This is a genomic window from Shewanella sp. 125m-1, from assembly GCF_052977065.1.
Genome location: NZ_JBRILT010000008.1, coordinates 1 through 57,671, shown reverse-complemented (window position 1 = coordinate 57,671; position 57,671 = coordinate 1). Strand labels below are relative to the sequence as shown.

The 57,671-nt window shown below is 43.6% G+C and carries 50 protein-coding genes, 2 tRNA genes and 1 riboswitch (1 of these 53 running past the window's edge); of the genes, 35 read left to right on the top strand and 17 right to left on the bottom strand.

The features are described from left to right. Positions 1–576, top strand: the 3' portion of a protein-coding gene (locus ACVBIK_RS05990) for a class I SAM-dependent methyltransferase (protein WP_447169294.1). The gene continues 165 nt to the left of window position 1, outside the view; the window shows 576 of its 741 coding nt (coding positions 166–741); its start codon lies beyond the left edge, outside the window; its stop codon occupies positions 574–576. Positions 577–632: 56 nt separating this feature from the next. Beyond that, on the top strand, positions 633–1,529 hold the full coding sequence (locus ACVBIK_RS05985; RefSeq protein WP_447169293.1) for a LysR substrate-binding domain-containing protein: 897 nt from the start codon (positions 633–635) through the stop codon (positions 1,527–1,529). Between the two features lie 30 nt (positions 1,530–1,559). Here the strand turns inward: ACVBIK_RS05985 and rnhA are convergent, their stop codons facing one another. Beyond that, positions 1,560–2,054, bottom strand: coding sequence for a ribonuclease HI (rnhA, locus tag ACVBIK_RS05980; RefSeq protein WP_447169292.1), 495 nt, complete (start codon positions 2,052–2,054; stop codon positions 1,560–1,562). A 73-nt stretch (positions 2,055–2,127) separates the two neighbouring features. On the opposite strand from rnhA, the gene dnaQ reads away from it, so the two are divergent. The 6 genes from dnaQ (at position 2,128) to ACVBIK_RS05950 (ending at position 9,067) form a co-directional block, all read left to right on the top strand. Further along, complete coding sequence (dnaQ, locus tag ACVBIK_RS05975; RefSeq protein WP_447159871.1) at positions 2,128–2,856, top strand: DNA polymerase III subunit epsilon; 729 nt, start codon at positions 2,128–2,130, stop codon at positions 2,854–2,856. Between the two features lie 10 nt (positions 2,857–2,866). After that, positions 2,867–4,204 (top strand): TIGR03503 family protein, encoded by a 1,338-nt coding sequence (locus ACVBIK_RS05970; RefSeq protein ID WP_447164085.1) that lies wholly within the window; start codon positions 2,867–2,869, stop codon positions 4,202–4,204. Between the two features lie 124 nt (positions 4,205–4,328). Next, positions 4,329–4,405: transfer RNA gene (locus ACVBIK_RS05965), tRNA-Asp, on the top strand. An 83-nt stretch (positions 4,406–4,488) separates the two neighbouring features. After that, positions 4,489–4,565: transfer RNA gene (locus ACVBIK_RS05960), tRNA-Asp, on the top strand. An 843-nt stretch (positions 4,566–5,408) separates the two neighbouring features. After that, the gene (locus ACVBIK_RS05955; protein WP_447169291.1) at positions 5,409–7,241 is read left to right on the top strand and encodes a cation:proton antiporter; all 1,833 of its coding nucleotides are present in this window, start codon (positions 5,409–5,411) and stop codon (positions 7,239–7,241) included. A 536-nt stretch (positions 7,242–7,777) separates the two neighbouring features. Continuing rightward, a complete protein-coding gene (locus ACVBIK_RS05950; protein WP_447169290.1) occupies positions 7,778–9,067 on the top strand; it encodes a coproporphyrinogen III oxidase family protein in 1,290 nt (429 codons plus the stop codon). A 322-nt stretch (positions 9,068–9,389) separates the two neighbouring features. Here ACVBIK_RS05950 and ACVBIK_RS05945 read toward each other — a convergent pair whose 3' ends face one another. Then, the gene (locus tag ACVBIK_RS05945; RefSeq protein ID WP_447159867.1) at positions 9,390–9,545 is read right to left on the bottom strand and encodes a hypothetical protein; all 156 of its coding nucleotides are present in this window, start codon (positions 9,543–9,545) and stop codon (positions 9,390–9,392) included. Positions 9,546–10,226: 681 nt separating this feature from the next. Between ACVBIK_RS05945 and ACVBIK_RS05940 the strand changes: the two genes are divergently transcribed. The 6 genes from ACVBIK_RS05940 (at position 10,227) to katG (ending at position 17,758) form a co-directional block, all read left to right on the top strand. Continuing rightward, positions 10,227–10,652 (top strand): GNAT family N-acetyltransferase, encoded by a 426-nt coding sequence (locus ACVBIK_RS05940; RefSeq protein WP_447159866.1) that lies wholly within the window; start codon positions 10,227–10,229, stop codon positions 10,650–10,652. 104 nt (positions 10,653–10,756) lie between these two features. Beyond that, positions 10,757–11,236, top strand: a complete 480-nt coding sequence (locus tag ACVBIK_RS05935) for a GNAT family N-acetyltransferase (protein ID WP_447159865.1) — start codon at positions 10,757–10,759, stop codon at positions 11,234–11,236. Positions 11,237–12,340: 1,104 nt separating this feature from the next. Continuing rightward, positions 12,341–13,633 (top strand): serine/threonine transporter, encoded by a 1,293-nt coding sequence (locus tag ACVBIK_RS05930; RefSeq protein ID WP_447159864.1) that lies wholly within the window; start codon positions 12,341–12,343, stop codon positions 13,631–13,633. 445 nt (positions 13,634–14,078) lie between these two features. Beyond that, a complete protein-coding gene (locus ACVBIK_RS05925) occupies positions 14,079–14,471 on the top strand; it encodes a hypothetical protein (RefSeq protein ID WP_447169289.1) in 393 nt (130 codons plus the stop codon). Then, positions 14,468–14,848 (top strand): hypothetical protein, encoded by a 381-nt coding sequence (locus ACVBIK_RS05920; protein ID WP_447167280.1) that lies wholly within the window; start codon positions 14,468–14,470, stop codon positions 14,846–14,848. Before ACVBIK_RS05925 ends, ACVBIK_RS05920 begins: the two co-directional genes overlap by 4 nt. A 753-nt stretch (positions 14,849–15,601) precedes the next feature. Further along, entirely contained in the window at positions 15,602–17,758 is a 2,157-nt protein-coding gene (gene katG / locus ACVBIK_RS05915) for a catalase/peroxidase HPI (protein ID WP_447169288.1), read from the top strand. A 159-nt stretch (positions 17,759–17,917) separates the two neighbouring features. Here the strand turns inward: katG and fadE are convergent, their stop codons facing one another. Then, entirely contained in the window at positions 17,918–20,365 is a 2,448-nt protein-coding gene (fadE, locus tag ACVBIK_RS05910; protein WP_447169287.1) for an acyl-CoA dehydrogenase FadE, read from the bottom strand. A gap of 247 nt (positions 20,366–20,612) precedes the next feature. Between fadE and ACVBIK_RS05905 the strand changes: the two genes are divergently transcribed. Beyond that, positions 20,613–21,395, top strand: a complete 783-nt coding sequence (locus tag ACVBIK_RS05905; RefSeq protein ID WP_447159859.1) for a class II glutamine amidotransferase — start codon at positions 20,613–20,615, stop codon at positions 21,393–21,395. Between the two features lie 79 nt (positions 21,396–21,474). Here the strand turns inward: ACVBIK_RS05905 and ACVBIK_RS05900 are convergent, their stop codons facing one another. Both ACVBIK_RS05900 and ACVBIK_RS05895 read right to left on the bottom strand, forming a co-directional pair. Then, positions 21,475–22,260 carry a DUF3108 domain-containing protein gene (locus tag ACVBIK_RS05900; RefSeq protein WP_447159858.1) on the bottom strand — a complete coding sequence of 262 codons (786 nt, stop codon included), beginning with the start codon at positions 22,258–22,260 and terminating at the stop codon, positions 21,475–21,477. A 73-nt stretch (positions 22,261–22,333) separates the two neighbouring features. Continuing rightward, complete coding sequence (locus ACVBIK_RS05895; protein ID WP_447160012.1) at positions 22,334–22,660, bottom strand: MGMT family protein; 327 nt, start codon at positions 22,658–22,660, stop codon at positions 22,334–22,336. Positions 22,661–22,898: 238 nt separating this feature from the next. Here ACVBIK_RS05895 and ACVBIK_RS05890 point away from each other — a divergent pair, with 238 nt between their 5' ends. Further along, the gene (locus ACVBIK_RS05890; protein WP_447159857.1) at positions 22,899–23,570 is read left to right on the top strand and encodes a hypothetical protein; all 672 of its coding nucleotides are present in this window, start codon (positions 22,899–22,901) and stop codon (positions 23,568–23,570) included. A gap of 205 nt (positions 23,571–23,775) precedes the next feature. Here the strand turns inward: ACVBIK_RS05890 and ACVBIK_RS05885 are convergent, their stop codons facing one another. Next, on the bottom strand, positions 23,776–25,497 hold the full coding sequence (locus ACVBIK_RS05885; protein ID WP_447159856.1) for an MFS transporter: 1,722 nt from the start codon (positions 25,495–25,497) through the stop codon (positions 23,776–23,778). A gap of 235 nt (positions 25,498–25,732) precedes the next feature. On the opposite strand from ACVBIK_RS05885, the gene def reads away from it, so the two are divergent. After that, complete coding sequence (gene def, locus ACVBIK_RS05880) at positions 25,733–26,224, top strand: peptide deformylase (protein ID WP_447159855.1); 492 nt, start codon at positions 25,733–25,735, stop codon at positions 26,222–26,224. A 154-nt stretch (positions 26,225–26,378) separates the two neighbouring features. After that, positions 26,379–26,927: a DTW domain-containing protein gene (locus tag ACVBIK_RS05875; RefSeq protein WP_447159854.1), complete on the top strand. Its 549-nt coding sequence runs from the start codon at positions 26,379–26,381 to the stop codon at positions 26,925–26,927. Positions 26,928–27,002: 75 nt separating this feature from the next. On the opposite strand, the gene trhA is transcribed toward ACVBIK_RS05875, so the two are convergent. Beyond that, positions 27,003–27,710 (bottom strand): PAQR family membrane homeostasis protein TrhA, encoded by a 708-nt coding sequence (gene trhA, locus ACVBIK_RS05870; RefSeq protein ID WP_447159853.1) that lies wholly within the window; start codon positions 27,708–27,710, stop codon positions 27,003–27,005. A gap of 298 nt (positions 27,711–28,008) precedes the next feature. Between trhA and ACVBIK_RS05865 the strand changes: the two genes are divergently transcribed. The 8 genes from ACVBIK_RS05865 (at position 28,009) to ACVBIK_RS05830 (ending at position 36,645) form a co-directional block, all read left to right on the top strand. Continuing rightward, complete coding sequence (locus ACVBIK_RS05865; RefSeq protein ID WP_447169286.1) at positions 28,009–29,022, top strand: hypothetical protein; 1,014 nt, start codon at positions 28,009–28,011, stop codon at positions 29,020–29,022. Between the two features lie 164 nt (positions 29,023–29,186). After that, a riboswitch (TPP riboswitch) is annotated at positions 29,187–29,285 on the top strand. A 145-nt stretch (positions 29,286–29,430) separates the two neighbouring features. Then, a complete protein-coding gene (thiC, locus tag ACVBIK_RS05860) occupies positions 29,431–31,419 on the top strand; it encodes a phosphomethylpyrimidine synthase ThiC (RefSeq protein WP_447169285.1) in 1,989 nt (662 codons plus the stop codon). A gap of 2 nt (positions 31,420–31,421) precedes the next feature. Then, positions 31,422–33,035 carry a thiamine phosphate synthase gene (gene thiE / locus ACVBIK_RS05855; protein WP_447169284.1) on the top strand — a complete coding sequence of 538 codons (1,614 nt, stop codon included), beginning with the start codon at positions 31,422–31,424 and terminating at the stop codon, positions 33,033–33,035. A 13-nt stretch (positions 33,036–33,048) separates the two neighbouring features. Further along, entirely contained in the window at positions 33,049–33,849 is an 801-nt protein-coding gene (locus tag ACVBIK_RS05850) for a HesA/MoeB/ThiF family protein (protein ID WP_447169283.1), read from the top strand. Positions 33,850–33,996: 147 nt separating this feature from the next. Continuing rightward, complete coding sequence (gene thiS, locus ACVBIK_RS05845) at positions 33,997–34,254, top strand: sulfur carrier protein ThiS (RefSeq protein WP_447159848.1); 258 nt, start codon at positions 33,997–33,999, stop codon at positions 34,252–34,254. 1 nt (position 34,255) lies between these two features. Next, positions 34,256–35,020: a thiazole synthase gene (locus tag ACVBIK_RS05840; RefSeq protein ID WP_447159847.1), complete on the top strand. Its 765-nt coding sequence runs from the start codon at positions 34,256–34,258 to the stop codon at positions 35,018–35,020. Continuing rightward, the gene (thiH, locus tag ACVBIK_RS05835) at positions 35,013–36,161 is read left to right on the top strand and encodes a 2-iminoacetate synthase ThiH (RefSeq protein ID WP_447169282.1); all 1,149 of its coding nucleotides are present in this window, start codon (positions 35,013–35,015) and stop codon (positions 36,159–36,161) included. Before ACVBIK_RS05840 ends, thiH begins: the two co-directional genes overlap by 8 nt. Before the next feature lie 145 nt (positions 36,162–36,306). Then, the gene (locus ACVBIK_RS05830) at positions 36,307–36,645 is read left to right on the top strand and encodes a hypothetical protein (RefSeq protein ID WP_447159845.1); all 339 of its coding nucleotides are present in this window, start codon (positions 36,307–36,309) and stop codon (positions 36,643–36,645) included. Positions 36,646–36,796: 151 nt separating this feature from the next. On the opposite strand, the gene ACVBIK_RS05825 is transcribed toward ACVBIK_RS05830, so the two are convergent. After that, the gene (locus tag ACVBIK_RS05825) at positions 36,797–37,159 is read right to left on the bottom strand and encodes a response regulator (protein WP_447169281.1); all 363 of its coding nucleotides are present in this window, start codon (positions 37,157–37,159) and stop codon (positions 36,797–36,799) included. 232 nt (positions 37,160–37,391) lie between these two features. On the opposite strand from ACVBIK_RS05825, the gene ACVBIK_RS05820 reads away from it, so the two are divergent. After that, on the top strand, positions 37,392–37,652 hold the full coding sequence (locus ACVBIK_RS05820) for a chemotaxis protein (protein ID WP_447169280.1): 261 nt from the start codon (positions 37,392–37,394) through the stop codon (positions 37,650–37,652). 255 nt (positions 37,653–37,907) lie between these two features. Here the strand turns inward: ACVBIK_RS05820 and ACVBIK_RS05815 are convergent, their stop codons facing one another. Next, positions 37,908–38,858, bottom strand: coding sequence for a LysR family transcriptional regulator (locus tag ACVBIK_RS05815; RefSeq protein WP_447169279.1), 951 nt, complete (start codon positions 38,856–38,858; stop codon positions 37,908–37,910). 199 nt (positions 38,859–39,057) lie between these two features. Here ACVBIK_RS05815 and purE point away from each other — a divergent pair, with 199 nt between their 5' ends. Then, positions 39,058–39,540: a 5-(carboxyamino)imidazole ribonucleotide mutase gene (purE, locus tag ACVBIK_RS05810; protein WP_447159841.1), complete on the top strand. Its 483-nt coding sequence runs from the start codon at positions 39,058–39,060 to the stop codon at positions 39,538–39,540. Beyond that, positions 39,540–40,640 (top strand): 5-(carboxyamino)imidazole ribonucleotide synthase, encoded by a 1,101-nt coding sequence (locus ACVBIK_RS05805; RefSeq protein ID WP_447159840.1) that lies wholly within the window; start codon positions 39,540–39,542, stop codon positions 40,638–40,640. Before purE ends, ACVBIK_RS05805 begins: the two co-directional genes overlap by 1 nt. 45 nt (positions 40,641–40,685) lie before the next feature. On the opposite strand, the gene ACVBIK_RS05800 is transcribed toward ACVBIK_RS05805, so the two are convergent. From ACVBIK_RS05800 to cmoA, 8 genes are all read right to left on the bottom strand, one after another. Further along, complete coding sequence (locus tag ACVBIK_RS05800; RefSeq protein ID WP_447164397.1) at positions 40,686–41,618, bottom strand: LysR family transcriptional regulator; 933 nt, start codon at positions 41,616–41,618, stop codon at positions 40,686–40,688. An 88-nt stretch (positions 41,619–41,706) separates the two neighbouring features. Next, positions 41,707–42,792, bottom strand: a complete 1,086-nt coding sequence (locus ACVBIK_RS05795) for a DUF3541 domain-containing protein (RefSeq protein WP_447169278.1) — start codon at positions 42,790–42,792, stop codon at positions 41,707–41,709. After that, positions 42,737–44,494, bottom strand: coding sequence for a M3 family metallopeptidase (locus ACVBIK_RS05790; protein WP_447159837.1), 1,758 nt, complete (start codon positions 44,492–44,494; stop codon positions 42,737–42,739). The genes ACVBIK_RS05795 and ACVBIK_RS05790 overlap by 56 nt, the downstream gene beginning before the upstream one ends. Then, positions 44,463–45,413, bottom strand: coding sequence for an alpha-L-glutamate ligase-like protein (locus tag ACVBIK_RS05785; protein ID WP_447159836.1), 951 nt, complete (start codon positions 45,411–45,413; stop codon positions 44,463–44,465). Before ACVBIK_RS05785 ends, ACVBIK_RS05790 begins: the two co-directional genes overlap by 32 nt. Beyond that, entirely contained in the window at positions 45,413–46,921 is a 1,509-nt protein-coding gene (locus tag ACVBIK_RS05780; RefSeq protein WP_447159835.1) for a UUP1 family membrane protein, read from the bottom strand. Before ACVBIK_RS05780 ends, ACVBIK_RS05785 begins: the two co-directional genes overlap by 1 nt. A gap of 11 nt (positions 46,922–46,932) precedes the next feature. Further along, positions 46,933–47,688 (bottom strand): ATP-dependent zinc protease family protein, encoded by a 756-nt coding sequence (locus tag ACVBIK_RS05775; RefSeq protein WP_447164394.1) that lies wholly within the window; start codon positions 47,686–47,688, stop codon positions 46,933–46,935. Between the two features lie 22 nt (positions 47,689–47,710). Continuing rightward, entirely contained in the window at positions 47,711–48,703 is a 993-nt protein-coding gene (gene cmoB, locus ACVBIK_RS05770) for a tRNA 5-methoxyuridine(34)/uridine 5-oxyacetic acid(34) synthase CmoB (RefSeq protein ID WP_447159833.1), read from the bottom strand. Further along, positions 48,700–49,431, bottom strand: coding sequence for a carboxy-S-adenosyl-L-methionine synthase CmoA (gene cmoA / locus ACVBIK_RS05765; RefSeq protein WP_447164393.1), 732 nt, complete (start codon positions 49,429–49,431; stop codon positions 48,700–48,702). The genes cmoB and cmoA overlap by 4 nt, the downstream gene beginning before the upstream one ends. A 150-nt stretch (positions 49,432–49,581) precedes the next feature. On the opposite strand from cmoA, the gene ACVBIK_RS05760 reads away from it, so the two are divergent. The 6 genes from ACVBIK_RS05760 (at position 49,582) to ruvB (ending at position 57,527) form a co-directional block, all read left to right on the top strand. Beyond that, positions 49,582–52,392: a transporter substrate-binding domain-containing protein gene (locus tag ACVBIK_RS05760; RefSeq protein ID WP_447169277.1), complete on the top strand. Its 2,811-nt coding sequence runs from the start codon at positions 49,582–49,584 to the stop codon at positions 52,390–52,392. A 169-nt stretch (positions 52,393–52,561) separates the two neighbouring features. After that, positions 52,562–54,355 carry an aspartate--tRNA ligase gene (aspS, locus tag ACVBIK_RS05755; RefSeq protein ID WP_447159830.1) on the top strand — a complete coding sequence of 598 codons (1,794 nt, stop codon included), beginning with the start codon at positions 52,562–52,564 and terminating at the stop codon, positions 54,353–54,355. 262 nt (positions 54,356–54,617) lie between these two features. Continuing rightward, positions 54,618–55,361, top strand: coding sequence for a YebC/PmpR family DNA-binding transcriptional regulator (locus ACVBIK_RS05750; protein ID WP_447169276.1), 744 nt, complete (start codon positions 54,618–54,620; stop codon positions 55,359–55,361). A 7-nt stretch (positions 55,362–55,368) separates the two neighbouring features. After that, the gene (gene ruvC / locus ACVBIK_RS05745) at positions 55,369–55,890 is read left to right on the top strand and encodes a crossover junction endodeoxyribonuclease RuvC (RefSeq protein ID WP_447159828.1); all 522 of its coding nucleotides are present in this window, start codon (positions 55,369–55,371) and stop codon (positions 55,888–55,890) included. After that, a complete protein-coding gene (ruvA, locus tag ACVBIK_RS05740) occupies positions 55,887–56,504 on the top strand; it encodes a Holliday junction branch migration protein RuvA (RefSeq protein ID WP_447169275.1) in 618 nt (205 codons plus the stop codon). The genes ruvC and ruvA overlap by 4 nt, the downstream gene beginning before the upstream one ends. 9 nt (positions 56,505–56,513) lie before the next feature. Then, positions 56,514–57,527 carry a Holliday junction branch migration DNA helicase RuvB gene (gene ruvB / locus ACVBIK_RS05735; protein ID WP_447159826.1) on the top strand — a complete coding sequence of 338 codons (1,014 nt, stop codon included), beginning with the start codon at positions 56,514–56,516 and terminating at the stop codon, positions 57,525–57,527. The last annotated feature ends 144 nt before the right edge of the window (positions 57,528–57,671 follow it).

Below are 57,671 nucleotides of genomic sequence, written 5' to 3'. Positions count from 1 at the left end.
GGGGTAGGGATCAGTAAGCAATACTCTTTATATGATCAGCCACAGGCGAGCATAGAGGGAGACTATAGTCAGCTACCCATTCAAAATCTTAGTATCGATGCCGTGGTGATGAACTTTATTATAGAGTTTGAGGCAGACCCTTACCGCATACTGAGAGAGGTCGATAGAGTCCTTATTTCTGGTGGGCATTTAGTGATTGTTGGTTTTAACCCACTTAGCCCGATGTTTATCGGACAAATGTTGCCTAAACATCAGCAAGAGATCCCTTGGAATGGGCACTTTTTTATGCCTTCACGGGTAAAAGATTGGCTAGGATTATTAGGGTATCAAGTGGTTGCCGATGAACGCTTACTGCACCATCATCTTCTTACAGAGACGAAGGTTGATAATATTTGGTCTCATGCGCTTAAGTCTTGGTTACCGAGTACCGGCAGTGTTTATGTGCTGGTGGCGAAAAAGTTAGAAACACCGTTAACGCCAATACAGGCAAAGCGAAGAGTTAAACAACGAAATTGGTCGACAGCGCCGAGTGCTGGGCGTACAGGTCATGCATCTAATACTCATCATAGTAAGTAAACTTAGCGCCTTTATGGCAATGGTTATCATTTTCAAATTATAAATAAAGAGTCTTGATGCGTATAACATTAAAACAGTTGGCCATTTTTGAGGCGGTAGCTCGCAGTGGTCAAGTTGCTAAAGCAGCTGAGATGGTTAACTTGTCATCTCCTGCTGCATCGATGGCGCTATCTGAGTTAGAGAAACAATTAGATACTCGCTTATTTGAGCGAGTAGGCAATCGATTACGCTTAAATTCGCAAGGCAGTTTGTTGTTGCCTTTGGCCACTGAAGCGTTACAAAAAATCGATCAAATTGAGCATACCTTTTCGCCAGCAGGGGCTGAACTTGGCGGTAATCTGACAATTAGTGCCAGCTCAACTATAGGCAATTATTTACTGGCCAGAAGCGCCGTCGCCTTTTGTCAGCAACATACCAATACATTGGTTAATGTCGATATCGATAACAGCCAGGCAGTGATCAATGCCGTGCTTGAATTTAAAAGCGAAATGGGCTTTATCGAAAGTCAGTGTCTTGATAGCCGTATTGCTGTTGAAGCATGGCATAAAGACAAGTTATTGGTTTTTTGCCATCCCGCTCACCCGCTAGCTGGAAAACGAGTTGCGCCGAGTGAATTGCGTAATATGCCTTGGGTGATGCGAGAAGAGGGCTCAGGTACCCGAGACTGCTTTGTCAGTGCTGCGAATGCCCTTGATATACAGCCACAAGAAAAATTCCGCTTTTCTACCCCCGATGCTATTAAGGAAGCTGTTAAGCAAGGCGCGGGATTAGGCGTTTTATCGGAACTGACTCTTGAAAAAGAGCTCATTCGCAAAGAATTGGCGCTTATCGAAGTGGAAGGCTTAGCACTAGAGCGTAAGTTCTATCGTATCCACCATAAGAGTCGTAATTTTAATCCGTTAGGCTTAGCCTTTATTGACTTTTGCCAAGGTTTTTTAAACAGCGAAAGCTAACGACTCAAGTTGACTTAATTGAGCGCAACGCTAGCTTTGGTCTAGGCTTTCTTGTTGGATAATGTAACCGGTGTCTTCTTGCTTAGGTTTAGCTTCAGCGGCTTGGCGGGCAAGATCGTCACAACGCTCATTTTCAGCATGACCTGCGTGGCCTTTAACCCAACGCCAGTCAATTTGGTGGCGTTGGGATACTGCGTCAAGACGTTTCCACAGATCGACGTTTTTTACTGGTTGATTGGTGGAGGTGATCCAGCCTTTACGCTTCCAACCGTGGATCCATTGGGTGATCCCTTGGCGCATATACTGACTATCGCTGGTTAAGATAACCTGACACGGCACTTGTAACACTTCTAGCGCGACAATCGGGGCCAATAGCTCCATGCGATTGTTCGTGGTAAGGGCAAAGCCATCAGCAAGCTCTTTTGTTTGCTTTTTATACTTTAAAACGATGCCATAACCGCCAGGGCCAGGATTTCCGAGGCAAGAACCGTCGGTATAGATAGAGATCTGTTTCAGTCCAGTCATCAAGTTGCTACCATAGCTATAATTGCTGGGCGAGTATACCCAAAAAATTTAACTGAGAAATGTATAAATTCATATGAATATTGTTTCAAGCGCAAAGCGACAAATTATTCTCGATACCGAAACCACAGGTATGAACCAATCGAGCGGTCCAATTTACTTGGGTCATAGGATCATTGAAATCGGTTGTGTTGAAGTCATCAATCGCCGCTTAACTGGGCGTCATTATCACGAGTACATCAATCCGCAACAGCCGATTGACCCAGAAGCGATTGCGGTTCACGGTATAACGAATGAGTTTGTGGCTGATAAACCTAAGTTTCATGAGGTAGCACAAAGCTTTATTGAGTTTATCGACGGCGCTGAAATTGTTGCACATAACGCGAGCTTCGACGTTAGCTTTATGGATCACGAGTTTTCAATGTTACAGCCGCGTGGCCCTAAAACAGCTGATATTTGTCAAATCCTCGATTCGCTCGCAATCGCTAAACATTTACATCCAGGGCAAAAGAATAACTTGGATGCCTTGTGTAAGCGCTATGGTATCGATAATTCGGCCCGTGATCTTCACGGCGCATTACTCGATGCTGAGATTTTGGCTGACGTTTACCTGTTAATGACAGGTGGCCAAACCAAGTTTAACCTTTCAAGTGAAAAAGCAGGGCAAGAGGGCGGGGGGATCCAACGCTTAAGTGCAGATAGAGCAAAACTTAAAGTGATCGCCGCATCGGCCGATGAACTGATAAGACACGAAGAGCGACTAGACTTAGTTGCGAAATCAGGACAATGCCTCTGGCGCGGATAAACGTCAATTTATGAACTTCTCTATGATTAGAAGCGTTAAATATGTAGCGGTTTTCTTAATTTGTTATTTTTCAGTTAGCATTGCAGCTTTGGCTAATGTCGTGCTTTCTTCGCATGCTTCGGAGTTAAAGAATCGTTTTAGAATCGATCATATGGTTGAGTCGGTAACCTTGCTCATTCATAGAGAGTACGGCAGTGCCCCCGTTATCATTGTGCGTCCAGATGGCAGCAAATGGTATGTGAACCGCCATCCTGAGGATAAAGTCGCCTGGATGGAAGGCTTAACGGGTGACATGATCACCATTAACCAGCCTATGCCAGGACCGTGGCAATTGATTGGTCAAGTGGTAGAAGGTTCAGTGATTGATAAGGTGTCAAAGCTTTCAATTGATGTCGATCCCATTCCACAGCCACTGTTTCAAGGTGAACGGGTTAAATTAACGGCAAGATTACTCGGCGATGAACAAAAAGTGCGCTTGCCGGGTCTTGACTTTATGATGAGCTGGACTGCTCGATTTGTAAGTGACAACCATTCTGCCGATGAAAATTATGCGGCAGGAACGCTTATCGTTGGCACGTATAGAGATAACGGAGAAGCACTGGATGAGCGACCTGATGACGGGACCTTTACCAGTGATTTAGATCTAGAGCAGCCATGGGGTGGCTACACACTGCAAGTGCGGGCTAACAATGCTGTGCTTGAAAGGCAATATACCGAGCCGTTTAGATTATCCCCGCGCCCAGTCGAAGTTGAGTTATTGACACCTGACGATCCCAAATCGGGAGTCTGGACTTTAGCTATTAAGTTAAACGATCAAGTACTTAAACTTGAGCAAACGCATCTTGAGGCGGAAATAAAGGGCCCAGCAGGCAAGATGATCCCGCTAACGATTACCGACTTTAAGGAAGCTAATAGCCACTTTGTGCTGCCTAAGGTCATGGATTTTGGTAGTTATCATTTAAAGCTCAATGCGGTGAGTACCACAGTTAACGGAAGAGAGATCTATCTAAGCTTACCCGAGCTGTTTTTTAATCTGATCCAGCCACCTGAGCCTCCTCCTACTAAAGAAGAACTTGCTGCAAGAGCCGATGCGATCGCTAAGTTGCAGGAGCAACAGGCAAAAGAGGATGCTATCGTATTAATCGTATCCATCAATATTGCATTGATCGTATTAGGTATACTGATTTTATTGTTCATTCGTAAGCGCAGTAACCTCAAAAAAGCATTAGCAGCAACGCAGGCGCGTTTAGAAACAGAGGTGCGTAAAGAGAAGATGTTGCTAGAGCTGGATCAAATCGATTTAACCATGCCAGAAGATAGTGTTGAGCCTAAGAGCGATAGAAGGTAGTTTTTATCAACAAATTGTTGAAGATAAAGTCTAATTGTTCGTTTTTCGACTTGTTGATTAAGTTCTTATAAAAAACTTATTGACGGGCTACCTCACTCTACGTATTATTCAACGCACTTGATGTGGAGCGGTAGTTCAGTTGGTTAGAATACCGGCCTGTCACGCCGGGGGTCGCGGGTTCGAGTCCCGTCCGCTCCGCCAATCAAGTGCTAAATTTTAGTTATTTGTTAGTGACATAACGAGTAACATTAGAAGTCAACATGATTGAATTCTAGTAAAGTTTAGGAGCGGTAGTTCAGTTGGTTAGAATACCGGCCTGTCACGCCGGGGGTCGCGGGTTCGAGTCCCGTCCGCTCCGCCAACATAAAGATAAAAGCCTCTGCATTTCTTTTTATTGAAGATTGCAGGGGCTTTTTTCGTTTCAACGCTGCTACTTTATAAGGCATTGTTTAGCCCAGGTTTTGGATTCAGCTGTTCCTGAGTTATACCAATTGCCGACATAAGCTTAAGCTTCTCGCTTATTTGTGGGCGCGATGAGTAAGTAAAATACCCAAGCAAACTAAGAAATAAGAACCATTGCTAATATCCTAGCCGCTTTTTCGGCGCCTTGGGTTCTAGGTGATCTTAATATTAAGGTGATCGGGATTATCCATACTAAAAAAATCACCAAAAATGCTGTGATGAAAAGACTCATTGATAGCAACTCCATTTGGTATTGCCCCCAAGGTGCCGAGCAAACTCCGATAATGTATCATTCAGTTGCGACTTTATAGGTAAAAAGTGCGATATGCAGATTGACTGCTATTTAAGCTCTCATCTTTGTTAGTATCGTTAACAGGGACGATAAGTAATGGCTTGCAAAACAAACGACCACTAATGAGCTTATCAATCAAAGTAGCAAATGTTACTTTACTCCGTGGCTGAATCTACTGTAAGTTATTATAATTAAATATATTTATTCTATTAAAGCCATTGTGCTTTATCCCCGCAAGACTGACAGATGTACAGCCCCTTTTAAACGCGATGTCGTTGCTAACCTAGCCATAGCTGTATTCTTATCCACCTAAATCATTTTACGGAAATTTTGATTTACTTTTCTTGGTGTTATCGTATTTTACTCAGGTTTAGCTATAGTTTTTACACTCAATGGCTTCTTTTAACAAATACATATTTCGCTAGAAATGAGCAGATAAGGAAATAGGCTATGCTAGAGCAGATCACTGGGATGCTTGCTTTGCTAGGTGTTTTATCGTTGTTTTGTCAGTGGATAGGGTGGAAGCTAAGACTGCCCGCTATTCTCCCGCTACTCTTATGTGGTCTTTTACTAGGGCCGGGCCTTGGTTTCTTAAATCCTGACGCGATATTTGGTGATCTGTTATTTCCAATTATTTCACTCGGCGTCGCGGTGATCTTATTTGAAGGGGCGTTAACGCTAAACTTTAAAGAGATAAAAGAGCATGGTGCCATGGTCACCCGATTGGTGACCTTAGGCACCGTCATTACATGGGCCTGTATTACGCTTGGTACCTTTTACTTACTTGATTTTGATTGGTCGATGGCTTTGCTGTTTGGTGCGCTGGTGGTGGTAACAGGCCCAACGGTTATCGTGCCTATGCTCAGAAGTGTAAGACCTAAAACAGAGCTTGCCAGCATATTACGTTGGGAGGGGATTGTTATCGACCCTATTGGTGCTTTACTTGCTGTTTTAGTGTTTGAATATATCGCCGTTGCGGCAGATCCCACGACTCATGTTTTGCATGCACTAAGTGCCATGTTAATTGTAGGATTAGGCTTTGGTGTATTGAGTGGCTATCTAGTGGGCCTTGTGCTGCGTAATAATTTGTTGCCCCATTATCTGCGAAATACCGCAGTGCTAACCTTAATGCTAGCCGTATTTGTAGGCTCTAACATATTGGAAGAAGAATCGGGCCTATTGTCTGTAACTGTTATGGGTATTTGGTTAGCGAATATGAAAGGGGTCGACATTGCCGATATTTTAGAGTTTAAGGAAACGCTGACTGTATTACTCATTTCTGCGCTGTTTATTCTGCTTGCAGCGCGACTTAACGCCGACGCGCTGTTGAGTCTCGGTTGGGAAGGGCTTGCGTTATTGGCCGTGGTAATGCTGGTTGCTCGTCCATTAAGTATTTGGTGCTGTGGTGTTGGTACATCGCTTTCAAGTGGTGACAAGTGGTTTTTAAGCTGGGTAGCACCGCGCGGCATTGTGGCGGCGGCGGTATCATCTCTGTTTGCCATCAAGCTTGAATCCATTGGGATCCAAGGCGCAGAGCTTATTGTACCGCTTGTTTTTTTAATCATTATTGGCACTGTTGTTATTCAGAGTTTAACCGCCGGGAAATGGGCAAAGATGCTAGGTGTTACCGCGGACTCATCACAAGGGTTACTCATTTTTGGTGCGTCTAAGTTGCCGAGAGCGCTTGCTAAAACGTTACAATCAAAAGGCGTGACAGTGCTACTAGCCGATAATAACTGGGATAATATTCGTCTCGCTCGCATGGACAATATTCCGGTATATTTTGGTAACCCTGCATCTGAACATGCTGAAAACCATATGAATATGGACGGTATTGGTCGCGTCTTGGTGATGTCACCTTATCGTCAACTTAACCCCTTAGTGAGTTTTTACTTCCAAGATGTATTTGGCAGTGAAAAGGTCTACGGGCTAAATCATGGTGAAACATCGAGTGCTCGCCATCAGTTGTCTGAATCCTACTTAAAACGCTTATGTTTATTTGGTGAAGGGGTCTCATATTCTAAGCTTGCGAGTTTAATGGCGAAAGGGGCTAGTATTAAAAGCACCAGCCTGACTGAAAGCTTTAACTACGCCATGTTTATGGCCCAATATGGACAAGCTGCAATTCCGCTTATTTATTTGCAAGATGGAAAAGTAAGGGTAATTAGCGCTGCATTAGATACTGAGCTGCTAACAGGGGTTGAGCTTATTAGCTTAATCCCTGCGGATGCGATTAAGCTTGAGATGAGCAGTGAGCAACCGGATAAAGTCGGTACCAGCTAGAGAATCTGTTTTTTAATCATCTTATATTTGTTTCCACTTCAGCTTGTACGAGGTGGAAACTGATAGACTTTATCAACTCTTTTCAATCAGAAGTGGTGTGTTTAATTATTGAGGTGCAGAGGTGATGTTATAGATGATTACAGTGCCCGTTGTTACCTTGGCTATTGGCGGCTGAGTCATTAACTCGACTCAATCCACTTTGTTGGTTTTATCTTGCAAAACAGGCATCACCAATCTTAAGGCGTTAGTCTTATCGTTGAGCATTAATCTATAGAGTGAAGCTGGTAGGGGCGTACTTACTACTATTTCAGTCACTCATCGCTAAAGAACTCAATCGACATGAGCTATATCGCCGCTAACGTATAAAAAGTCAGCGATTTTATTTGTGCTATGTAACATATTTATAAGATTGTTAGCTGAGAATGAAAATAATTTTAAACATCAGATTTACAACACACTTTTCAATATTATCAACGAGTAAGGTATGGAAATCTCCTTACCTGAAACACAGGTAAATTCATCATTAAAGGTGAGTTATGTCATTTGCCTATTTACGACAGTCATTAGCAACCCAAAGTCTTGATCTCGTCATGCAACATACGATTAAGCAATCCCTTAGTTTGGCTGACGCCAAAGCGTTCCCATTAGGTCATTCATCTGTAAGCTTTACCGAAGAGCAAAAAATTGAAACTCTCTACATCCATATTCCATTTTGCCATACGTTGTGCCGTTTTTGCTCGTTTCATAAAGTTAAATACAATCAAGAAAAGGCCAAGCTATATTTTGAAGCCCTGCGTAAAGAGATAAAGCGAGTGATTGGGGCGGGTTTACGTTTTAATCGAGTTTATATCGGTGGCGGTACCACAACGATTTTAGAAGATGAACTTGTTAAAACAATAGAATTGATTAAAAGCTTAACTACGGTGCGTGAAGTCTCTTGTGAGACCGATCCTAGTTACTTTAAAACCGGTAATCCAGAATTGCTCGATGGCTTAGTTGATAGGATGAGTATTGGCTTACAAAGCTTTGATGATCAAATATTGAAAGCCAGTGGCCGTTTTGAAAAGTTTGGCTCAGGTGATGAGCAGGCCATCGATATTAAAAGAGGGATTGAACTATTCCCTACGGTCAATGTAGATCTAATGTATGGTTTTAAAGGGCAAACACCCGATAGTGTAGTGGCCGATATTAAACGCATGATCCAGCTTGAACCTGACCAAATTACTACTTACCCGCTCACTTTAGGAATAGGCAAGAGCCGAAAAAAATCTAAATGTTTGGCGGGTAAGCCTGAAGATTTATGGCCACAATTTTTGGCCGCAAAACAAGCAATGTCAGAACGCTATATGATGGAGTTTCCTTGGACATACAGTCGTAATTTTGGTCAAAAAGTCGATAATAAATATGTGCTAGATGGGGAGAATTGTTTTGGGGTCGGCTCGGGAGCATTCGGCCGTTTTGGGTCGCAGTTTCAAGTATCGAGCTTTAATATTGATCGCTATATCCAACTCATTAATCAAGGGTATGTTGGTACCAGTCACCATAAAGTACTGAGCGATAAATCAATAAACCAACATCATTTGATGATAATGATGGGCAAAGGGCATTTAGATAATGCTTTATTTAAAGCGCATACGGGCAAAAGCCTGTGGCAAGCCTTTCCTATTGAGTTAACCTATTTATTAGCCGCAGGGGCCCTTATTAAGCAAGGAGATAGTTATAAAACCACAGAAGCAGGCCAATTTATTGCTTTAAAGATGTTCAGTGGATTCCTAGCAGGTATGGATTATTTACGTGAGCAAGCTATCGAATTAGCAGCACATTAAACGTATATCGCTACTTAAGACAATGAGAGATTAAATTGTAAGATACAGCCCCTATTTGTTCGCTATGCTATGTGGAAGTGAAGAGTATCAGTAGAAGGATTTAAGGGCTGATCCTGTTTCTGTGGCAAGGTTAATATGGAAAGGTTTTTGCTGATTGTTTTTTTGATGTTTGCTGCTGTTCGCAGCCGTATCTACACAGAATAATTGGTACTTACATTTGGGCTTTAATTGTTCATCTTATAAGTTGGGAATGCCCCAAAGCTCGTTAGCCTTCGAATGAAAACTGATTACATTATTTGTCTGAGCTGTGGCTACAGGGCTGCTAATTTGAAATTGTCGCTTTAGAGTTATCAAGCGCCTCCAGCGGGGTATGTGCAGACACTGCTGCGAGACGCTGTAAATATGTCCCTATACGCTCTGCGGTTTCATCCCTGAAACCGAAGCCCGCAGCCGTATCTACACCGGATAATTGGAGCACTCATTTAAGCCATAGTGGTTTGGTGTCTAACACGGAAATGCCCCAAAGTTAGTTAACCTTTGAATGAAGGGTCATTACATTTTTTGGGGTAGCGCTATCTGATAGCGAATTATGAGTTGCACCTTCATTGTTCTTAATCGCCTGCCGCGGGCGTATGTGCAGATACTGTCGTGACACGCTATAAATACATCCTTGTAAGCTCGGCCATGACGTCCATATCATGGACGGTCACGGCCGCATCAACACTGAGTTAGACAAGCATAATTCTGGTGATTCGGAGTTATGGCTATAAGGCTAGTTTATTATCTGGCGCTAATTCGCTCCGACCCCTTTATGTATGCAAAAACCGCTGTAATCCTGTACAGGTATAATGACCTTGATGAATCAGACAGATTTATCGATGCTAAAAAGTGAAATAATTGCATCGATAAATTTTTAACATCTGAAATAGCAATTGCTTATCATACAGTTAGATTTCCGCTTTAATCTTACAAGAGACCCGATAAATGTTCTGCATTACTTTGCGGGGATAGTACATTCAACTTTTGTTAATGTCAGCAATATTAACTCCTTTACATCAATGAGTTACGTTGCTAGTTTTGACGTAAATTAATAAAGAGCAGGGATTTATCCGAGACGCAGGATAATAAGCTGTTATAACTCTCTATCTCGGATGAAGAAATGAACATCGAAGTAACAACCTCACCTAATAAACAAGATCTTGAAACTATAAGTAAAGGTATTCAGTCCTATAACCAAAAGTACATTTCAGACGATGTGGTTTTCGAACCTGACACTAAATTTGCTGCATTCGCTAAAGATGAAAATGGAAAAGTCGTAGGAGGTATAAGAGCAGTAGCATTCTGGAATTATTGTACCCTCGAGTTATTATGGTTATCTGACGAAACTAGAGGGCAAGGCATTGGTAGTAAATTAATGGATGCAGCCGAAAACTTTGCCAAAGAAAAAGGCTTTGGTTTTATGCGTACAGAAACTCTTAGCTTTCAAGCAAAACCATTTTATGAGAAGCGTGGATACAAAGTTTTTGGTGAATTGCCTGATTACCCCAAAGGTCATGTAACATACTGTTTAGTAAAAGAGTTATAACAAGCTGTGCAAGTGGGACAAAATACCGTTGGCTTTGTTCGCTTCGCTCATGATTTTAGCCAACTATATTTAGCCCCTTAACAGGGCGTTAGGGCTCCAAAGCTATGAATATCGTGCCCGTTACTGAAAGCAATTGGGATTCGTTAAAAAATATTAGACTAGAGTCACTTCTTGATTCTCCCGATGCATTTGGGCTTACCTATCAGGAAGCAAAAAAGATTTCCGACGAAAAATGGAAGTCAATCGCTTCGGAAGTAAATGGGTTAAAATTTTTACTTGCTCGCTGTAATGGAGAAGATGTCGGATTAGTCGGTGGTGTTCACACTGAAGGACAATACGAGCTAGTTTCCATGTGGGTAAAGCCCGAAAAAAGAAATGGCGGTATTGGCGTAAGCTTAGTCAAGGAGTTGCTCGGCCATGCTAAATCACAAGGTTTTGCTTCTGTGGTTTTGAATGTATCTTTAAGAAATGGAGCAGCATATAGTCTGTATTCAAAGCTCGGATTCAGAGCATTAAAAGAAGCGGATGGTAGTTTAGGGGGAGAGCTAAAGAAAATGGTTTGGCACTCTGCCTCCGAGCTCTAACGAGGCCATTCGAGATGTGTGAGGTCAGGGTAAACTTTATCTGATTACCATACATTTACTAATCCCCCCACCACATTTAGAGCCTTTGATCCAACGCGTTTTTGTCCAAAAACGAGCTAGAGCTTTAGCCGTAACTCTAAACATTAAAGATTATGCTGTTCCAACTCGGTGTAGATACAGCTGAGACCGTCGAAAACATGGATGTTTTCGTTGAGCTCACATGGACGTGCTTGCAGCGAGTCTCAGAAGTGTCTGCACATGCGCTGGCCGCAGGCCATTGGAACCACTTTTGTTGGATGCCACTCTTAACCAAAATATATCGAGTCTTTTGGGGCTTTGTAATCAAACGAAGTTTGATATCGCTGTAAGGGCTAGTCGAGCTGCAAGCTTCAACTGACTTTTGTCCAAAAATGAGCTAACTTGCGTTGAACATGTAGGTAAGTATGATTTTTCCAAAAGCACTAATTTTACCCTAAGCGCTTCGCTTTCACGGAGGTCACGGAGAAGATCGTAGCGCAAAAGATCAAAATGTTTGATGACGAGCCTTTTACCACAGCTTTTGTTCTAGCTGTTGCCTTTCTTCGTGTAGCGTAGCGCTCCGTGTTCCAATAACGTCCGTGTTTAACGGCCAGTTCGCTATCCCTAGCTCTCGCTTATTAGCACATGGCTTCGCCATATTCGCCGTGGTGAGCTGCATCTGTTAAAAAGCAAGTGAGTCAGCTCGATGCTATAGCAAGCAATAGAGCTCTGTTGCTGAGGTAGAGTCCGAGTTTTCTTGAGGCGACTTTAGCTATGACACGCCGAGAACTGCATGAGTAGCAGTTTAACTTCTCTTCTGTAGGTTAAAAAACCAACGAACAGGTTGGTTCATTTGTAAAACCTAAATAAGTTTGTTCGAAATCACATTTATCCCTAACTCTCTTCCCTATACTGCGCGGCCTTTACTAGGTTCTGCCAGTTTTTCATTCACTCTTTGTGGTTAAACTCCCTATCTTATGTTGCCGGTGTTGCTGAGATTAATATTTTCAGCTGAAATCTGTGATTTAGATATGAAAACAGAACCCTTAAAAGGTCATATAAGAACCGTCTAAGGAGTTGTCCATAATGGACTCTGTAATTAACAAAACTGAAAATACCTCGGCACAAGTCAAGGTTAAATCAAGCTGGAACAAGAGCGATACTCTATGGGTATTGGGGCTATATGGTACAGCTGTGGGGGCGGGCACCCTTTTCCTGCCAATTAATGCGGCCCAAGGTGGCTTGATCCCTCTCATTATCATGGCGCTACTGGCACTGCCAATGACCTTCTTCGCTCATCGCGGACTGACTCGTTTTGTGTTATCGGGTTCAAATCCAGAAGCTGGGATCACCGAGGTGGTAGAGGAGCATTTTGGAGTTGGTATGGGTAAGGTCATCACCTTACTTTATTTCTTTGCCATCTACCCGATTTTGCTCGTCTACAGTGTTGCACTTACCAATACTGTTGAAAGCTTTATGCAACATCAGCTAGGCATGACTCCGCCTAACCGCGCAACCCTGGCCTTAATCTTGATTATTGGCTTGATCGCCGTAGTTCGTTTAGGTGAACAGTTAATTATCAAGGCGATGAGTATACTGGTTTTCCCATTCGTTGCCGTGCTACTGTTGCTTTCTGTTTACCTAATCCCTTACTGGAATACGTCAATATTTAGCAATGTGATGCCTGCTGAAGGTGGGATCAGCACCATCTTAATGGCATTGTGGTTAATACTACCTGTGATGGTATTTTCATTTAACCACTCTCCGGTTATTTCCTCCTTCGCAGTCGATCGTAGAAAGTTTCACGGTGATAATGCTGAGAAACAGTGTTCACGGATCTTAGCTTTTAGCCATATTCTTATGGTTGTAACAGTGATGTTTTTCGTATTTAGTTGTGTGTTTAGCCTATCGCCTGCCAATTTAGCTGAGGCGAAAGCGCAAAATGTGTCGATATTAACTTATCTGGCAAACCATTTTGATACACCCATTATTGCCTATGTCGCACCAATTGTTGCTATCATCGCTATCACTAAGTCATTTTTTGGCCACTATATTGGGGCGAGTGAAGGCTTTAATGGTTTAATTATCAAGGCTGCACGCGGTAAGGGAAAAGAGGTCAACCCTGTTATTCTGAACCGTGTTACTGCTGGTTTTATGCTACTGACCACTTGGGCCGTCGCAACTATCAACCCCAATATTTTGGGAATGATTGAAAGTCTAGGTGGACCAATCATCGCGCTGCTGCTGTTTATCATGCCGATGTACGCCATCATGAAAGTACCAGCGATGAAGCAATACTCAGGTACCATCAGTAATGTTTTTGTAGTGATTATCGGACTAGTTTCAATCTCGGCAATCTTCTATTCATTGGTACAGTAAAATAAAAAGAGGACAGGAGCCATGGGCTTTTGTTCTCTTTAGCCTCTGAGATGGACCTTCCTTACAGATTGCAAGATCAGCATTGATCTTTAAACTATTAATCGTCGCCATCCTGTTTGGCTATGCTTTGATTAACGGTAGTTTGTTGTGATTTTTTACTCGGCGATGAAACTAAAGCACTGGCTATCTGCCAGTGTTTTTCTATGTCGACACTCATGTCTTTGTCTCTGTGATTAATGAGTCAAACGCTGCTATAACAGCCAATCAAATAGAACCCTTGTCGTTGTCGTATTGTCTAACCTGTAGTCTGCGTTCAGCTTGCGTTCATTTCCACACAGGCCTACTAACGCCATCAGCGAAGAATCACTGAAACTTACTCACTTGTTGTGAAGTGCTAAACTTCAAAAAGTGTAATTAGGCAAAGGTTGGGGAACTGGAGAAATTTATGCATCGCACCTCTAATATAATATTACTCGTAGCAATAACGGTATTAACAACACCAGTCTTGGCTGACGCATCTCAGCCGGACGTTCTATTACAACAGGACGTTCTATTAAAAGAACAGCAAATTGATACAGGGCTGAAAAATTTTGGCTATCAGACTGGTTTAGCCCTTGGCTGTGTGACAGAAGAGCAACGTGCGCAGTTAGAAACCGAGGCCATGAATATCAATAGTGAAATCAGTCGCACCTTGGGGGGTGACAGAGCGTTTCTCTATGCTGCTAGCTTTGGATACGGTAGCAATATTGAACTCAATGTGCAGGAGTGCAAAGAAGCGTTGGCAAACTTTGAAAAACGTGCTGGCGTATTTTACCAAGACACGAGAGGCGAGAAATGAAACAAGGCCTAACACTTGCCATGATGGTATCGACGGTATTGATGATGTCCAGTCTTGTAAGCTTTGATGCCAATGCTGGTCGGTATGAAGTTCGTAAAGAGATCCGTGAGGGGAGCCGCGAAGTTAACCGCGAAAAACGCGAAGCTGCCCGTGAAGTGTTACGTTGCAAGACTCGAAAATGCGCCAAACGTGAAATTCGTGAGGGTTACCGTGAGGTCGCCAGAGAAAAACGCGAAGCACGCCGTGAAATTCGTCATGCATTGAGTGATAACCGCCATGACAGATGGAAACATAAAAATGATAATTTTCTGACGGGAGTATTGGTTGGTGGAGCCATTATTGGTGCAGCAACCGCTATTGCTAACGATAACGACTAAGCCTGTGTCGTAGTCTCACTAGCTTGAAGATCCATAGCTTTTTCGGTGGGTCTGTTCACCTTATGAAAAAAGAGCTCATTCGCCCACACTCCTTTTCACAGTTAGAGTGAGGTTAATGACTCCCTTTTTTGTCAAAGGCATATTTAGACCTCTTACTAAGCTTATAGTATTACTGAAGTAAGAGGTTATTATGCAGCGCTTTTATATGCAGCGAGTATATAAGCACCGCATATAAAAGCGCTGACAGCAGTTTAAACAATACTGTCAGTGGTTGCTGGCAGACTAAAGCAATTAAAGCTAAAGCATTCCAACTAAAGCATTCAAACTAAAGCATTCAAACAACCATCTTTATTAATACATCAGCTTTTTATATAGGTGCTCCGTGGTATCCGCCCTAGTTATTGATAGCGCCGAGAAGGGACTGCGGCATTAAAAAGCGTTTCATCTTTTTGTTCCAGACGAGTATCAGTACACTTTCTTTCATACGCTGTCATTGATGAAGCCATTTTAGTGCATAACAAAGGTGTCGAGCCCATCGCTGTATAAGCGTACTCAGATATTGATGGTTAAGAGATGGCAACTGCTGCTAATGAACTTGGCTAAGCTTCTTTAGAAAATTGAAAGTTTAAGCCAGAACATAAACCATCATGATGTCGAAAAGTCACCATAAGCAACTACACTAGTTAACTTAACTGTCCAATATATTGCGCTTTACTCGTTTGGATAGGGTTAATTAAACGATGGAGGATAATTATGGCTGACAACAAATGCCCTGTAATGCATGGCGGCGCCACTGAAATGAGTATGTCGAATATGGAGTGGTGGCCTAAGGCGCTAAACCTCGATATTTTGCATCAACACGATAGGAAAACTAACCCGATGGGGGAAGGGTTTAACTACCGTGAACAGGTGAAACAATTAGATGTAGATGCACTTAAGAAAGATCTGCATGCACTGATGACCGATAGTCAGTCCTGGTGGCCAGCTGATTGGGGGCATTACGGAGGGCTAATGATCCGTTTGTCTTGGCATGCCGCAGGGACTTACCGTACGGCAGATGGCCGAGGCGGTGCGGGTAGGGGAAATCAACGTTTTGCGCCACTTAATTCCTGGCCAGATAATGTCAATTTAGATAAGGCTCGCCGTCTACTTTGGCCAATTAAAAAGAAATATGGCAACAAGCTGAGCTGGGCTGATTTGATTGCTTATGCGGGCACCATAGCTTATGAATCAATGGGCCTTAAAACCTTTGGTTTTGGCTTTGGTCGTGAGGATATCTGGCATCCTGAAAAGGATATTTACTGGGGGGCAGAAAAAGAATGGTTAGCCCCCAGCGGCAGCGAAGGCAGTCGATACTCTGGCGAGCGCGATCTTGAAAACCCGCTAGCCTCTGTGATGATGGGGCTTATCTATGTTAATCCTGAAGGGGTTGATGGTAAGCCAGACCCACTAAAAACAGCCAAAGATGTGCGCGTCACCTTTGAGAGAATGGCGATGAATGATGAAGAAACCGTTGCACTAACCGCTGGCGGACATACCGTAGGTAAATGTCACGGTAATGGTGATGCAGAGCTGTTAGGTCCAGTCCCTGAAGGGGCAGATGTAGAGGACCAAGGTTTGGGCTGGATAAACAAAAGCCAACGAGGGATAGGCCGTGATACGGTGTCAAGTGGCCTTGAAGGTGCATGGACAACGCATCCAACTCAGTGGGACAACGGTTATTTTACGTTACTACTCAACCATGAGTGGCAGCTAAATAAAAGCCCCGCAGGTGCTTGGCAGTGGGAACCGATTAATATCAAAGAAGAGGATAAGCCTGTCGATGTTGAAGATCTGACCAGGCGCTACAATCCTATTATGACCGATGCCGATATGGCGATGAAGTTAGATCCCGATTACCAGAAGATTTCAGCACGTTTTTACAAGGATCCTGAACACTTTTCTGCAGTATTTGCTAGGGCATGGTTCAAGCTGACTCACCGTGATATGGGGCCGAAAACAAGGTATATAGGCCCTGATGTACCAGATGCTGAACTGCTTTGGCAAGATCCTGTGCCTAGTGGACGCAGTGATTACGATGTCGCGTCGATTAAGGCGCAAATAATGGCGTGTGGTCTAAGTATTAGCGAGATGGTCACAACTGCATGGGACAGTGCAAGAACCTTCCGTGGCTCTGATCTTCGCGGCGGTGCTAATGGGGCACGGATCCGTTTGGCACCACAAAGTGACTGGCAAGGCAACGAGCCTGAAAAGCTTAACCGGGTGTTAGCCGTGCTCGAACCCATTGCTGTAAAAAATGGCGTGAGTGTGGCAGATGTCATTGTGCTTGCTGGTAACCTTGGTGTCGAGCAGGCCGCTAAGGCAGCAGGGTTTGATATCAGTGTGCCATTTTCGCCAGGCCGTGGAGATGCTGTGGCGGAAATGACCGATATTGAATCTTTTCATGTTTTAGAACCTCTCCATGATGGTTATCGTAATTGGTTAAAGAAAGATTATGTGGTTAGCGCTGAGGAGTTGATGCTTGATCAAACGCAGTTGCTTGGACTCTCAGCACTAGAGATGACGGTACTCGTCGGTGGTATGCGCGTATTAGGTACAAACTATGCCGGCATGAGCCATGGAGTATTAACCGAACATCCGGGAGTTCTGACAAATGATTTCTTTGTTAATCTGACCGACATGAATAACACGTGGAAACCCGCAGGTAATAATTTGTATGAAATCAGTGATCGCAAAACGGGGAAGGTTAAGTGGACCGCAACACGAGTTGATCTTGTGTTTGGCTCCAACGCCATTCTTCGCGCCTATGCAGAAGTTTACGCTCAGGATGATAATAAACAAAAGTTCGTGCAGGACTTTGTTGCAGTGTGGGCTAAAGTCATGAACTCAGACCGTTTCGATTTAAGCTAATTGGTTATTTGATACTGTATTGATTGTCTTTTATGAGGGCGATTTATCAATAATAAGCCAATAAAAAGAGGCCTAAGTTATCAGCTTAGGCCTCTTTTTCGTAGTGCTTATTACTAAAGTTTATCAGTCAAACCTACATGAGAAGCTTACAAGAAAAGCTTACGCAGCTTGTACCTGTTGAGTGTACTCAAGTGTGCGCGCTTTTAACTCTTCTGGGTCAAAATCATCGACATTGATTGACTTCATACGGCCGATTTCAGCTCGCTCAAGCAAGGCAATCTCATCTTCACTTAGTACCCCAAGCGCCTTACCTTCAGCTGCGATTTTATCAAGCCACATGAATGGCAGGCGCTTACCTGCCGCTTTACAGACTTTGTCGTAGATCGGCTCAGATGCCAAGATATCTTTAAAGGTTTGTTCTTGAATACCCACAGCGTTATGTTCGCTAGGCGTCCAGAACTGGCCTTTGCCTAAACGGTCACGACTTGCACAAGGTGTTTGCATGATTTTTGCTACCTTATGGTCAAGTATGTCACTTGGGCGCTTAAGTGGACGACCAAATGGGAAGATCACAGCTCGCAGCGCAACACCTAGACCCATAGGGAAGTTATCTAATAGGTCATCAAGCGATGATTGTAACTTGTATAGTGAATCTTCTACAGCCCATTGCACGAGTGGCAGATCTTCAGTCAAACGACCTTCATCTTCATAGCGCTTAAGGGTTGCTGAAGCAAGATACAGCTGGCTAAGTAGGTCGCCAAGACGGGCAGAGATCCGCTCTTTACGCTTAAGGTTACCGCCAAGAGTGGCCATCGCAAGGTCCGATAGTAGTGCTAAGTTAGCGCTAAAGCGGTTCATCTGCTGATAGTAACGTTTAGTCTTATCTGAATATGGCGCGTTAGAGAAGCGGCTCGACGTTAGACCCATCCAGAAACTACGGACTAGGTTGCTGGTGGTAAATCCAATGTGACCAAATATAGCCGTGTCAAAATCGCGTAGGCCCCTGCTTGCGTCGGTATCAAATGCTGATTCCATCTCGGCTAATACATACGGATGACAACGAATAGCCCCTTGGCCATAGATAATCATCGAACGGGTAAGAATGTTGGCACCTTCTACGGTAATCGCAATGGGTGCAGCCTGATATCCGCGGCCTAAGTAGTTATTTGGGCCTAAGCACACACCTTTACCACCATGAATGTCCATCGCGTCAATAACGCATCGCTGCATTCTGTCTGTTAGGTGATATTTTACAATGGCTGAGATAACTGACGGCTTTTCGCCAAGATCAATACCCGTCGTTGTCAGTGAGGTCACCGCATCCATTAGATAAGCATTGCCGCCAATGCGCGCCATTGGCTCTTCGATCCCTTCAAGCTTACCGATAGGTAACTTAAACTGACGACGAATACGGGCGTAAGCGCCTGTTGCGAGTGCTGCGGTTTTAATGCCTCCGGCAGAGTTAGACGGCAAGGTAATACCACGGCCAACCGATAGACACTCAACTAACATTCTCCAGCCTTGGCCAGCCATTTCAACGCCGCCAATGATAAAGCTTAGCGGTACAAACACTTCATTGCCACGAGTAGGACCATTTTGGAACATACAGTTTAGTGGGAAGTGACGACGTCCAGTTTCAACACCTTCAATATCGGTAGGGATTAGAGCACAGGTGATGCCGAGTTCTTCTTGAGTACCAAGCAGTTGATCTGGATCGCGAAGTTTAAAAGCAAGCCCCAGTACGGTAGCAACTGGAGCAAGGGTAATATAGCGTTTGTTCCAGGTTAGCTTCATACCTAATATTTCTTCGCCTTCCCATTCACCTTTACAGACAATACCGTAATCAGGAATTGCGCCAGCATCACTACCAGCTTCTGGGCTTGTTAGTGCAAAACAAGGTACTTCTAAGCCTTTAGCAAGGCGAGGTAAGTAATGGTCTTGCTGAGCGGTAGTACCATAATGCTGTAGTAATTCACCAGGACCGAGTGAGTTAGGTACACCAACGGTTGAAGCCAGCTCACTGCTTAGACCTGCAAGTTTTTGCAGAACACGTGATTGAGCGTAAGCCGAATACTCTAAACCGCCGTACTTCTTTTTGATAATCATGGCAAAGAAACCATGATCTTTAAGGTATTGCCAGATCTCTTCAGGAAGATCACCAAGTTCATGAGACACTTGATGCTGGTTTAGCATGCGACATACTTCTTCAACTGGACCATCTAAGAAAGCTTGCTCTTCTGCGCTTAAGCTCGCTTTTGGGTAATTGTGTAGCTTGCGCCAGTCAGGCTTGCCAGCGAATAGGTCGGCTTCCCACCAGGTGGTTCCCGCTTCGATGGCTTCTTTTTCTGTGGAAGACATCTCCGGCATGATGCCGCGGTACATTTTTAGAAGTGGGCGAGTAATAACGTTTTGTCTAAATGAGCTGATATTAAGAGGTAGAGCAATGACAAGAAATACTACCCACAGTAATGGGCTTACACTTGCGGCTCCGGTACCAATTGCTAATACAATCGCGGTGCCTAAGGTGGCAGTTAGTAAAGAGACTCTGAGATAAGCAAATGCGCCTATCGTCACAATCATCGCCAAGATCCAAAGTAGGGTCGTCACTGTAATTCTCCTTTTATGTGTGACCTATAGTGGTGCTAAAGGCACTTATTTTAGGTTCTTCCTCACAATTATAGTGCGTGGTCAGACCTGTGTCTCACAAAATCTAAACCTTAGTTAATTTTAATACAAGATTTTTTTAAACAAATGTTTAAATTTTTGTATCGGGATAAACATTTCACAATGGCTATCAAGTGAGTAAAATGGTGTAATTAGAGAAGATAGTAATAGATAAACGGGATAGAGATTAATGTGCGAGTTACTGGCCATGAGTGCCAATGTTCCGACCGATATTGTATTTAGTTTTACAGGGCTTGCCCAACGAGGGGGTGTAACTGGACCACATGTCGATGGTTGGGGGATCACGTTTTACGAAGGTAAAGGTAACCGCACCTTTAAAGATGCGCGCCCGAGTAGCGAGTCTCATGTTGCACAGCTTATAAAATCGTACCCGATAAAAAGCGAAGTGGTTGTAAGTCATATCCGTCAAGCTAATCGAGGTTGTGTTTCACTTGAAAATACCCACCCGTTTACGCGTGAGCTTTGGGGCCAGTATTGGACATACGCCCATAATGGTCAGCTAAGTGGTTATGAGCAAAAATTTGTCTCAAAGCGTTTTACCGCGGTAGGGGATACCGATAGTGAAATGGCTTTTTGTTGGATCATGGACAAAGTGGTTGAGGCATTTGGTGATACAGCTCCTGCTGATAGGCTAGCGGTTTATGATTATATTTCGACACTCGCCGATGAAATTCGCACATTAGGTGTGTTCAATATGATCTTAAGTGACGGTGAACACCTTATGAGTTATTGCAGCAATAACCTTTGCTATATCACTCGACGCGCGCCTTTTGGCAAAGCTAAGTTGATTGATACCGATGTGGTGATTGACTTTGATAAAGAGACCACACCTAACGATGTTGTCACGGTGATAGCCACAAGGCCTTTAACTAATAACGAACAGTGGAACGTATTAACTCCCGGTGAATGGAAGTTATTTAAAAAAGGTGAGTTAGTCAGCTCGTCCAGTTAATAACGGCTTACTGAAATAAAAAAGCTCGCTACGTTTGGTGTGGCGAGCTTTTAGAACTTGATACGCTGTAGCTGCGAAATTAGCCTTTTTCATTGCTAGGAACATCATGTAATTGAGCCTGTTCTGATGTTGATTCATCAATTGGCTTTACGGGGGCAAAATGATAATTAAGCAGTTTGATGTCGAGTTGTTTACTGCCTTTCTCAAAATGGGTTAAGCGGATAGGAAGGTAGCTAAGTTCTGGCGCCATCCAAAAGAAAGTCTGGCGTTTTTTGCTCTTGCGTACCACTTCAAACTTAATGGTTTGGTAGCTGCCACTGTCGATATTTACCCGTTCTTTGCCTACAATTTTAAAAGCGTAATCATCGACCTCGCCCTCTTTTACCATGGTGTAATGCAGTTCATCTTTATGGGCTTCCATGTCGAGTCTAAACTGTAACTGAACCATCAGCGGATCAAATAACTGGCTGTCATAAGGAAATTGGGTTCGCTCATCTTTGTATCGGCTATGGATAACATTTTGGCCTTTTGCAAAAGCGGCTTGCTCTCTAAAACTTGGTCCGGTGCCGGTGCGCTCAACTGAATAACGCATAGGCATCAGCTGATTATTACCCTCTAAAGTAAATTCACTGCGTATATGACGTTGGTCAGATAGCATGAGCAAGCCCACATCACTATCAAAACGGTATTGAAATAGGTTGCCGTCGGGCGCATCGAGGATATAGCGGGCGCGGCCTAGTTCAATACTGCCGTAATTGACTTGATACTCTGCAGTATGTGGTGTTAATGCTGTTGTATTGGCAAGACAAATATGACTGACAAACAGCAAGCTAGTAGCGAATAGAGCTGGTAACGTTTTTAACAAAGACAACTCCTTACAATCGAGGATGATTTGGCACTGGCCTAATTTTAATACAATATATTAATGACACTAGCATCTAAAATGGTAATGAAAGCACTAATGTTGCGATATCAGGTTGCCACTCATATTCAGACAACTTAACTTTGCCACGGTTCACTATAATGTCTTCGCTGCGCAGTCGCTGCATCTGTTCAATGAATGGCGAGCTATGTTCAGCAAATGATATTTTTCCTTGGCTATTAATCACTCTGTGCCATGGCAGGTTTAATTCATCGGGTGCTAACTTAAGCGCTTTTGAAACGTAACGAGCTCGCCCTGGTAAGCCTGCTAAGTCGGCGACTTTTCCGTAAGAACAGACTTTCCCTTCAGGGATCATAGACACAATATGCCAAATTTGCGTCATTGCTGAAGGCTTACTGCTTTTTTGAATCAAATCGAGTTCCTTTTATTACCGTAAGATTTAAACTTGAGAAGGTCAATAATCTTGCTCTATATGGCTCATATTTACGCTTATTAGCGTTACCAATGTTAATGGTTTGGTGGCGCTATCGTTCATGGTTAATGGGTTGTAATATAAAGTAAAAGCTCTTGCCGATACTTGGCGCTAAAGTAATAATAGCGCTTTTTTGACGGTAGATATAATGTCAGTAAAGAGGTTAAGTCATTTTCTGGGGGCTTTGTTATTACTCTCAGTTGCATCAGTCCCAGTTTTCGCAGGCGATTTTAGACATATTGCAGATCCATTAAATTTGAATGATTCGCTCTATGTTGGTTTTGATGGCGATGTGTTTAAGCTTGGTGGTAGCTTTGCAACAAGCCACCAAAAGTTTTCAGCCAATACCAATATTGGCGGCGATAAATGGCACTTAGGTTACCTTTACTCTACGCAGCAGGTAAATTTTAGAGCCTCTGTTGTTCATGGTAAAACTGATACACCCCAAGGTAAAGCCAGCCATTATCAGTACCAAATGGGACTTATGACCGAGCATCAGGGCTGGTTTTCAACCCAGGTATTTACAGAATTGGCGGTGAATCATTTAGCCGTTAAGTCATATAAAGACAGCACTGCTGCCAATGCCAATATGACTGTGTTAAAGGCGATGACTGAACATTGGTATAGTGAGTTTTACCTGCAGGGTAATGCCGGTGTTGACGGCGTTGAGCGCTATGAGGCGAGAAGTTGGCTAGCACTTGGTTATCAGATTAACCCACAATGGTCTTGGCTTGTGCGTTATCAGTATGATTGGGAAAAGCTTGATCGCTTTGAAAGCGAAGACACTCAGTGGGTGTTTGCGGTGCGCTCTCAATTTTAAATAGTGCGGTTGGTACGCTATGAGTTTTAACGTAGCATTAAGAAGCCCATGTTGATCTGATTAGACCGACATGGGCTTTTGGTTTTAAGCGCCGTTGAATAAGATTTATTGCTGGTTAACGCCTATTGAAAATTTGAGTTATCAATAGGCTTATCCTTGGGTATATTCGCAATAAGTGACAACCACTTACTTAAGGGTTAATGATTTAAGTCGCTTGAGCTACTGGCACTGCAGTATCATCTGCAGCTTCTGGTGTGGTACCAAACTTATGGAACAGTACTAAACCAAGTGCCGTTACCAAACCAAGTGCCCCTATGATGTACCACATCAGACCTGGGCGACCAGCGCCTTTGGCAACTTCTGAGTATAGGTAGCCAGATAGCGGGCCCGCCAGTAAGAATCCAATCGCTGAAGAGACAAAGTAGTAACCCATAAACATGGCTTTCTTGTCATTTGGCGCAAAGCTTGCCACATACTCTTGGCTTTTCGGTGATGCAACCATTTCGCCAATTGAGAATACCAAGATAGAGGTCAGCACCATTGCCCCGCCCATGATTGCGCCATGCGCCAGTCCGCCAATGGCAGTGCCTAAGGCGAGAATAATCGTGCCACCAACCAAAACGGGTAATGCTTGGAAACGTTCTACGAAACGACTGATCATCAACTGCATTATTACAATCGACAAAAAGTTAAGTCCAATAAGGTACTCAGGGTTAACTTGGCGATATTCACTTGCCCATGTTTGAGCATATTGCGCCGCAAGCGCAGGGTTTTGTGATATAGCATTTACCGCTTGGCTTATCTCAGCTGTTGGCACCATGACTTTTGTATGAACAAGTTCAAAGTAAGCTTGCTTAACGTTAACTGTCCCTGCAGCCACCTCATGGCTTAAGCGGGTTAATTCCGATTGCAGTAAACTCGTATCAACAGGGGCGAAAAACTGTAATAAGTCAGGGTAACCTGCGAGCATCATCACTAAATCAGATGTATCGACAAAGTCTCGAATGTAGATAGGTAAGGTAATAAATATCTGCTGATAGACCATCCACATACCGGATAGGATGAGTAGATAGATCACAAAGGGTTTGTTACCTAGACTGATTTTCTGCGCGTACCACGGAGCTTTGGGTTTTGTTGATGCTAGCTTGTCCCAGATGATATGGCCAGTGAACCAGGCTGCATAAATGATTAGGGTTGTCTCCCCCGTGATCCACTTGGCGCCATAGGACATTAAGATGATTAACGTACCAAAGAATAAAATGGCAAAGCGGGCGTTGCCAAGAACTTCTTGGATGTCTTGGAATACGGCTTTAAGAGGTTTACCTTTCTGCTGGCTTTGATCCGTAGGTTCTTTATAGAAAAAGAAAGCTGGAATAAAGTTAATTGCAATCCAAAATGATGACATGATAAACACCCAATCCCAGCTAATCGCTCTAACATAACCGGCAATGAAGGGACCTAAGAACCCACCGATATTGACCATCATGTAGAAGATCCCGAAGCCTAATCCCCTGTTTGTATCATCTGTTGTTCGGGCTACGGTGCCAGTGACCACAGGTTTAAAGCAGGCAGCTCCTACTGCGACCCCCATAAAGGCCACAAAGAATCCCATAAAGGTATCAACTTGGCCAAGTAGGTAGTAGCTGGGGCACATGATAGCGTAAGCCACTAAGAACATTTTCCGATAACCATATCGGTCGGCAAGTGCTCCAGTTAATACAGGGAATAAATAAAGGAAAAACGGGATCATACCTTGTAATAAGCCACGTTCTTGATCTGAAAATCCTAAGCCACCCTGATTTTGCGGTGAGGTCATATAAAGGGAGGATAGGGCGAAAAAGCCATACCAAGCAAGGCGTTCAAAGATCTCCATCGTATTGGCAACGAAGAATGTAGGGGGCAGTGCAGTGCGTCCTGCTTGTGTCATATTATTTTCCGTATATTTTATACATTTTGTTTTATGCTATCACATGTTGCGTAAATGTGGAGCTAATTGTTTAAATTAGCTGCTGGTGTATGTAGTGATTTGGGAGGCAATAGAGAAGATATACTGAAAGGGCTATTGAACTTAAATAGACTTAAATCGCCGCGGTAGTTGCCTTTGCGATTGTTTCGGTCATAATAGCGCGAATTTTTTTAGTTAACATTAGTGTGATAATGATATGGCTGTGCTAGACATTTTAACGATCCCCGATGAACGCCTTAAGCGTAAGGCGGTACCTGTAACAGATATTGAGTCTGTACAAGGTTTTATTGATGATCTTATTGAGACTATGTACGACACCGATGACGGTATCGGCCTAGCTGCAACTCAGGTTGGTAGTTTGCATGCTATTTTGGTTATCGACTTATCTGAAGAACGTGATCAGCCAGTAGTATTGATTAACCCAGAGATTATTGAATCGCGTGGTTCGTATCAAGGCGAAGAAGGTTGTTTATCTATCCCGGGTTATCGCGCTAAAGTCAATCGCCATGAAGGGGTTAAAGTAAGCGCATTAGATCGTCACGGTAAAACGTTTGAAATTGATACCGATGAATTTTTAGCAATCGTGTTGCAGCATGAAATGGATCACCTAAATGGTGTGGTATTTACCGACCATCTTTCTATGCTAAAACAGCAGATAGCCTTAAAGAAAGTTAAAAAATACAAATAGATGAGCAGTGTATTGCTAAGTTGCATGCAGGCTTAGATAAAACACTGTAGTACAATGAAGCGCACATCTGTAAGGTGCGCTTTTTTATGAGTGTTTCTACACCTTTAGCTGTTTCGGTATATACTCGCATCTTGTTACATTAAGAGTCAGGCCATTGCACGTCATATTACTAACCCATGAGCGAGAAGCAATCCGTCCAACGAATACGGGCAATATTGCACTGCAACAGTTCCCTGAATATTGTCAGCGGATCATGTGGTCACGGGTAACGCCATCACAGCTTTTATTAGATAAGTTAACTGAATCGACAACGGCGCTGTTATTCCCTGAGGTGGACTCAGCCGCTCTGTCTCAAGATGAAGGCTCGGTAAACACAGCTGTTGAAAGCAGTGCTTCTCAATGCCGAGCATCTCGAAACACAGATAAAGTACTAAAGTGGCCAGAAACAGTAGTGATTTTAGATGCGACTTGGCAAGAAGCCCGTAAAATGCTGCGCCAAAGCCCTTATCTAAAAACAGCTAACACTTTCTCTTTAAGCGATACGCCAGACTCACAGTTTAATCTCAGGCGCAATCAGGTTGAGGGAGGTTTGTGCACACTCGAATGTATTATTGAGCTATTTAAACAAGCTGAAATGACTGATGAGGCTCAGTTGTTGACCGAAAGGTTTATCGATTTTTGCCAGTTATCAGTAGATGATTAACTCATAAAAAAAGGCGCTATAAGCGCCTTTGTTGTATCGAGTGAAGTAAAGCTTAAAGTTATCGATATTAGCGAGTTAAATCACGGTTAAGTAAATACATAAGAAGTGAGATACCGCGCCACCTAAAACAAACAAGTGCCAAATAGCATGATTGAAGGGGATGCGTTTAGCGACGTAGAAAATGACACCTAAGCTATAAAAGAGCCCACCGCTTATCAATAAATTGAAACCTAAATCTGACATGTTGGCGATTAGCTCTTGCATCACCGTCACACATAGCCAACCCATCACTAAATACAAGACTAAGCTAAACACTTTAAAGCGGCCAATAAATAGGGTTTTAAACAAAATACCGCCAATGGCAAGTGACCAAATGGCAATTAATACCCAATTGGCGTCGCTGCTCGCCAGCGTAATCAATATCAACGGCGTATAGGTTCCGGCTATTAACAGATAGATGGCGCAGTGATCGGCAATTTTTAACTTATGTTTTACTAGAGGCGAAGTTGCATAGTGGTAAAGGGTTGAACAAAGAAACAGTAAAATAATACTACAGCAGTATACGACCACGCCGGTTAACTGAATAAAACTGAGGTGATCATAGCCTTTAAGCAGACATAAAATCAGCCCCACGATCCCTGCAAGTACGCCAATACCATGACTGAGGCTATTGGCTAGCTCTTCATTAGCACAATAATTAGCAGAGGTTATTTGTTTACTTGTTGGCTTATTCGTTGGCTTAGAACCTTGATTATCTGGAGCTGTCGCATGTTCTACTGGCATTATATAAATGACTTCTGGATTACCATAATTGTGGTCAGTGTAACATTTTAGATTGTAAAAGCTACAGTTTAAGCGAACACGTGTACGCTTAAATTGGCAATTCTTAAACTGACAACTCTGGACTGACACTCTTGAAATCAGTATCTCTTGGATGCTCCTGTGTTTAGTGTGCGATATTCAATGGGCTCCTCAGCCTAGCATAAATAACTAATGTGAACTTATTTAAGCTGAGATTGTTCTAAGCTGTTATCACTATAGGAAGAGTGTCTAATTAAGCACAAGAGTTAGGAAGAGCCAATTGAGAGCGACGCAGAAGTGGGAGGCCAAACGCGAGCAAATCGTTAACGCAGAAAAAAGTAAGCAACAGCAACGCCAAGTTCGATTCAACGGCTTGCTCATTATCTCCAGTGTCATACTATTACACCTTGTGGCTATCGTTGCGATAAACCAATTATGGACAGGCACAGCACTGGTAACTAAAAATGTGTCCGGCGCTAAAATTCAATCATATCTGTATCAAGTTCCTCAAAACGTCACTGAGCCAAAAGTCACAGATCAAAAAGTTATTGAGCAAGTAATAAAAACGGATATTGAGCTTGAAGTGAAAAGTGAAGTCACAGTAAAACCTGTCGTAAATCCAGAGATTGTTGCTGCTACTTCGCAAGAGAAAGAACTACAAGAGAAAGTGTGGCAAGAGCGTGAAACTAACAACGGGTCAATTAAGGTCAGTAAAACAAAGGACGCTATAACGAAAGGTACTATAACAAAGCAGGCTATGACAAAGGGCACTATAACAAAGCTGACAATAAAAAAGGCGAGTAACACAAAGGGCACGATAGCTCGCAGTGAGAATAGTCAGTATGAAAAGTTAAACTTAATTCCTACTCAAAATGCGAATTCAAGTTCAGGTCAAAATAGTAGTCAAAATTTAGCATCAAGCTCAAGCCTGTTTACGCAGTCTTACTTGGCCAAGCAACGAGCCAGCAAACTCGATGAACTCATTATAGACAAGGCTGATCAATATACTAAAAAGCGTTCCTTGAGTGAGATGGATGGCGACATGCAAGAGTTAGTTTTCCCTCAAGTTGATGAGTACAGCAAGGTGCTCACAACCAACCATAGATTAGATCCGAATCGCATCGTCAGGCAGGGTGATACGTGCTATCGCATTGTCCAAGTGCCAACGCAAATTAACCCTTTTGCAGAAAACCTGGGTTACCCATTTAATTGTGGTGGAGACAAGATAAAAAAAGCGATCAATGATGCGATTTCCGCACAACTAGATAAGCGAATGATAAGTAAAAAGGGATAAGTTTTAGTTGATAAAAATTCATCTATTTTAACGGAATTACCCATTTTACAAGTTAAAACTCATATGTAACAGTTGGTTATGGTTCTAATTTTTTGCTTGTTTATTCTAGTCTAATATCTACTTAAGCACTTGTATGTCACAAGTCGATAGGACTATACTGCCAGTTCATCTTGTCGGAGTGCCATATGGCTGAGACCGTTAATTCGGGATCCGTTGAACCTGATCAGGCTAGAACCTGCGAAGGAAACAAGCGAAATCATTGCAAAAATGTCTGTTTAAGACATGCTTAAGCAATGTTTCGAAGGTTACGTGTAGCTGGCGTTTATTGCCTTACTATCCGTTCAACTTTTCACATTCTCATTTCTCCTGACAAGCAACTTCATTTCTTTTTATAAAGTGAGTTTGCTAATGTCAAAACGCCGCGAAACCCGAGCTCAAGCTCAACAGTTTATTGATAACTTAAAGCCGCTACAGCACCCAAATTCTGAAAAAATTTACCTACAAGGTAGTCGAACAGATCTAAAAGTGGGTATGCGCCAAATACACCAAGCTGATACCCTAATTAGCGGCTCTGAAGCCAATCCTCTATTTGAAGCCAACCCTCCACTAAAAGTCTACGACTGCGCAGGTGCGTATTCTGATCCTGATGCAAAAATCGATGTGCGTAAAGGATTAGAAAAGTTCCGCGAGCACTGGATAGAAGAGCGCGATGATACCGAGCAACTTGCAGGTGTCAGCTCTGGCTTTACTCAGCAGCGCTTAGCTGATGACGGCTTAGACCACCTTCGATTTGAGTCATTATTACCACCTCGTCGCGCCAAAATAGGTAAATGTGTGACGCAGTTACACTATGCAAGGCAGGGCATTATCACGCCTGAAATGGAGTACATTGCCATTCGTGAAAACATGGCACAGGTAGAAGTACGAGACCCTATCTTAACGCAAAAAGATAAGGGGGAAAGTTTTGGCGCAGTGATTGGCGAGCCGATAACCGCTGAATTTGTTAGACAAGAAATTGCCCGTGGCCGAGCTATCATCCCTTTAAATATCAACCACCCAGAAGCTGAGCCTATGATTATTGGGCGTAATTTTTTGGTTAAAGTTAACGCCAATATTGGTAACTCTGCGGTGACATCGTCAATCGAAGAGGAAGTTGAAAAGCTTGTTTGGTCGACGCGTTGGGGCGCTGACACCGTGATGGACTTGTCGACGGGACGTTATATTCATGAAACCCGTGAATGGATTATTCGTAACTCACCAGTGCCAATTGGTACGGTACCAATTTATCAAGCGCTTGAAAAAGTAAACGGCGTTGCAGAAGATCTAAATTGGGCAACCTTTCGCGATACCTTGATCGAACAAGCCGAACAAGGCGTAGACTACTTCACTATTCATGCTGGTGTGTTACTGCGTTATGTACCAATGACGGCAAAACGTTTAACGGGCATCGTGTCGCGTGGCGGTTCAATCATGGCCAAATGGTGCTTGTCACACCATAAAGAAAATTTCCTTTATGAACATTTTCGTGAGATCTGTGAGATCTGCGCCGCATACGATGTATCACTGTCGCTGGGGGACGGTATGCGTCCGGGATCTATTGCCGATGCAAACGATGAAGCGCAGTTTTCGGAATTAGAAACCTTAGGCGAGCTGGTGAAAATTGCGTGGGAATATGATGTGCAAACCATTATCGAGGGACCAGGTCATATTCCAATGAATCTCATCAAAGAGAATATGGATAAACAGCTTGAGCTGTGTGATGAAGCGCCATTTTATACGTTAGGCCCGCAAACAACAGATATCGCGCCGGGTTACGATCACTTCACCTCAGGTATTGGTGCGGCAATGATCGCTTGGTATGGCTGCGCCATGTTGTGTTATGTCACGCCAAAAGAACATTTAGGCTTGCCGAATAAAGAAGATGTGAAACAAGGACTTATTACCTACAAAATTGCAGCTCATGCTGGCGATGTTGCAAAGGGACACCCTGGCGCGCAAATTCGTGACAATGCTTTATCAAAAGCACGTTTTGAGTTTCGCTGGGAAGATCAATATAACCTTGGTTTAGATCCTGATACAGCGCGTGCTTATCATGATGAATCTTTACCTCAAGAGTCTGCCAAAGTGGCACACTTTTGCTCCATGTGTGGCCCAAAATTCTGTTCGATGAAGATCACTCAAGAAGTCCGTGATTATGCCGCCGCTCAAGAGCGTGAACAACAGGTTAGCAGCATCGATATTAAATCGGATGCTGAATATCAATCATACACAGTGAGTGAAACGACTGTTGTTCGTGAGCAGGGCATGGCACAGATGTCGGCTGAGTTTAAAGCCAAGGGGGCGGAACTCTACCATGAAGCCGCTGAAAAAAAGCGTGATGTGGTGCTAGAGGATTAGTCATGAAAAATGCTCCCCATAGTTGGCCTGACAAGCGTCCGATAGTGTGGACGATTGCGGGTTCAGATAGCGGAGGCGGCGCGGGTATTCAAGCGGATCTGGCAACCATGTCAGATCTCGATGCCCATGCGTGCAGCGTTATCACTGCTGTGACAGCGCAAAGCTCGGTGACGGTGTCGTTGGTGGAGGCGGTATCCGCGCAAATGTTACGCTCTCAGCTTGATACTTTGCTAGCAGACCTGCCGCCAGCTGCGATTAAAATCGGTTTACTGGCAGACCAGTCACAAATTACTGCGTTAGCGTCATGGCTTAGCACTCAACAAGCGAGTTGGCTTAAAGTCGGTATTAAGGTTCCTGTTATCTTAGATCCCGTGATGGTAGCGACTTGTGGTGATCAACTGGCAAATAATGCCAGGCTAGACTTTAGTCCTTTCAAAGGGCTGCTAAATTTAGTCACTCCCAATAACGCTGAGCTTGAGGTGCTAGCGGGGCACACACTCGATGATATTGACGCATGTATCGTAGCGGCTAAAACGCTTGCTGATATGCTTGCAACATCAGTGCTGGCAAAAGGCGGAGATAAAGGCCCAAGTTGGTGTCAACAGCAGGCTAATGACTTACTGATTTGTCGGGATGTAGATGGCATATCCAAGCAGCATCAGTGGCAAGGCTTTTGGTTATCGAGCATAAGAGAAATCAGCGGTAATAATCATGGTACTGGCTGCACCTTATCATCAGCTATCGCTGCTGTGATGGCTCATGGTTTTGTGCTTAATGATGCCGTTGTAGTGGCTAAAGCCTATGTTAGTGCAGGCCTGCGTTTGAGTTATCAACCGGGGAAAGGCCCCGGCTGCCTAAAAAGAACGGCGTGGCCAAGGGAGAGCAACTTATTCCCTTATATCAAACAAGTCACCGAGCAAGACCACTTACCCTGTTCATTGGCTAATAATGAGCTAACCAGAGAAGGCGAGCTCAATGGTTTTAAAAAGATTAATGCAGCTTTGGGCGTGTACCCGGTTGTAGCAGATGTGGTTTTACTCGAAACGCTGTTAAAAGCTGGAGCGAGAACTATACAACTTCGGCTAAAAGATCCCAAAGAGCTTGCATTGAAGTCTCAATCTTTGGAGCAGCAGATAATTCAAGCCATTGCGCTGGGGCGTGATTACCAGGCGCGAGTGTTTATTAATGATCATTGGTTACTAGCGATAAAGCATCAAGCGTACGGTGTGCACCTGGGTCAGGAAGACTTAATGGACTGTGATCTTAAGCAGTTAGCTGAGGCGAATATGGCACTTGGTTTGTCTAGCCATAGTTATTTTGAGATTTTGCTCGCTAAGCAGCACAACCCGTCCTATATCGCTTTTGGTCATATATTTGCTACATCGACCAAGGTGATGCCCTCTACACCGCAGGGGCTAGCAAAGCTTGCAAGGTACGTGTCATTGATGAAGGGGGAGCTGCCCATCGTCGCGATAGGGGGGATAGATGCCTCAAGGCTTGAAAGTGTTAAGGCGACTGGCGTAGATGATATTGCTGTTGTACGGGCTTTGACTGAAGCAGAAGATCCAGCGTCCGCATTTAACACGTTAACCCAAGCATGGCATGAGTCGGTATGACGGGAATATCAAAATGACAATGACCAAAGGGGTATGCAACGCGTTAAGCGATAGCGACTTTCTGCAATATTCACGGCAGGTCCTACTACCCGAAGTGGGTGAGACTGGACAGGTCTCACTGGCTAATGCGCATGTTGCCGTAATCGGTATTGGAGGGTTAGGTAATTTAGCTGCTCAGTACCTAGCCGCTGCAGGCGTTGGCCGCATAACGCTGGTGGATGGTGATGAGGTTGAGTTATCAAACCTTCCACGGCAGCTGATATTTACGGTCAGCGATATTGGGTATAAAAAAGCGCGAGTGGCACAGCAAAAGCTTGGCCAAGCATACACTCACGTCAAGTTAAAGGCCGTTACTGAACACTTGATGAAAAACAATATCAAGCAAGTGCTTAACACAGATGTTGGCCAATATGATCTATTACTTGATTGCAGTGACAACTTTGATACCCGCCAATTGATTAATGGGTTTGCAATGAGTCATGAGTTGCCTTTGGTGTCAGCTTCGGCAGCACACTTTCAAGGACAACTACTGCATATAGACCAGCAATATAGCCCACAATCTGGTTGTTATCACTGTCTATTCCCTGCAGATATGCAAGTTAGTCAAAGCTGTCAAACCGTGGGGGTATTAGGACCTATGGTAGGCGTACTGGCATCGATGCAAGCTTTGATTGCACTGCAACAGTTATTAGGTTGTAGAGAGACCGTCGGTAAGTTATTTCGTTTCGATGGTAACCAATTTAGCTGGCGAGAAGCGACGGTTCCACGCAATAAAGACTGTTCAGTATGCCGTATTAAAACCGTCAATTATTAACCGTTGAGTATTAGGCGAGAAATCTTAATCGGGAAGTTTTAATTGGGAAGTATTAGGCGATAAGTCTTAACCGGAAAGTATTAACCGAGAATGATTAGCCTCGAGCTCAATTTTGTACAGCGAGGGGCTAATCTGTGGAGCAATTTTATGCAGCAAGTTAATAATAATGATGAACAGAAAGACTGCCGTGGCATTTCAATCAGTATCAATGATGAAGTTAAGCAGCTCGCTAACCACACAACACTACAGGCTGTGATCGAAGCTTATAGTCTGGCACAAGGCATTGAGATAAAGGCGATAGCGGCTGCGCTTAACGCAGAGGTTGTACCTCGACAAAGCTGGCCTATTACGCAGTGTAAAACAGCCGATAAACTAGAACTCTTTTCTGTCGTAGCCGGAGGCTAAAATGTTAACGATTGCAGAACATCAATTTGAATCACGATTATTTACCGGTACAGGTAAGTTCGTTGGGCCAGAAACCATGTTGGCCGCCATTGAAGCATCTCAATCCCAACTGGTGACACTGGCGGTTAAAAGACTGGATCTTAAGACTGGCAGCGACAATATATTAAAACCATTGTTAGACAGTGGCGTAAAACTTCTACCTAATACGGCAGGGGCTCGCAACGTCAAAGAAGCGATTTTTGCGGCCCATCTGGCGAGAGAGGTGTTAGGCACTAATTGGATTAAGCTTGAGATCCACCCTGACCCTAAGTATTTAATGCCAGATCCTATCGAAACCTTAGAAGCGGCGCGGATTTTATGTGAACAAGGCTATGTGGTTTTGCCATATGTTCATGCAGATCCAGTGCTTTGTCGACGTTTAGAAGAGGTGGGCTGCGCTGCAGTGATGCCACTGGGTAGCCCGATAGGATCAAATCAGGGATTAGCCACCGAAACCTTTTTAAAGATCATTATTGAGCAAGCTAAAGTACCAGTGATTGTTGATGCTGGAATTGGCGCACCGTCACAAGCCACTCATGCTATGGAGCTGGGGGCCGATGCAGTGCTCGTTAATACTGCGATTGCCAGCAGTTCTGATCCTGTTGCCATGGGGCGCTGCTTCGCACAAGCGGTAAATACCGGCAGACAAGCCTATATGGCAGGGCTCGGCGCAGTGAGTCATCAAGCACATCACACCAGCCCGTTAACAGGGTTTTTAAATGAATAACCAACGTCAGAAAAATCCTCAAACAGAGCAGCAAAAAAGTTTTGTTGATGTGTTTAAAAAGCTGTCTCGCTCAGAGCTTAAGCTGAAACTCTATTCGCAAACCGCAAACGATGTTGAGCGGGCGTTGCATCAGGCTGCGGGTAATTTAGATAGTTTATTGGCACTATTATCACCCGCTGCAGAGCCTTATCTTGAGCAGATGGCGCAGCTGTCGGCGGCACTCACTCGGCAGCGCTTTGGTGCAAGTGTCGGCATGTATATTCCGCTTTACCTATCTAATCTTTGCGCCAATGAATGTGATTACTGTGGCTTTACGATGAGTAATAAAATTAAGCGCAAGGCCTTGTCTAATGATGAGGTGTCAGATGAGATGCGCTTAATTAAAGCTATGGGATACGATTCTATTTTACTGGTATCGGGTGAGCACGAAACTAAAGTAGGACTAGATTACTTTAAACAAGTTCTGCCTTTGGTTCGTGAGCAATTTAGCCACGTGGCCATGGAGGTACAGCCGCTTGACGAGCAAGATTACCGAGAGTTAGTGAGTGAGGGGCTTGATGCGGTGATGGTGTATCAAGAAACGTATAACCCTGTGATTTATGCCGAACATCATACTCGAGGAAAAAAGAAGGACTTTGTGTACAGGCTTGAATCACCCGATAGAGTCGCTCGGGCTGGGGTTGATAAAATCGGATTAGGTGTGTTGTTAGGCTTAGATGATTGGCGTTTTGATGCATTGTTAATGGGGTACCATCTCGATTACCTAGAGAAAACCTATTGGCGAAGTCGTTACAGTATCTCTCTGCCGAGACTCAGACCTTGTACTGGCGGGGTGTCACCTAAAGTGGAATTAACAGACAAAGGCTTGGTACAGATGATCTGTGCTTTTCGTTTGTTTAATCAGCAGCTAGAGATCAGTTTATCGACACGAGAAACGCCTAAGCTTCGAGATAATTTGTTCGGACTCGGTGTGACGAATGTTAGTGCGGGCAGTTCAACTCAGCCTGGCGGTTATGTTGAACCTAATACTGAGCTCGATCAGTTTGAAATTAGTGATGCACGGACGCCACAAGCCGTTGCTAACGCCATGCTGCAACGTGGAGTTAACCCGGTTTGGAAAGACTGGGAAACAGGTTGGTGATGGCGGTCTAAATATATAGATGGTACATATTGGTAGCACATATAGGCAAGATGAATAATTTGAGCTTGTTTGATATATCAGTTTAGGTAAGTTATTCATTAGCCAAGTGCATAGTCATATGGAAGCGACATAAAAAGGATTTACCATGAGTTGGTTTAAACATCATAAAACCCTTGAGCTAAGTGGTCATCAAGTTAAGTTCGATTACCATAGTTTATCGGGAACATTAAGGGTGAGCTGTGAAGGCAATATCGTGTTTAAAAAGTTCTTATGGCTGCCTTATAAGCGCTATTCTGTGACGTTTGCTAAGCAAACGTATCAGATTAAAGCCTTATTGCTTCCGATTAGTAACATCGGTGTATTCCAAGATAAGCAGGTGATTTGTCGAGAGCTATTTCCTAAGTTAAAACGTTACACCCTGATCACTTTTACCTTGAGCTGCATTAAACGGCTCGCTATGGTGTTTGCCTATGCGCTGAGTTGATTAGACTCACGTCTTAACAATAAGCCATTACGATAAAGCTGTGCAGCAGACAGTGTAAATGCCGCTTTTTCGCTAGTGGAATACTTCACTAGCAATTAGCTGTGGAGCATAAGCTGTACTTTGGTACTTTGTCATTTAGAAGGTGGTTTGGTTAGAGCTGCTTTTTAAGTACTTCATACACATTTGATGGCGTGATAGGTTTGGCTATATAGCCGTCAGCACCAATCCTTAATGCAAGGTTTTCATCAGACTGTTCCGAAAGGGAGCTCACGATAATGACGGGTAGCATAGAGGTTTGTGGATCTTCTTTTAAATCTTTCAGTACCTGATAACCGTTTTTACCCGGCATCATAATATCTAAAAAGATAACATCTGGGCGCTGGATATTGGCAATATCAGTAACATCATCACCTGAATTAACGGTTGTGACTTGGTAGTCATCGCCTAAGATAGATAATAAAAGGCTTGAGCAGACAGGATCGTCATCTACGACCAGTATTCTCGCTTTTTTCATTAGAGATCTCCTCGCAAGATTGCGCTATTTCCAATTTCTTGTATTTATGTGATAACCGTATCATTTTAGTGACTTAAAGGCTATTTCTAAGATTAGCAGAACAATGAATCTTTATTCATCGATTGGGTCAATGATTGTTAGCGGTCTGTTTTTTATACAATTGGTATAAACTGTACTTCTTTAAATTTTTGCTTGATAATTGTGCTACTAATTGTTTGCTATGGAGAAAATAATGCAGATCCCACCGAGTATCATTTCTGGGCACAATGGATTTCAAGCGGCGCAGACAGACTTAACCCAAGCGACGATTGATGTTGCCGGTGCGAGCCAATCAGTTGCAGGCACGACGACGGTTGACAATGTCAGTATGCCAAGCAGTACAACGCAAGCATTAGTTGATGCAACTCAAGCGGTGATTCATGCCCAGGCGTCGGCTGAGGTGATCCAAATAGCATCAGATATGATAGGCAGCTTGATTAATATCAAGGTGTAATATCGTAATATCTAGGTACTAGATTAAGCTGCAGTATCAAGGCGTAATATTAAAGTGCAATGACATTCACCACATCTGACCTCCAGGGATGGAGGAAATGTCTTATGTATGTTGGGAACATACTAGACGATGTGGTCTGCAAGGAGTGAAGCGCATAGTAATTCTACGTTTAAGCTCGTTAACACAGTATCAGAGCCGCTAAAACTCGCCATTCTGGAGCGTTTTTGGTTGCCTACTTCTGCGTTGAACAACTTCTTATACTGATTGGTATAAGGGGTGGCGATTTAATTGCGTTAACATGCGGCGTCCGTCGGTTTCAACATGTCGAAGAAAAGCCTGTGCAATCTCGGTTTGCCTTTTCGACTTCAACCACAAAAAATACCAATTTGAGTTAATCGGTAATGAGTTAACCTTGAGCTGCGTTAACCCCGCATTACCACCAAACACGAGTGTATGGGCAGACAAAATACTGATCCCTAAGCCTGCCATGACCGAATGCTTGATGGCTTCATTACTCTCGATAGTCATTTTAATATTTAAGTTAACCCCTTGCTTCTCCATAAAATGTTCGATGGCTAAACGGGTACCAGAACCGTTTTCTCGCATTAAAAAGGGTTCTTCACTGAGTTTATCGAGTGATAACGATTTTAGCTTCGAAAATGGATGGTTTTCATGAGCGATAGCAACTAAGGGGTTATTAAAAAACTCAATACTTTCAGTGTTGAGATCCGCTGGAGGATGACTAAACACGTAGAAGTCATCAACGCCTTGCTTTAAACGCTCGATAATTTGTTGTCGATTGCCCACATTTAGCTGTACATCGACATTGGGATACCGTTCGCAAAATGGCCCCAATAAGTGAGGGATAAAATATTTTGATGTGGTGACGACTGCTAGCCTTAACGTTCCCGATTTCAGCTCGCCTAAATCGGATAGTGAACTCTCGAGTCGTGCGAAACTACCCAGTACCTCGGTCGCGGTTTTAACCACTTCAAGACCCGCTTCGGTAAAGACGATTTTACGGCCAATGACATTATACAAAGGCAAGCCTATAACCTCTGCTAACTTCTTTAATTGCATCGAGATTGTCGGTTGAGTTAGATGCAGGTTCAGGGCTGCACCGCTCACAGTGCCAGAGTCATATACAGCCAGTAATATTTCTAACTGTCTTAGGGTCCCCATATGGGCTTGCAAACGTAAAGACATAATTTGAACTTTATAGTTATTTATCTATATATAAACATGATAACATCTATTTTCATATATAAAACAATTCTGGCACACTGCGCAACATCGCACCCAATCTATTACTTATTCATTAGCTGTTGCGTTCCCTTTTTATGTGTCGGTAGGCATTCCTACTTATGCATTGTTCACATTATGGTTAACCAATAAAGAGGTAATTATGGAACCTGTCAAAGTCGCTATTATCATGGGGTCACAAAGTGACTGGCCAACGATGAAAAATGCCACTCTAGTCCTTGAAGAGCTCGGTATTAAGTATCACGCTCAAGTGGTATCTGCACACAGAACACCCGAGCGTTTGGTTGAATTTAGTCAGCAAGCTGCAAGCAATGGAGTCGAAGTGATTATTGCTGGTGCGGGTGGTGCTGCGCATTTGCCTGGCATGACAGCTGCCATGACCCATCTACCTGTGATTGCGGTTCCTGTATCAAGTAAAGCGCTTAAAGGTATGGACAGCTTATTGTCGATAGTACAGATGCCAAAAGGTGTGGCTGTCGCGACGCAAGCCATTGGTGATCCCGGGGCGTATAACGCAGGGCTCATGGCTGCACAAATATTGGCATTGGCAGATAAAGCGCTAACTAAGCGACTTTGTGATTGGCGCGCCACGCAAACAGCGGGTGTACCGCTGGAGGTTGAATAATGCATATTGCCATTATTGGTTGCGGTCAGCTTGCGCGAATGATGGCGTTATCGGGTTTGCCTCTGGGGATCAAATTTAGCTTTATTAATGATACCGGAGCCAATACTGATACGGCTTGTGTAAATGGTCTTGGTAAGATCTTGAATTGGTCTATTGATGATGATGTGAATCAATTATATGCCGCTCTTGGACATCCTGATGTGGTCACTGTTGAAAAGGAGCAAGTTGATTTAAGTTTGTTAACTGCGCTATCAGCACTTTGCACTACCAGTCCAAATGTTGACAGTGTTGCTCGTTGTAAGAGCCGTATCGCCGAAAAGCAGTTGTTGTCTGAGCTACATATACCTTGCGCCGCTTTTTCTCATGGTGAAAGTATCAACGAGCTTGGTACGCATCTAGGCTTCCCCTTGGTTATTAAGTCGCTCGAAGAAGGGTATGACGGTAAAAACCAATGGGTGATCAAAACTCAAGATGATCTTGATTCGGTTGCCACTCACCTGGTGCCAGACTCTTATTTAGCTGAGGAGTGGATCGGTTTTGAACGTGAAGTATCAATTATTGGTGCAAGAGATAAGCAGGGAAACATTACTTGCTATCCATTAACCGAAAATCGCCATGATAATGGCATTTTAATTGCGTCGACGGCACCAGCTGAAAACCTTACACCTGCAATGACAGCCGCTGCAGAGGATTACTTTAGGCGTATAACCCATCATTTAGATTATGTTGGTGTGCTCGCTATAGAGTTATTCGTGGTTAATGGAGAGTTACTGGTAAATGAGCTAGCGCCAAGAGTTCATAACAGTGGCCATTGGACACAGCTTGGTAGTCAAACCTGTCAGTTTGAAAATCATATCCGAGCAATTGCGGGGCTGGTACTAGGCGAGAGCCGGGTTCAAGGTAAGGTGGGGATGCTTAATCTATTGGGTACAGCTAAACCGCCACTGGATAGCATTACTGCCACTTCCAGTCTGCACTGGTACAATAAGGTCCCTAAACCTAACCGTAAGCTTGGTCACGTTAACTTTAGCGCTGATGACTATAGCGGCTTGAAACAACAAATGTTACAAGCACAAACACAGTTAGACATTAATCGTTAAATGAGAGTCAGATTAACCTGAGTGTTTCTCGTTAAGAGGCCAGCCCTAGGGTTGGCCTTTATTTTTAGTCATATCGATACAATCTTCTATCACCTGATGATGCCTTTTGATTAGCGACTCCAGTAACTCACTTGCTGGGCCCTGTTTATCTCTATTTGGGATCACTAAACTGAGTGTAACTTTACGCTTACTTGAACCTTTGAGATTTAATTTAACTAGCTGATTATTTTCAATGTACTGTTTAACTTGGTGCTCTGGAACCCAGCAAAATCCGATATTTCTTTCTAAAATGGTAATGGCTTCATGAAAATTACTCACCGTCCAGCGCTGCTCAGCCTTGAGCCAACCAAGTTCGCTCAGTGGAGTAAGACTCGTGTCTTTAATCACGATTTGTAAATGCTGAGCCAGAGTTTGATCATCTTCGATGACTTTCATCTGTGCCAGTGGGTGAGAAGGGTGGCAAACCAATAACAAATCGATATCTAATAATGGTTCAGCTAAATAGCCTTTAGGTGGTGGGCCACCACAAATGGCTAAATCAACATTTTGTTCGCTAATCTGTTCCGTCGTTCCAGTAATAACGGTATCGAGCACAGTGACTCGTGTCCCACGGCTTACAGGCAGAAAATCGCTCAGAGCAGCAACTAGGTGTTCCATTGGGTAGATAATTTCACGGGCAATGGTTAAGGAAGGCTCCCAGCCAGTTTCTAGGTTGTTCGCTAACATCTCTAGCTCATTGACTGATTGAGTAATGTGTCTTGAGCGACGTAATAACACTTCTCCACATTCGGTTAAGTAGGCTTTGCGTCCTTTAACTTCGAGTAATTGCACGCCAAGCTGAAACTGTAATTTGGCAACAGCATGGTTAAGCGACGATTGGCTTTTATTCAGTTTTTCGGCAGCTTGTGAGTACCCGCCAAAGTCGACGACAGCTTGCAGTATACGCCACTGCTCTAAGGTTGATTTTGCTCTATCCATAATCACTCAAGACTCGTGAAATCCGCTTTATGTGCTAGTTGCAATGGGCAGATAACAAAGCCTTTAAGAGCTTTGTTATCTGTTATCCCTATTTTTTAATTGGTGTGACCTGCTTTGGCAAATATTTCTTAGTTGCCTTAAGCTCAGATAGATAAGGTCCTTTGTGTAAATTTTCAGGCCAATCGAGTAGCATCATTGCCAGTACATTTCGATGCTCACCGATAACAAGATCTGGATTGCCTCGTGGTGATGGAATGATCTGCTCCTGAGTATTGTAGGCATTAATAATATGTTGTTGGGTCTTTTTAACAACAGGATGATTCGGCTTTCCTGCAAGTAAAAAACTGATGCCTACTTCAGCGATAATGTCATCTGTAGCATCTTTTAAAATGCGGTCAATATTGTTCTCGAAGTGATCTAAAATCCAAGCAAACTCCTTCGGATCGACATTGTGCTGATAATACTCACTGTCGGCAAAGATAAAGTGGGTCATACCATAGAGTTTATTACGGTACTGTTTTTTATTTAATTTTGCGTCTTGATTATCAGGGTAGACCTCAATAAAGGCTTTTTTATAGTCCGCTAAATAGTCGCCAACACCTATCTGTTTTGCCCAATACACATAGTTAACAAGCTGAGCTGCCCAGGTTTCTATCATGGCTTTATCGGTTAGGCCTGTTTTTAAGTCAGCCTTTTTTAAAACCGCCGTTAATTTATCGTGGCAAGGGCCGTCAAAACCAAACTCATTGATCCGGCTTGAGTAACGAAGTAGTACGTCGGTATAAAAGATAAATTCAGGAAAAGATTGTAGTGCTTTTTTACGGGCTTTAGCTCGTGGGCCTTTACCTAGTACAGATATGGCTTGTTCTGCTTGTTCGCTAATGAAGTCAGGCTGATCTAGGTTACAAGCATAGAAGGCCTGCGCTTCGGTGACGACATAAAGATCAACCAGCGCTGAATTGGCATATTTGGGATCTCCGGTCATGCGGTATTGGCGAATACCGTAATGGCCCTGCACGCGAGGAGGCAATTCAAATAGGTGCTCTTCGAGATTACTTTTGATCCCTTGATACACTTGAGCCTTAGTTGACTCTGTAACAGCAAGGTCTGCGGCTAAACTATTGGCGCAAAATAGTGCAGCGGCGAGGGTGCTGATCTTGAGGATTGAAGGCATGTTGAGTCCTTTTGATAAGTGAGTCATTAGTCACTGGCTCACCTAATAACTGCTCAAAAATGCTAGCAATGTCATTAGCTGATTCATTAACCACTAAATAATCGAATACAAGTTTCTGATTCTGACAGTCTTTTGTCGAATGGTAAATATAGTTAGCCACTGCTTTTTGCCAGATTTTTTGGTAATAAAGCGGCCCTTCAAATACAAGGGCGCTAAACGTATAAGCTGCGTCATCGACTTGATCCCATTGGGCTGCAAAGGCTTGCGTAAATGCTTGGTTAAGATCGAATTTAAGAGGGCTGTTAGCCGCTAAATAGGTATTGATAGCCACTTTAGCCCTAAATATGTGTAGCTGTTGGGCATATTGCAGCAATACCGACTCTCTACTGTCTTGCTTTAATTCTGGTAGAAGTTGACTCTTAAGGTACTGTTGTAACCATAGCGTGTCGATTTGAGCGGTATCTTGAGTTTCCCCGATGGTATTTGGCAGATAAAATTTCTGTCCACTTGCCAGTTGGGTGATGATGCTTGCCACCGACTCAATCACAGCGCTTTGCTGCTGATAAGTTTTAAGTTCAGGTTTTACTATCAACTCGAACTGACCAAATTGTTGGCCTACCACTAGCTGTCGAATTGGTTTTACTCGGGTTTTATTACCTTCAGTTAAATAGATATCCCCCAGAAGACGCCCATCTAACCAGACTCGATACAGCTTTTCATTAACAGCTGTCATTGTAATCGAAAATGTTTGTAATGCATCTGCTAGCAGCTGAAGTAACTGCATCGATGCCATGGTGTTAACCGGGGTAGGTGTCGCCTTTGATAAAGTTAAGCCAAGATCCCAAGGAGCAATATTGATTGCTTGAGTTTGTGTTTGTAGAAACTGTTTGACTAATTCTGGTGTCGACAACCATTGCTGGTGCAACACCTCGTGACTGTAATCGCTAAACCCATCGAGCTCGGCTTGGTGCTGACGTAACTCAGTGATTAAATTTAACGAACTGTAATTTTTATGCGATGCACGGGCCTGATAGGCTTGCCAAACACGTTTTCTGCACTGCTCACTTGGTTGTTGAATTAAATAGTTTGCCAGTGAACCGTTAAAGTCTGTTGCTGGCTCAACTGAAGCCAGTTTACAGTCGTTATTAAAGAAATTAAGGCTAAGGGATTGACTGCTAATGCCTTGTTTAAAAGCCGCTTGAGCAGTATGTAACTGAGCCTTGTATTTAGGGCGCTCGGTATTTTTAGCGAGGCGATTTATTCGCATCACTAGAGCTTGAATCGCGGGATCGTGACTATCAGCGAGTTTAAATCGTGTAGATTGAAATTGCGTGGATTGAAAGTATAGGGCTAATTCATCGGCTAAATATAACTGACACTGAAGTAACAACTCCCGATCTGTATAAGAAAGAGGAAATTGCCGGTAGTACTTAATTCTATCGTTGATATTAAAAAATCCGATGAAATCACGTTCAAGCTCAATAGCTTGTGTATTACTATCGTATTGAGGAACGGATGTTTTATCAGAGTGAGTACTGGATTGCTGGGCGGGGAAATTATAGCTTAGGCACTGCTCTACTAAGATCGGGATAGGCGACACGGCAGCATGAGCTGCCGTGTTGAACCAACAGATAACAATGAAAAGCGGACTAAAAAGCCATTTAACGTGTTTAGCTGTTGGCACTGAAATGTATTTTTGCATATGCCACGCGTTCTGCCACTGTCATGTTATGGTTGCCCATACTTTCAACATGACGTAGGTTTGGCAAAATACCACGGCCATTTGCGATTTGAATGGCAAGACCTGGGCGGGCATTAAGCTCTAGCAAAAGTGGGCCTTTGTTTTTATCCAGCACCATATCGGTTCCAAGATAGCCAAGCTCCGACATTTCATAAGCCATAGATGCAGTATGCAGCAGGGTATCCCACTGCGGGACAGCAATTGAGATCAACTTCTTTTGCGTATCAGGGTGAAAGTCAACGGGCTGATCGAACTGCACAGCATGTAAACCTTTGCCTGTTGCGATGTCGATCCCCACGCCCACTGCGCCTTGGTGTAGATTTGCTTTACCGTCTGACGCTGCAGTCGATAGGCGTAACATTCCCATGATGGGAAAGCCTTTAAAGATGATCAGACGAATATCTGGTACACCTTCGTAAGAGTAGCCATCAAATACAGGGTCAAATTGGATCAAGCCCTCAACAATGGCGACATCTGGCTTTCCACCAAGAGAAAATAGCCCACTGAGCACGTTTGATACATGTCGATAGACTTCTGAAGGCGTGACTTCTTGACCATTTGGCTTGTAGTAACGACCATGTTCGACTTTAGTGACAACCAAAATCCCTTTACCGCCAGATCCCTTCGATGGCTTAATGACAAAGCCGTCTTTGTCATTAACCATCGCAGGAATATCGGCAATCTCATGTTGCTCTGACACTGTACCGATTAAATCCGGTACCGCAATATTGTTTGCAAGGGCTAATTGCTTGGTAGTTAATTTGTCATCGACTCGTTTGTAGTACTTACGTGGGTTATAGCGACCAATATAGTCGATATTACGCTTGTTCATACCAAGCACACCGTTGTGCTTTAAGGCTGAAGGGTTCGCTAGAAACATTACTTTTCTCCAGCTAAAGGCTTGAAGCGTTTAAGCTCAAGTAAGCGATATCCAGTGTATTGACCCATTAGTAACACTAGCGCCAAGATCACCAAGTGAATACCTAAGAAGTTAAATACCCAATGCTGTACCCAAGTCGCGCTCATCGCTAAGTAAGCCAGTGTGGCAACAAACAGACTGCCGCCGCCTTGTATGACCACTTCTTTAGGACCTTCTTCTTCCCAAAGGATAGACATTCTCTCAATGGTCCATGCCAAAATAATCATTGGGAAGAAGGTAATGGTTAATCCCTCACTCAGTCCGAACTTATAAGACAATAGAGTAAATAAACCAATAATACCGATAACAACAATGATCACCGCAGAGATCCGCGATATGAGCAAGAGGTTGAGCTCCGACAGATATGAGCGGATCATCAAACCAAAGGCGACAATCAGTAGGAACCCAATCAATCCGGTTATGAGGGTGGTTTGAATGAATGCTAAAGCAATCAATACTGGCATAAAGGTGCCAGAGGTTTTGATGCCAATGATGACGCGAAGGAACACAACCATTAATACGCCAATCGGTATTAACAAAATGCCTTTAAATAGGCTCTGCTCTTCTAGGGGTAACTGATAAAGAGAAAAATCTAAAGCGTTATCATTTTTCATGACATCAATAGCAGTGGCTAAAGCAGAACGAGTATCTTGCAACATTGAGAAGTTAACTTGTGAGTTAACACCGCCGATAACATCAAGTACCGATGTGCCTGTTCGGTCCCATAGCAGTAAGTTATCAGGGCGACCTTGGCTGCCATCTTCGGCATTAAACAGATGCCATTGACCGTCATTGTACACTTCAACAAAGTTAGACAATTGTTGCCTACGGCGTTGATCTTCAAGATAAAGACCGCTAACTTCTTTCGCTGGGATCCCTTTGCTGTGCAGCATTCTGATGAAGAGTTTACTTGGCGAGTTACTGGTTAGTAGCAGCTCTATGTTCTGGCTACGTTCATTGGCATTTAAATCTTTATTTAGCTGCTGTGCAAAAGAAAGATTGGTCGCGCTTTTAGACCAAACCTCTTCGATAGCTTGCTCTGCCGCAGCTTGTTCTGTCGCAGGCCACATATATGCAACAGGCGTTGTAGGGTTTTTCTCGGCTATCAGCTTATCTTGACCCGTCGGGATCAGGGTCACTTTATAATACAGATCTTGGGTACCAACTGCTCGACGAATGGACCAGATAGCGCGGCGATCAATCGCGTTATCAGTAATCGTTAAGCCATATCCTGGTGATGTGGCGTTTTCAACCAAAATTTCATAGGCTGGATCTTCAGGTAAAGAGAAAGAGACTTCAGCAGGCTCACCGGTTCCTTGAAAGCTAACTTTAGCATCGACTGCCCAGCTCTGAACTTGTTTACCGGGTAAAAATGGTACGCTGTGTTCAATTCCACGGTAGACACTTGCGGCGATGCCGCTAATAAACAGTAACGCCACTAAAATGTAAAAGGGTTTTTTAGAATGCATTTGCATTTATCCTATTTTTTCGTTTTAGACGGCTGAGCGTCTTGTTTTTTTCCATGGATATAGGTTTGGCCAACATCGACGACAGCGATGTCTTGCATAAACTTGCGTCCAAGTAGCAAAGGGTATTCTAAATGGCTACGGTCACTCAGGTTTAGATCGGTTTCCGCTTTATATTGGCCAATTTCAAGGTGCGCGTGAATAACAGGTCGACGATCACTTTTCTCATCGGAGTCCTGTTTAATTCTTACAAAACGTTCGACTTTTGATTCAAACGTTTTTGCTGGCTGTTTATCTCCTTGAGTAAACACGTCAAACCTAACCCACTGGCTGCCATCTCTTTCAAACAAAATGATATTGCGTGCATCGAGGGAGGACGATTCCGCACCCGTATCGATACGGGTATTGAAACTGGCCTTTACTTCGTCGACATAGACATTTTCTAGCGCACCTAACATAAATTTGTCACCAATAGGTGAAGGGGGGCACTGTACCGGTGCAACCACTGGGACGACCGCCGTTTTTTCCTTAACGTTCAGCTGAGCAATTTTTGTATTGAGATCATCAATTTGAGTAGTTAGTGATGCAAGCCCTGCAGCTTGAGCCTGGTTACAGGTATCGATTGCACCAAGTATATTGCTTTCTTGATTGGTTAAACTGGCTTGTAGCACCGCAGCATCTACTGGGATCGGTGCGTTAGTTTCTTTGGTCGTTGCACAACCTGAAATGGCGGCTGTGATTGCGGCAATACAAATTATCTGCTTGAACATAGTGCTTCCCATTTACTATTTGCTAGATTAAATCTTTATTTGGCTGATTCTTGGTGGCAATAATTGTGGCTCGTTTTGGCGCCGGATAGCCTTCAACTGTTAGGCTAACATCATTAGGATCTAAATAATCAACTAATGATTCATTTGGCATCCATGGTGTACTTCTTTGCTCGGCAAGTGAAGTTACATCAACATCGACACAACGTATGTCTGTGAAATCACACTTCTTTAACCAAAGCATGAGCATTTCAACTGAAGGTAAGAACCACACGTTATTCATCTTGCCATACCTATCCGTTGGCATGAGCACGGTATTTTCATCGCCATCGATAACTAAAGTTTCTAGTACCAACTCACCCCCAACCCGTAGTTGATCTCGCAGTTGGAATATATGATCAATGGGTGAGCGGCGGTGATAGAGCACGCCCATAGAGAATACAGTATCGAATGCATCTAAAGCGGGTAGCTCTTCAATTCCCAGCGGTAAGAAGTGAATAGGGTGATCGTTACCCGCAAGTCGTTTGACCGCTTCGAACTGGCACATAAACAACGGTGATGGGTCAATACCGACCACGTGCTTGGCACCTTCACCTAACATGCGCCACATATGGTAGCCACTGCCGCAACCCACATCTAATACTGTGCGGTTTTCTAAAGGAGATATGTGCGGAACGACACGCTCCCATTTCCAGTCAGATCGCCACTCGGTATCGATTTCTACGCCATGGAGTGAGTACGGACCTTTACGCCAAGGCTTAAAAATGGTTAATAGATTTTCAAGTTTCTGCCTTTCACCATCGCTAAGCTGCTCACCTGAGCCAATTTTGACGCTCGTTTTAAAGTCGATGATATCGGCTTCTGGGTAATGCAGTTTATTAAGTACTTTTTCCCACTTAGGGAGGGAGCCGTGCTTATGTTCTCGCTGCCATTGGCCGAGAATTGACGGAAGAGTCTCAAGCCAATGTTGTAGGCTTGAGTCTGAAATCTGTTTATAGAAAGAACTAAAACTAATCACTTAATTGCCACCATAGATGCAAAATTAAAACACTGGAACCAAACGCTGAACTGGCTAAAACCTTGTGATCTGATCCGATTTTCATGCTCAGCTAGTGTATCAGGTTTCATCACGTTTTCTAATGAACTGCGTTTTTGACTGATCTCTAACTCACTGTAACCATTTGCTCTTTTGAAATCGAGGTGTAAGTCATCTAAAGTAGATTGAATTTTATCTTCTTTAAAGTACAGTTTTTCAGACAGTATCAATAAACCACCAGGGATCAGGCCTTCATAAATATTCTTAAGCAGGCTTTCACGATCATCAGGAGAAAGAAATTGCATGGTGAAATTCAGTACTACCAAAGAGGCATTTTCAATCTTTATATCGCGAATATCGCCGCACACGAGTTCGACAGGCGTCTCACTCACATAAGCCGACAGATTCTCATTACAACGCTCAATCATCGATTCGCTGTTATCTATCGCGACAATTTGGCAATTACGACCTTCTACTCGGCGGCGAATACTCAAAGTGGCCGCGCCTAAAGAGCAACCTAAATCGTAAATTTTAGTATTAGTCGCCGCATACTTTTGGGCGAGATCACCAATGGTATTGATGATTTGTCCATAGCCAGGAACCGATCGCCTGATCATGTCATTAAAGACACCGGCTACTTTGTCATCGAATTGAAAATCGCTGACTTGTTCATAAGGCTTGGCAAAGAGATTATCGGTAGAAGAGTTCATGTGATCAAATAGTGGGAGTTCAACACTTCATTCTAGCTAATCATGTCAGTAAGCAGCAAGACTAGTACTGGAATTTACTCATAAAATTTTGTCTAATAGCACTAATTAAACAAAATACACTCATAAATTTAACCTTTTTGGGAAATGTAATTGAAAACTATCACTTGTATGTTGCTCGCCATGGCGACGATGTTTGTCACATTTCCGGCTTATTCAGACTCGGTTAGAGAGACTAAGTCACTTATCATTGCGATGAGTAATGACACTTATCCGTTTCAGTTTACCGATGAAAATAACCAGCCTAGTGGGCTGTTAGTTGATATCTGGTTGGAGTGGTCGAGGCAAACCAATACCAAAGTGGTATTTAAACCGACTGACTGGGTAGACTCCGTCGAGAGTATTAAGCAGGGGACTGCGGACTTACATATAGGTATGGCAAAAACGGTTAGCAGAGAGCAAGAGTTTACTTTTTCCCCTAAAATCACCAGTGTAAATAGTTTCCTCTATGTCAATTACCAGTTACCTAAGGCACAAACATTAGCAGACCTTCGACCTTATAAAATTGGTGTAGTTGCCGGTGCTGCACAAATAGAGATTTTAAAGCAGCAAGAGCCTAACCTAACATTTCGATATTTTGAAAGTCGTACCGATTTACTTAAGGCCGTAATGACCGAAGAGGTGCTGGTATTTGTTGGCTTAGAAGGCTTTTTGCGAGAAAGCCAAATTAATAATGCCATATCGATAAAGTTTCCAATCGAAAACCGTAAGGCTATCTCTGAGTTGTCTTTTTATCCTACATTTAACAAAGCCAATCATGCGTTAGCGGCTAAAGTGGCGGATGGATTTGCTTTGATAAAACCTGAGCTTATTGAGCAGTATACTCATCAATGGCTAGGGGAGAAGCGCTATCAAAATGATATTGTTATCGCTATGCAAACTGGAGTAGGCCCTTATGCCGATATCGGCACAGATGGCTTGCCACATGGGTTGCTGGTGGATATCTGGAAACTATGGTCTGAGAAAACGGGATTACCGATCCGATTCGTCCCGGGGAGCATGAAACAGAGCATAGATAATGTAAAACGCGGTATTGCGGATGTGCAGTTAGGCTATCCAGAAAGCGAGACAATGCAAACAGGCCTAAATCATGCCCATAAGATATATAGCGTCACTAGCCGTTTATTTTCTTTTCAGACACCTTTACAAAACTTGGACGAATTAAAAGGTCAGGTTGTGGCGGTCTCGCCGACATCGCCATATTTACAGGAGCTAATTGATGCCCTTCCTGACACCAATATTCGATATTTCTCTTCTGTAGATGACATGATAGAAGCGGCAAAGCAGGGCGATGTCTCCGCCTTCGTTGCAGCGGGAGCATGGACACAACATTATCTATTACTCAATCAGAGTTGGGAGCTTTTTCATCAATATGCAGGCCTTGAATTTAAAACCAACTTATATGTGTTAAATCGAAGTGGCGATGTGGGGTTTTCAGAGCGTATTGCTGCTGGTTTTTTGCAAATGTCGAATGTCGAGTTAGCCGATATTGAGCGAAAGTGGATGCTAAACCCAGAAGATAGAATATATAACAATCAGCAGATGCAGATAAACTTGACCGCCGAACAGCAGAATTTAGTCGAGGAATTAGGCAGCGTTAAAGTGGGTTTTTTACGAAACTGGCATCCCATGGAATTTATCGAAGAGGGTCAGTACGCCGGCATTAACAGTGATGTTATTGGTATTATTGGTGAGGAACTTGGCTTGAATATTGAGCCTATTGCGTTCGATGAGTGGCAAAGCCTGCTCGATGCGCTCGTCTCAGGCAGCGTTGATATGGCTGGCAGTGTCGCCATAACCCCTGAGCGTGAATACCAACTTGGCTTTTCAGATTCTTATTGGCCTTCACCTTGGGGATTAGTCACATCATTAAATAGCGTGAGTATTTTTAGTTTGAATGAGCTTAGCGGTCAACGAATCGCCGTTATTGAAGGCTACCATATTGTTGGCGAATTAATGAGAAAGTATCCTAGCCTGAAATTAATCTTAGTGCCTGATATTGATGCGGGTTTAAGTGCTGTTAGTCAGGGTCAGGCTGATGTGTTTATTGATAAGGTCGTTAACCTGGGCAGTAATATCCGAGGCGGTAAGTTTGCAAGTTTGAAGATGTCGATGTTAGTCGACTTTGCAGAACAGAGAAGTCATATCGGTGTGCACAATAGTAAAAAGGCCCTGCTGCCATTAGTCAATGCTGTTTTGGCTAACATTGATACAACGAGGCAACAGCAAATCCATCAAAAATGGGTGTCTCAGACGGTTGAGTTTGGCCGTGAAGAGTATGAAAATAGATTAAAGCTAGGTATTGTAGTCTTCGTTATTTTATCACTCGTTGTTATTGCTGCATTATTAGCTAATCGACGTTTACGCAAGGAAATAGCAAGACGCATCGATGCTGAGAATAAAATGGCACACTTTGCTAAACACGATAGTTTGACCCAGTTACCCAACCGGAGTTTGCTTGAAGATAGACTAGAGCAAGCGATTTTAATGCATAGAAGGGACACGGCACTGTTTGCGGTGATCTTTATCGACTTAGATGGCTTTAAGCAAGTGAATGACAGCTTGGGTCATCATGCTGGCGATGAGTACTTAGTGCATGTTAGCAAGGTTTTAATTAAAGGGATCCGCCGCTCGGATACCGTTGGCCGATTGGGCGGGGATGAGTTTGTTATCATTTTAAATGAAATTAAAGACTTTGAGTCGGTTGGCGATGTGGCTGATAATTTATTAAATAGTTTGTCAGAGCCATTTGTTATTAATCAGCAAGTCGTATCTGCATCGGCCAGTATTGGTGTTGCCATCTATCCAAACGATGGCGATTGCATTGATGCGCTATTAAAAACCGCGGACACACGGATGTATCGTGCAAAAAATGCGGGCGGCGGGGCATATAGAAGCTGCTAGTTTTGCTAAGATACGCTGAACTTATTAATTTTTAATTGAAATTGCTTGATAGTTAGCCGACTAGTCGAGAAGTTATTTGGAAAACGGCAATATTTCTCTATAATGCCGCTTTTGTCTTGTTTTGAACCAGAACCTCAAACATCGCTTTGCGGAATAAAGGAAGAGTTAAATGCGCAGTCATTATTGTGGAGACGTCAATAAGTCTCACGTAGGTCAAGAAGTGACCCTAGTGGGTTGGGTTAATCGCAGCCGAGATTTAGGCGGCGTTGTTTTTCTCGATCTTCGTGATAGAGAAGGCATCGTTCAGGTTGTTTATGATCCAGACCTTCCTGAAGTGTTTGATGTTGCAAGCACACTACGCAGCGAATTTTGTGTTCAGATTAAAGGCCTTGTAAGAGCAAGACCTGATAGCCAGATTAACGCGGATATGCGTACTGGTGAGATTGAGATTTTAGGTCTAGAGCTAACTGTTTTAAACAGCTCTGCGCCATTGCCAATCAACATGGACAAAAACCAGCACAACACTGAAGAGCAACGTCTTAAGTACCGTTACTTAGATTTGCGTCGCCCAGAAATGGCTGACCGTATAGTGTTCCGCTCTAAAGTGACCAGTGCTGTAAGACGCTTTTTAGATGGTAACGGTTTCTTAGATATTGAAACACCTATCTTAACTAAAGCGACACCAGAAGGTGCACGTGACTACTTAGTACCAAGTCGTACTTATAAAGGTCAATTTTTTGCACTGCCACAATCACCACAACTATTTAAGCAGTTGTTGATGATGTCTGGTTTTGACCGTTACTACCAAATCGTTAAGTGTTTCCGTGATGAAGACTTACGTGCTGACCGTCAGCCAGAATTTACTCAAATCGATATCGAAACGTCGTTCATGACCTCTACTCAGGTGATGGATAAGACTGAAGAGATGGTTCGTGGTTTATTCCAAGAGCTATTGAATGTTGATTTAGGCGAGTTTCCTAAAATGACATTTGAAGAAGCGATGCGTCGTTTCGGTTCAGATAAGCCCGATCTTCGTAACCCTCTTGAGCTTATTGATGTTGCAGACATCGTTAAAGAAGTCGAGTTTGCGGTATTTAACGGCCCAGCAAATGATCCAGAAGGTCGCGTTGCAGTACTAAGTATTCCTGGCGGCGCTAAGCTTTCACGCAAGCAATTAGATGAATACGCTAAGTATGCCACTATTTATGGCGCGAAAGGTCTAGCTTGGATGAAGGTTAATGATCTTGATAAAGGTATGGAAGGTATTCAATCTCCAGTCCTTAAGTTCCTAAGCGAAGATGTGGTTAAGGCCTTACTTGAGCGCACTGGCGCACAAACTGGCGATCTAATTCTATTTGGTGCAGATAAAGCCAATATCGTTGCTGAAGCGATGGGCGCACTGCGTCTAAAAGCGGGTGAAGATTTTGACTTGCTACAAGGCGAGTGGAAGCCACTTTGGGTTGTTGACTTCCCAATGTTTGAGCGCACATCTGATGGCGGGCTGCATGCAATGCACCACCCATTTACAGCCCCAAGTAACATGACTCCTGAAGAGCTAGAAGCGAATCCAATCGCTGCTATCTCTGATGCATACGACATGGTACTAAATGGCTGTGAGCTAGGTGGCGGTTCAGTTCGTATTCACGATAGCAAAATGCAGTCTGCGGTATTTAGAATTCTAGGTATTAATGACGAAGAAGCGAGCGAGAAGTTTGGCTTCTTACTTGAAGCATTGCGCTACGGTACACCACCACACGCGGGTCTAGCATTCGGTCTTGACCGTATCATCATGTTGATGACTGGTGCGAGCTCAATTCGTGATGTGATGGCATTCCCGAAGACAACGACAGCGGCTTGTCCGTTAACGAACGCGCCAGGATTTGCAAATCCGGTGCAGTTAGCTGAACTTGGCGTCAGTGTTGTAGAAGCAGAATCCAAAGAAGACACAAAAGACGCTGAATAATACAGCGTCATAAGAGCCGAGTTAAGACTCGGCTTTTTTTTCGATTAAATATACCCAAGCCACTTTAAAATAAAGACATTAATTCTAGAGTTACGAATACTAGAGTCATCAATACAAAAAGACACTAGCTACAAAAAACACTAATACAAATAACTAATGCTAAAAGCACTAATACTAAAGTCACTTTGTTGATCGTGAAATACATATGCGTCGTTGGGTGGAATAGGTTGTTTGGGTATAGGAATGAATTGAGGAGATAGACATGGCAGGACATAGTAAATGGGCAAACATTAAGCACCGCAAAGCGGCACAAGATGCAAAGCGCGGAAAATTGTTCACCAAGTTTATTCGAGAATTAACGGTTGCTGCCCGAGAAGGTGGTTCAGATCCTGATTCTAATCCACGCTTACGCGCAGCCATTGATAAATCGCTATCAAACAACATGACTCGCGACACCGTTGAACGGGCTATTAAGCGCGGAGCCGGTGAGCTTGATGGCCAAGTATTAGAAACAATTGTCTACGAAGGTTATGGGCCTGGCGGCACTGCGGTGCTGGTGGAAACAATGACCGACAATAAGAACCGCACCGTGTCTGGTGTGCGCAATGCGTTTAGTAAGTCTGGCGGCAACTTAGGCACAGATGGCTCAGTCGCCTACCTTTTTGATAAAAAGGGGATCATCTCTTATGAAGGAGTCGATGAAGACACAATCATGGACGCCGCATTAGAAGCGGGTGCTGAAGATGTTGTGACCCATGAAGATGGCTCTATTGACGTACTGATGTCGCCTGAAGATTTTGGCCGCGTCAAAGATGCCCTCGATGCTGCAGGCTTGGAGTCAATTAATGCTGAAGTGACCATGGTTCCTTCAACCAAAGCGGACTTAGATGCGAGTACTGCGCCTAAGTTCTTACGCTTAATCGACAACTTAGAAGATCATGATGATGTACAAGAAGTTTATCATAACGCAGAAATTTCTGACGAAGTGATGGAAGGTCTGGAATAAAACCTATATGGCAATAATTTTAGGGGTCGATCCGGGATCCCGCATCACAGGTTACGGCGTCATTAAATGCGTCGGTCGACAGCAAGTTTATGTTGGCAGTGGTTGTATTCGAACGAGTTCTGATGAACTCCCTATTCGTTTGAAACAAATTTTTGATGGTTTGTCCGAGATTATTAGACAATACCAGCCTGACGAGTTTGCTATTGAGCGGGTGTTTATGGCAAAAAATGCCGATTCAGCGCTCAAACTCGGACAAGCTCGTGGCGCTGCAATCGTTGCGGCAACTGCAGCTAATTTACCTGTAGCCGAATATAGCGCAACTCAGATTAAAAGTGCAGTGGTCGGGACTGGCCGTGCGCAAAAATCACAAGTGCAGCACATGATCCAGCAATTACTGAAACTGCCCAGTGCGCCGCAAGCAGATGCGGCTGATGCGCTTGGTGTGGCAGTGTGTCATTATCATACTAGCCAAAGTTTGGCCGCCCTTAGCGGCAGAGCCAGTGTAAGAACATATGGACGATATAAATGATAGGTCGTATACGCGGATTATTAATTGAGAAACAAGCACCTGAGGTGCTAGTTGATGTCTCTGGAGTAGGGTATGAGATCCAAATGCCGCTCACCAGTTTTTTTGAGCTGCCTGAACTGGGTCAAGAAGCGGTTATTTATACTCACTTTATTGTAAGAGAAGATGCGCAGTTACTCTATGGTTTTGTATCTAAAAAAGAAAGAAGTCTATTTAGATTATTGATTAAGGCAAACGGTGTCGGCCCTAAATTAGCATTAACAATTTTATCGGGTATGACCGCGGGTGAATTTGTTGTCTGTGTTGAACGTGACGATATAGCCACACTGGTAAAATTACCGGGTGTGGGTAAGAAAACGGCAGAGCGCTTATTAGTTGAAATGCGCGATAAATTAAAGAGCTTGATGGAAGCTTCTGTAGGCTCAGAGCGTGAGTTTATGTTGCAATCGAATTACAAGGCGCCAGTAGTGGTCAATACAGCAGAAGAGGACGCTATCGCAGCATTACTGTCTTTGGGTTATAAACCTGCACAGGCGAGTAAAGCGGTGTCATCGGTTTATACCGATGGCATGAGTTCAGAGACGCTGATTAAATCTGCATTGAAATCGATGCTTTAAGGAATATAGATGATTGAAGCTGACCGACTCATACAACCCAATATAATAGAGCGCGATGAAATTGAAGCGGTTGATCGTGCGATGCGACCTAAGATGTTGGATGAGTATACTGGGCAAGATGATACTCGTGCACAATTAAAAATCTTTATTGAAGCGGCTCAAAAACGCGGCGAAGCGTTAGATCATATGTTGATTTACGGCCCACCAGGACTCGGTAAAACGACATTGGCGATGATTGTTGCCAATGAAATGGGCGTGAATATCAAGTCAACCTCTGGACCCGTACTTGAAAAAGCAGGCGACTTAGCAGCATTGCTGACAAACCTTGAGCCAAATGATGTGTTATTTATCGATGAAATCCACCGTTTAAGCCCCGTCGTAGAAGAGATTTTATATCCAGCAATGGAAGATTATCAGCTGGATATCATGATAGGTGAAGGCCCCGCTGCGCGTTCGATTAAATTAGACTTACCGCCTTTTACCTTAGTTGGCGCGACAACACGAGCAGGCGCGTTAACCTCGCCGTTAAGAGCACGATTTGGCATTCCGCTAAGGCTTGAGTTTTATAACGTCAAAGATCTGTCCAGTATCGTGGCACGCTCAGCGAAAGTCATGGATCTTGACATCGACGACGAAGGCGCTGTAGAAATTGCGCGACGCTCCCGTGGTACGCCGCGTATTGCCAATCGTTTACTTAGACGAGTTCGAGATTTTGCCGAGGTTAAACATAGCGGTGATGTCACTAAAGTGATTGCAGAAGCTGCGCTGGACATGTTAGATGTCGATGCTGAAGGTTTTGACTATATGGACAGAAAACTGTTGTTGGCGATTATCGACAAATTTATGGGGGGGCCTGTTGGCCTAGATAACCTCGCTGCAGCCATTGGCGAAGAGCGAGAAACCATTGAGGATGTCCTTGAACCATTCCTTATCCAGCAAGGCTTTATACAAAGAACGCCAAGAGGCAGAATCGCAACACCAAGAGCTTATAACCACTTTAATATCATTAAACCTGATGCTTAAAGCAATCGGTTTGTGATGTTATCAAGCTTAAGCGTCACTGAGCACTGAGCACTGAGCACTGAGCATAGAGCATAGAGCATAGAGCATAGAGCATAGAGCATAGAGCATAGAGCATAGAGCATAGAGCATAGAGCATAGAGCATA

Excerpts from the sequence above, each read along its gene's own strand:
- cmoA (WP_447164393.1), bottom strand. The coding sequence starts at position 49,431 with ATGAACTCTTCTACCGATAATCTCTTTGCCAAGCCTTATGAACAAGTC.
- def (WP_447159855.1), top strand. The coding sequence starts at position 25,733 with ATGGCTGTGCTAGACATTTTAACGATCCCCGATGAACGCCTTAAGCGT.
- katG (WP_447169288.1), top strand. The coding sequence starts at position 15,602 with ATGGCTGACAACAAATGCCCTGTAATGCATGGCGGCGCCACTGAAATG.
- rnhA (WP_447169292.1), bottom strand. The coding sequence starts at position 2,054 with ATGACTGGACTGAAACAGATCTCTATCTATACCGACGGTTCTTGCCTC.
- purE (WP_447159841.1), top strand. The coding sequence starts at position 39,058 with ATGGAACCTGTCAAAGTCGCTATTATCATGGGGTCACAAAGTGACTGG.
- ACVBIK_RS05925 (WP_447169289.1), top strand. The coding sequence starts at position 14,079 with ATGCATCGCACCTCTAATATAATATTACTCGTAGCAATAACGGTATTA.
- ACVBIK_RS05935 (WP_447159865.1), top strand. The coding sequence starts at position 10,757 with ATGAATATCGTGCCCGTTACTGAAAGCAATTGGGATTCGTTAAAAAAT.
- thiH (WP_447169282.1), top strand. The coding sequence starts at position 35,013 with ATGAATAACCAACGTCAGAAAAATCCTCAAACAGAGCAGCAAAAAAGT.
- ACVBIK_RS05940 (WP_447159866.1), top strand. The coding sequence starts at position 10,227 with ATGAACATCGAAGTAACAACCTCACCTAATAAACAAGATCTTGAAACT.
- ACVBIK_RS05850 (WP_447169283.1), top strand. The coding sequence starts at position 33,049 with ATGACAATGACCAAAGGGGTATGCAACGCGTTAAGCGATAGCGACTTT.
- ACVBIK_RS05955 (WP_447169291.1), top strand. The coding sequence starts at position 5,409 with ATGCTAGAGCAGATCACTGGGATGCTTGCTTTGCTAGGTGTTTTATCG.
- aspS (WP_447159830.1), top strand. The coding sequence starts at position 52,562 with ATGCGCAGTCATTATTGTGGAGACGTCAATAAGTCTCACGTAGGTCAA.
- ACVBIK_RS05950 (WP_447169290.1), top strand. The coding sequence starts at position 7,778 with ATGTCATTTGCCTATTTACGACAGTCATTAGCAACCCAAAGTCTTGAT.
- ACVBIK_RS05825 (WP_447169281.1), bottom strand. The coding sequence starts at position 37,159 with ATGAAAAAAGCGAGAATACTGGTCGTAGATGACGATCCTGTCTGCTCA.
- thiS (WP_447159848.1), top strand. The coding sequence starts at position 33,997 with ATGCAGCAAGTTAATAATAATGATGAACAGAAAGACTGCCGTGGCATT.
- ACVBIK_RS05895 (WP_447160012.1), bottom strand. The coding sequence starts at position 22,660 with ATGACGCAAATTTGGCATATTGTGTCTATGATCCCTGAAGGGAAAGTC.
- ruvC (WP_447159828.1), top strand. The coding sequence starts at position 55,369 with ATGGCAATAATTTTAGGGGTCGATCCGGGATCCCGCATCACAGGTTAC.
- ACVBIK_RS05790 (WP_447159837.1), bottom strand. The coding sequence starts at position 44,494 with ATGCAAAAATACATTTCAGTGCCAACAGCTAAACACGTTAAATGGCTT.
- ACVBIK_RS05815 (WP_447169279.1), bottom strand. The coding sequence starts at position 38,858 with ATGTCTTTACGTTTGCAAGCCCATATGGGGACCCTAAGACAGTTAGAA.
- ACVBIK_RS05840 (WP_447159847.1), top strand. The coding sequence starts at position 34,256 with ATGTTAACGATTGCAGAACATCAATTTGAATCACGATTATTTACCGGT.
- ACVBIK_RS05930 (WP_447159864.1), top strand. The coding sequence starts at position 12,341 with ATGGACTCTGTAATTAACAAAACTGAAAATACCTCGGCACAAGTCAAG.
- ACVBIK_RS05905 (WP_447159859.1), top strand. The coding sequence starts at position 20,613 with ATGTGCGAGTTACTGGCCATGAGTGCCAATGTTCCGACCGATATTGTA.
- ACVBIK_RS05780 (WP_447159835.1), bottom strand. The coding sequence starts at position 46,921 with ATGCATTCTAAAAAACCCTTTTACATTTTAGTGGCGTTACTGTTTATT.
- ACVBIK_RS05820 (WP_447169280.1), top strand. The coding sequence starts at position 37,392 with ATGCAGATCCCACCGAGTATCATTTCTGGGCACAATGGATTTCAAGCG.
- ACVBIK_RS05985 (WP_447169293.1), top strand. The coding sequence starts at position 633 with ATGCGTATAACATTAAAACAGTTGGCCATTTTTGAGGCGGTAGCTCGC.
- ACVBIK_RS05775 (WP_447164394.1), bottom strand. The coding sequence starts at position 47,688 with ATGTTCAAGCAGATAATTTGTATTGCCGCAATCACAGCCGCCATTTCA.
- ACVBIK_RS05750 (WP_447169276.1), top strand. The coding sequence starts at position 54,618 with ATGGCAGGACATAGTAAATGGGCAAACATTAAGCACCGCAAAGCGGCA.
- thiC (WP_447169285.1), top strand. The coding sequence starts at position 29,431 with ATGTCAAAACGCCGCGAAACCCGAGCTCAAGCTCAACAGTTTATTGAT.
- ACVBIK_RS05920 (WP_447167280.1), top strand. The coding sequence starts at position 14,468 with ATGAAACAAGGCCTAACACTTGCCATGATGGTATCGACGGTATTGATG.
- ACVBIK_RS05795 (WP_447169278.1), bottom strand. The coding sequence starts at position 42,792 with ATGCCTTCAATCCTCAAGATCAGCACCCTCGCCGCTGCACTATTTTGC.
- ACVBIK_RS05970 (WP_447164085.1), top strand. The coding sequence starts at position 2,867 with ATGAACTTCTCTATGATTAGAAGCGTTAAATATGTAGCGGTTTTCTTA.
- thiE (WP_447169284.1), top strand. The coding sequence starts at position 31,422 with ATGAAAAATGCTCCCCATAGTTGGCCTGACAAGCGTCCGATAGTGTGG.
- ruvB (WP_447159826.1), top strand. The coding sequence starts at position 56,514 with ATGATTGAAGCTGACCGACTCATACAACCCAATATAATAGAGCGCGAT.
- ACVBIK_RS05805 (WP_447159840.1), top strand. The coding sequence starts at position 39,540 with ATGCATATTGCCATTATTGGTTGCGGTCAGCTTGCGCGAATGATGGCG.
- ACVBIK_RS05885 (WP_447159856.1), bottom strand. The coding sequence starts at position 25,497 with ATGACACAAGCAGGACGCACTGCACTGCCCCCTACATTCTTCGTTGCC.
- dnaQ (WP_447159871.1), top strand. The coding sequence starts at position 2,128 with ATGAATATTGTTTCAAGCGCAAAGCGACAAATTATTCTCGATACCGAA.
- trhA (WP_447159853.1), bottom strand. The coding sequence starts at position 27,710 with ATGCCAGTAGAACATGCGACAGCTCCAGATAATCAAGGTTCTAAGCCA.
- ACVBIK_RS05890 (WP_447159857.1), top strand. The coding sequence starts at position 22,899 with ATGTCAGTAAAGAGGTTAAGTCATTTTCTGGGGGCTTTGTTATTACTC.
- ACVBIK_RS05800 (WP_447164397.1), bottom strand. The coding sequence starts at position 41,618 with ATGGATAGAGCAAAATCAACCTTAGAGCAGTGGCGTATACTGCAAGCT.
- ruvA (WP_447169275.1), top strand. The coding sequence starts at position 55,887 with ATGATAGGTCGTATACGCGGATTATTAATTGAGAAACAAGCACCTGAG.
- ACVBIK_RS05785 (WP_447159836.1), bottom strand. The coding sequence starts at position 45,413 with ATGTTTCTAGCGAACCCTTCAGCCTTAAAGCACAACGGTGTGCTTGGT.
- ACVBIK_RS05830 (WP_447159845.1), top strand. The coding sequence starts at position 36,307 with ATGAGTTGGTTTAAACATCATAAAACCCTTGAGCTAAGTGGTCATCAA.